Here is a 54867-nt window from a genome sequence, read left to right on the forward strand (position 1 = left end):
CGTCAGCATCACCGTGAAGCTGATCAACCCGATCGCCATGGAAGAAGGTCTGCGTTTCGCCATCCGCGAAGGCGGCCGCACCGTGGGCTCGGGCGTCGTGGCCAAGGTCATCGCTTAATCCGCAAGGCACAAGGACACACACCATGGCAACGAAGCAAAAGATCCGCATCCGCCTGAAGGCGTTCGACTACAAGCTCATCGACCAGTCGGCCGCTGAAATCGTGGACACCGCCAAGCGCACCGGCGCCATCGTCAAGGGCCCCGTGCCCCTGCCGACGCGCATGAAGCGTTTCGACATCCTGCGTTCGCCGCACGTCAACAAGACGTCGCGCGACCAGTTCGAAATCCGTACGCACCAGCGTCTGATGGACATCGTCGATCCGACCGACAAGACCGTGGACGCGCTGATGAAGCTCGACCTGCCGGCTGGCGTCGACGTCGAGATCAAGCTGCAGTAACTCCGGTTCTGCGCCTCTTCAGGGTCCGTGGGCAGCAATGCCGACGGACCTTGTCCGTTGAATCGGTCGGTCGCATGCCCCTCCCGGGGTGTCGCCTTGCGTGAAAAGGGCAGTGCGGGCTATAATCGCCGGCTCTGCTCGTTTTGCGCCTTCGCGGGTGCGTACAAGCCGAGATTTATCAACCTTTCTTCGAGGGCCTTCAACGGGGCCAAACGCTGTCGCCAATTGAAGTGGCAGCGGCGAAGGAAGACTTCCATTTTTTGGAGAAAACAAATGAGTCTGAGCAACTCCCTCGGGTTGCTGGGCCGCAAGGTGGGGATGATGCGTCTCTTCACCGATGACGGGGACGCAGTTCCTGTCACGGTGGTGGATGTGTCCAACAACCGTGTGACCCAGATCAAGTCCCAAGAGACCGACGGCTACGTCGCGCTTCAAGTGACTTTCGGTTCGCGCAAAGCATCGCGCGTGACCAAGCCGCAAGCCGGACATCTCGCCAAGGCGGGTGTCGAAGCTGGCGAGATCATCCAGGAATTCCGCGTGACCGCCGATACGGCCGGTCAGCACAAGACCGGTGGCGTGATTGCCGCAGGTAGCGTGTTCGCGGTCGGCCAGAAGGTGGACGTGCAAGGCACTTCCATCGGCAAGGGCTTCGCTGGCACCATCAAGCGTCACAACATGCGTTCGCAGCGCGCGTCGCACGGTAACAGCCGTTCGCACAACGTGCCGGGTTCCATCGGTATGGCGCAGGATCCGGGCCGCGTGTTTCCGGGCAAGCGCATGACGGGTCACCTCGGTGACGTCACCGTCACCACGCAGAACCTCGACGTGTTTCGCATCGACGAAGCGCGTCAGCTGCTGCTGATCAAGGGTGCGATCCCCGGTTCGAAGGGTGGCTTTGTCACCGTGCGTCCGGCCATCAAGGCCAAGCCCCAAGCGGCTGAAGGAGCGAAGTAAATGCAACTCGAACTCCTGAACGAACAAGGCCAGGCCGCGTCGAAGTACGACGCCCCCGAGACCGTGTTCGGCCGTGATTACAACGAAGACCTGGTTCACCAGATCGTCGTTGCATTCCAGGCCAACGCCCGCCAAGGCACGCGCGCCCAGAAGGACCGCGAACAGGTCCATCACTCGACCAAGAAGCCTTTCAAGCAAAAGGGAACGGGCCGCGCCCGCGCCGGTATGACGTCTTCGCCCCTGTGGCGTGGCGGCGGCCGCATCTTCCCGAACATGCCTGACGAAAACTTCACGCAGAAGATCAACAAGAAGATGTACCGCGCCGGCATGGCGTCGATCTTCTCGCAGCTCGCTCGTGAAGGCCGTCTGGCCGTGGTCGATTCGCTCACCGTGGATTCGCCCAAGACCAAGCCGCTCGCCGCCAAGTTCAAGGCCATGAATCTCGAGTCCGTGCTCGTGATCGCCGAAGAAGTCGACGAGAACCTGTACCTCGCCTCGCGCAACCTGGTGAACGTGCTCGTCGTCGAGCCGCGTTACGCCGATCCGGTGTCGCTGGTGCACTACAAGAAGGTGCTCGTCACCAAGGGTGCCGTCGACAAGCTCAAGGAGATGTTCGCATGAGCCGCATGAATCCTACGCCCGCTTTCCGGAACTCGTTCCAGGAAGGCCGTCTGATGGCCGTGCTGGTCGCCCCGATCGTGTCCGAAAAGGCAACGATGGTCGGCGAGAAGTCGAATGCCGTCACTTTCAAGGTGCTGCAAGACGCCACCAAGCCCGAGATCAAGGCCGCTGTTGAACTGATGTTCAAGGTCGAAGTCCAGGGCGTGTCGGTGCTCAACACCAAGGGCAAGACCAAGCGCTTTGGCAAGTCCATCGGCCGCCGCGACAACGTTCGCAAGGCCTATGTGACCCTGAAGCCAGGTCAAGAGCTCAACCTCGTCGGGGAAGGCGCTTAATCATGGCCGTCATCAAGATGAAACCCACTTCGCCGGGCCAACGCGGCGCGGTGAAGATCTCCCGGGATCACCTGTACAAGGGTGCCCCTCACGCTCCGTTGCTCGAGCCGCAGTTCCAGGCTGCCGGTCGCAACAACAACGGTCACATCACGATTCGCCATCGCGGCGGTGGTCACAAGCATCACTATCGCGTCGTCGACTTCGTGCGCAACAAGGACGGCATCCCGGCCAAGGTCGAACGCATCGAGTACGACCCGAACCGCACCGCCCACATCGCTCTGGTGTGCTACGCCGACGGCGAGCGCCGCTACATCATCGCCCCGCGCGGTCTGGAAGCCGGTGCAACGCTGCTGAGCGGTTCGGAAGCCCCGATCCGCGCCGGCAACACGCTGCCGATCCGCAACATCCCGGTGGGTTCGACCATCCATTGCATCGAGCTGCAACCCGGCAAGGGCGCGCAGATCGCGCGTTCGGCTGGTACGTCGGCCACGCTGCTGGCACGCGAAGGTGTCTACGCTCAAGTGCGCATGCGCTCGGGTGAAGTCCGCCGCGTGCACGTGGAATGCCGCGCCACCATCGGTGAAGTCGCCAACGAAGAGCACAGCCTGCGCCGTCTGGGCAAGGCCGGTGCGAAGCGTCACATGGGTATCCGTCCGACCGTTCGCGGTGTGGTGATGAACCCGGTTGACCACCCGCACGGTGGTGGTGAAGGCAAGACCGGTGAAGGTCGCCATCCAGTCGATCCATGGGGCAACCTCACCAAGGGCTATCGCACCCGTAACAACAAGCGCACGCAGGTCTTCATCGTGTCGCGTCGCAAGAAATAAGGGGATAGCAAATGACACGCTCTCTCAAGAAGGGTCCTTTCGTCGACCACCATCTGGTGGCCAAGGCCGACAAGGCTGTGACGACCAAGGACAAGAAGCCGATCAAGACCTGGTCGCGTCGCTCGATGGTTCTGCCCGAGTTCATCGGTCTGACCATTGCCGTGCACAACGGCAAGCAGCACGTGCCTGTGTACATCACCGACCAGATGGTCGGCCACAAGCTCGGCGAATTTGCGCTCACCCGCACGTTCAAGGGGCACCCCGCGGACAAAAAAGTCCAGAAGAAGTAAGGAACGACCATGTCTGAAACACGTGCAGTCCTCCGCGGTGTCCGCCTGTCGGTCGACAAGGGCCGTCTGGTCGCGGACCTCATCCGCGGCAAGAAGGTCGATCAAGCGCTCAACGTTCTGCAGTTCACGCAGAAAAAAGCCGCTGTGATCATCAAGAAGGTGCTCGAGTCGGCAATCGCCAACGCCGAGCACAACGACGGTGCCGACATCGACGAGCTGAAGATCAAGACCATCTACGTCGAACAAGGTGCCACGCTCAAGCGCTTCACCGCGCGCGCCAAGGGTCGCGGCAACCGCATCAGCAAGCCCACGTGCCATGTGTACGTGACGGTTGGCAACTAAAAGGCCGGAAGACTATGGGACAAAAAATCCACCCTACCGGCTTCCGCCTTGCGGTCAGCCGCAACTGGTCGAGCCGCTGGTACGCCAGCAACAAAGACTTCGCCGGCATGCTGGCCGAAGACATCAAGGTGCGCGAGTACCTGAAGAAGAAGCTCAAGAACGCGTCGGTTTCGCGCGTGCTGATCGAGCGTCCCGCCAAGAACGCCCGCATCACGATCTACTCGGCACGTCCGGGCGTCGTGATCGGCAAGAAGGGCGAAGACATCGAGAACCTCAAGCGCGAACTCGGCAAGCAGCTGGGTGTGCCGGTCGCAGTGAACATCGAAGAAGTGCGCAAGCCTGAAATCGATGCCCAACTGATCGCCGACAGCATCACGCAGCAGCTCGAAAAGCGGATCATGTTCCGCCGCGCCATGAAGCGTGCGATGCAGAACGCCATGCGTCTGGGTGCCCTGGGCATCAAGATCATGTCGTCGGGCCGTCTCAACGGTATCGAAATCGCTCGTTGCGAGTGGTACCGCGAAGGCCGCGTGCCGCTTCACACCCTGCGCGCCGACATCGACTACGGCACCTCGGAAGCCAAGACCACCTACGGCGTCATCGGCGTCAAGGTCTGGGTCTACAAGGGCGACACGCTGGGTCGTAACGACCTGCCGGCCGTCGAAACGCCGCGTCCGGACGACGAGCGTCGCCCGCGTGGTCCCCGCCGCGATGGCCGCCCTGGTGGCGACCGTCCGGGTGGCGACCGTCGTGGTCCCGGCCCCCGTGCCGGTGGCCGTGGCCCGATCGGTGGCAACACCGCGCCGGCCGATGGCAGCGACAAGCCCGCAGAAGCGACCGGTGGTGCACCTGCAGCACCGGGTGCAGACCCGAAACCCGCCGTTAAGCGCGTCCGCAAAGCCGCGCCAGCTGCAGCAGCTGACGGTGCCAAGACCGAGTAATCGGTCTTTCCCGAGCGCGAAAGCGCTCGGGTCAGTCTCACGGAGTAATAAAACATGCTGCAACCTGCACGCAGAAAGTTCCGCAAGGAACAAAAGGGCCGCAACACTGGCATCGCTACCCGGGGCAACTCGGTGGCATTCGGTGATTTCGGTCTGAAATGCACCGACCGCGGCCGTCTGACCGCGCGCCAACTCGAAGCTGCACGTCGCGCGATCTCGCGTCACGTGAAGCGCGGTGGCCGCATCTGGATCCGCGTGTTCCCGGACAAGCCAATCTCTACCAAGCCCGCTGAAGTGCGGATGGGTAACGGTAAGGGCAACCCCGAGTACTACGTCGCGGAAATCCAACCCGGCAAGATCGTGTTCGAGATCGTCGGCGTGCCCGAAGAACTCGCCCGCGAAGCGTTCCGCCTGGCTGCTGCCAAGCTGCCGCTGCGTACCACCTTCGTCGCGCGCCAGCTCGGCACCTGATCGAGGAGAGAACACTCATGGCAACACGTAAGAAGAAGGACGCCGCGGCCAAGCCGGTCAAGGTGTCGAAGGCAGCAGCGCTGCGCGACAAGGATGTCGCCGGCCTGCAAACCGAAATCAAGGATCTGCAGAAGGCCCATTTCGGTCTGCGCATGCAGAAGGCCACGCAACAGCTGTCGAACACCTCGACGCTGCGCGTGACACGTCGCGACATCGCTCGCGCCAAGACCATTCTTGCTCAGAAGCAAGAAGCACCCGCCGCCAAGTAAGGAGCAAACATGACGGAAGCTAAAAAATCCCTCAAGCGCACCTTGATCGGCAAGGTCGTGAGCGACAAGCGTGAGAAGACCGTGACCGTGCTGGTCGAGCGTCGTGTGAAACACGAGCTCTACGGCAAGATCGTGGCCAAGACGAGCAAGTACCACGCCCATGACGAAAAGGGCGAGTACCACCTGGGCGACACCATCGAGATCACGGAAAGCCGTCCGATCTCGAAGACCAAGAACTGGGTCGTGACCCGCCTGGTCGAGAAGGCCGTTCTGGTCTGACCCTCGGCGCACAGCCACTCCCGAAACGGCCCACAATGTGGGCCGTTTCTTTTTTGTCCGGAGCATTTCAATCATGATCAAAATCGGCGACACCCTTCCCTCGGTCACCCTGCAGGAATACTCGGAAGTCGAGGGCGAGGGCTGCAGCATCGGCCCGAACGCCGTGGACGTCGCGAAGGCCTCGGCCGGCAAGACGATCGCGGTCTTCGCACTGCCGGGCGCCTTCACGCCCACCTGTTCGGCCAAGCACGTGCCGGGCTATGTACAGCACTTCGACGACTTCAAGGCCGCAGGCGTCGACGAGATCTGGTGCCTGAGCGTCAACGACGCCTTCGTGATGGGCGCCTGGGCACGTGACCAGAAGACCGGCACCAAGGTGCGCATGCTGGCCGACGGCAGTGCCGATTTCGCCAAGGCCACCGGTCTCACACTCGACCTGACTGGCCGCGGCATGGGCCTGCGCAGCAACCGTTACTCGATGCTGGTCAAGGACGGCAAGGTCGCGACCCTCAACGTCGAGGCACCGGGCAAGTTCGAGGTCAGCAACGCCGAGACGCTGCTGGCGCAAGCCAAGGGCTGAGCGCCTCCGCGCACCCCGACAAAGGCGCCGCAAGGCGCCTTTTTCTTTTCAATGCCAGAGACATCGCGGAACCGGCTTTGCCGGGCCGCTGGTGTCGCCCCCTGGAGGGGGAAGGCAAGCGGACACGGAGTGCCGTGCAGCCTTCGGGGGCTAGAGCTCCACCTTGAGGTAGTGCGAGCCCGGGATCGGGTTGTGATAGTAGGGCGGCACCTCGATGAAGCCCAGGTCTTCATAGAGCGTGCGTGCCGATTCCATGTCGTCGAGCGTGTCCAGCAGCACGCAGGCGTAGCCCGCGCCGCGCGCCGCATCGAGGATGGCCTCGGCCAGGCGCCGGCCCAGCCCGAGGCCGCGAAAGGCCGGGCGCACGTAGAGGCGCTTCATCTCGGCCGAGTTCGGATCGTCGGCGCTGTCGAGCGGCCGCAGCGCGCAGCAGCCCGCCACCATGGCCTGGCGGCCATCCGCCATGCGCAGCAGCTGGCCGCTGTTGCCTTCGGCCGCGACGGCCGCGTCGTCGGCTTCGACCAGCGCCAGCAGCAGCACGCCGCGGGGTTCGGCATAGTCGCCGGGCAGCGCCGCCAGTTCCTCGGCGAAATTCTGGAAGCTCAGGTCGATGCCCAGCGCGTTCGCGTACTCGGCGAACACGGCGCGCAGGGCGGCGAGCTCGTCCGGTGCGTGCGGCGTCATCAGGACGATGTCGGGCGTGCCGATCAGCGGCAGCGTGCGCGAGCTGGGGAAGGTGCTCATGAGCGCAGCGATCCGATCCAGAGCGCGAAGGCCAGGCAGGCCGCGAACAGCACCAGGGCGAACAGCCGCGAGGCGGCATCGTCCCGGCTGGGCTTCGCGACCGTGGCGGCAGGCGGCGCCAGCGTCTTGTCACCCGAGATCATCGGACCGACCAGACGGTGCCGACGCACCAGCGCGTAATAGAGCACGGCCAGCAGATGCAGCACCAGCAGCGCGATCACCAGCCACTTGCCGCGTTCCGCGTGCCAGCCGGTCGCCAGGCTGGCGACGGCACCGGACACCAGGTGCGACAGCGGGCCCACGTTGGAGATCTCGTCGTCGGCCAGCAGGCCCGTCCCGACCTGCAGCGCCAGCAGTCCCAGCATCGCGAAGACCGACAGCGCGCCCAGCGGGTTGTGGCCGATCAGATGGTCCGGGTGGGCGTCGCCGCGCAGGTAGGCCAAGATCGAGCGCGGCCGGTAGACGAAGGCCGCGAAGCGCGACCAGCGCCCGCCGACGAAACCCCAGCCGAGGCGAAACAGCAGCAGCGCCAGCACGAGGTAGCCCAGCCGGAAGTGCCATTCCATGGCGCCAAGGAAGCCGGTGGCGAGCAGGCCGCTGACGGCGAGCGCCAGCAGCCAGTGGAAGACCCGCGTCGGGAGGTCCCAGATGCGCGTGCGCACCGGGCGGGCCTCGTCCATGGTCGGGGTCGGGGAAGGAGTCATCGGGCGGGCAAAGAGAGCCGAAAAGGGGCGGAAGGCGCAGATTAGCAAATCTCGAGCGCAACAGCGGCAAGCCCCATGTCGCCCCTGTGCCTTCGCGGCCCTCTAAACTGTTCGCCGATGCCGCAGGCGCGGCATCGATCCCCACGAAATAAGGAAGCCCATGATTCGTCTTGCCAGCCTTGCGCTGGCTGCGGCAGTTGTCGCAGCCGTGCTGCCCGTCCATGCCCAGCCCCAGAAGTTCGACAAGCCCGAGGACGCCATCAAGTTCCGCCAGGCCACGCTCAAGGAAATGCAGCAGAACTTCAAGCGCGTCGCCGACATGGCCTCGGGCCGCGACGATTTCAATTCCAAGGTGGCCGACGAGAGCGCGCAGCGCGTGGCCGAGCTGATCCAGCAGCCCTGGGTGGCGTTCGGTCCCGGGACCGAGGGCGGCAAGGCCAAGCCTGAAGTCTGGACCGAGCAGGCGAAGTTCAAGGACCTGGCCGGCAAGGCCGAGGGCGAGATGGTCAAGCTGGCGGCCGCCGCCAAGACCGGCAACCTCGATGCCATCAAGGCCTCGATCGGTGCGGCGGGCGCGACCTGCAAAGCGTGCCACGACAGCTTCAGAGCACGCTGACCCACCTCGGAAGGCTGCGCGGCACTTCGTGTCCGCTTGCCCTCCCCCTCGAGGGGGCAGTTACTGGCCCACCCCCGAAGGCTTGCGCACTTCGTGTCGCTTCGCCTTCCCCCTCGAGGCGGCGACACCGACGGCCCGGCAAAGCCGGTTCCGTGGTGTCCCTGGAATGAAGAAAGGCACCTTGCGGTGCCTTTTTGTCGTTTGGAGCGAGAGGTTGCTCAGGCTTCGGCCAGCAGCTTCTCGATCAGCTTGTGCAGTTCGGCGAAGTCCGGCTCGCCCACGTAGCGCTTCACGATCTCGCCGCGCTTGTTGACGATGTAGGTGGTGGGCGTGAGGGCCACGTCGCCCCAGGCCTTGGCCACGGCGCCGGTGTTGTCGATCGCGACGTTGAAGGGAAGCTTGCGCGTTTCCGTGAAGTTCACCACGTAGCTGGGCGGGTCGTAGCTCATGGCGACGGCCAAGGTGTCGTAGCCTTGCGCCTTGTACTTGTCGTAGGTGGCGATCACCTTGGGCATCTCGGCCACGCAGGTCACGCAGCTGGTGGCCCAGAAGTTGACCAGCGTCACCTTGCCCTTGAGGTCTTCCGTGGTCTTCTGGCTGCCGTCGAGCAGGACGAAGGTCGATGCCGGGGCTGTCGAGACGCCGGTCTTCAGGTAGACACCGGCGCCGGCAGCCAGGGCGATCACGAGCGCAGCGACAGGGAGGATTTTTTTCATGGAGACCGATGGAATGGACCGCCGCAATTTTAGTTCCGCCTGCCTGGCCTTGCCTGCCTCATTGGCATTGCTGGCCATGCAACAGGCGCATGCACTGTCCTTGAGCGATCTCAGCAGCGCCGACGCCTCCAGCGGCGTCAAGGCTGCGCTCGAGAAGGGCGCCACCGTCGCCGTCGGCCTGCTGGGCCGGCCCGACGGCTTCCTGGGCAACCCCAAGGTGCGCATTCCGCTTCCCGGTTACCTCGAGGAGGGCTCGAAGGTGCTGCGCATGATGGGGCAGGGCGGCCGCATCGACGAACTGGTCACCGCCATGAACCGCGCGGCCGAGCAGGCCGTGCCGGCCGCCAAGGACCTGCTGGTCAACGCGGTGCGCACCATGAGCGTGACCGACGCCAAGGGCATCCTCTCGGGCGGCGACAACTCGGTCACGCAGTTCTTCGCGGGCCGCACGCGCGCGCCGCTGACCGAGCGCTTCCTGCCGATCGTGAGCGCCGCCACCGTCAAGGTCAAGCTGGCCGACAAGTACAACCAGCTCGCGGGCAAGGCCGCCGGCTTCGGGCTGGTGAAGAAGGAGGACGCCAACCTCCAGGGTTACGTCACGGGCAAGTCGCTCGACGGGCTCTACCTGATGATCGGCGAGGAAGAGCGCAAGATCCGCCAGGACCCCGTGGGCAGCGGCAGCGCGATCCTGCAGAAGGTGTTCGGCGCCATCCGCTGAGTCGCGGTCCTGCGGCAGGGCCGCACCGGATCGGGGCGCGCGCCCATAATCGCGACCCGATGCCTTCCTCGTCTCGCGCCGGCCCGGCCGCCTTCCTCCTCCTCCTTGCCGCGGTCGCCCTGGCGGCCTGCAGCCTCACCTTCAACTGGCGCGAGGTGCCGATCGGCGACGGCGGCCTGATCGCGCTGCTGCCCTGCAAGCCCGACCGCGCGAGCCGCGCGCTGCCCCTGGGCACCGAGGCCGTCAACGTCGAGATGGCCGGCTGCGAAGCCGGCGGCGCCACCTTCGCGGTGGCCCATGCGCGCGCCGCCGATGCGGCCCAGGCCGAGGCTTGGCTGGGCGCCTGGCGCGCGGCCACGCGCACCCAGCTGGCGGGCGTGACGGCGCAGGAATCCGTCGGCGTGGTGTCGCGCGCCGCGCTGCAGCCGGCACCGGTCCGGCTCGATGCGGGGGATCGCAACGGACCGGGGCCCGCCGCGCGGGTGCTGTGGTTCGCGCAATGGCGCGCGGGCGGCGTCTCGATCTACCAGGCCACGGTGCTGGGCACGCCGGCCAATGCCGAGGCCGTGACCACTTTCTTCGAAGGCCTGAGGCTGCCATGAGCACGACGCGGTCCGCAGCATGAGCGCCATTTCCCTGGCACCGGCCCGCAGCGACCTGCTGCGCAGTTCGTCCCGCGCGATCGCGGTCTTTCTCGCGTTTGCGTTCGCCTACTTCCTGTCGACGCTGGTGCGGGCCATCACCGCCACGCTGTCGCCGGTGCTGACCGAGGAGTTCGACCTGCAGTCGCGCGACCTCGGCCTGCTGGCCGGCGGCTACTTCTTCGGCTTTGCGCTCACGCAGCTGCCCATGGGTGCCTGGCTCGACCGCCATGGCCCCAAGCGCGTGGTGCTGTGTTTCCTGAGCGCGGCCGTCGCGGGGTGCCTGCTGTTCTCGCAGGTCACCGAATTCCCGATGCTGCTGGCCGCGCGCGTGCTCACCGGCGTGGGCGTGAGCGCCTGCCTGATGGCACCGCTGACCGGCTACCGGCGCTGGTTCGATCCCTCGCTGCAGCTGCGCGGCAATGCCTGGATGCTGATGGTCGGCTCGCTGGGGCTGGTGGCTGCGACCCTGCCGGTGCACTGGCTGGTGCCGATGTTCGGCTGGCGGCCGCTGTTCTGGCTGCTGGCCGCGGGCGTGCTGGTCTCGATGGTGCTGATCGCCTGGGTCGTGCCCGCCTGGCGCCCGCTGGTGCCGGCGCGCGGCGGCAGCGATGCGGCGGTCGCTGCATTGGCGCCCGGCTACGGCGCCGTGTTCCGCGATCCCTTCTTCCGCAAGGTCACGCCGATCGGTTTTTTCAACTACGGCGGCTTCGTCGCGATGCAGACGCTGTGGGTCGTGCCCTGGCTCACGCGCGTGGCCGGCCATTCGCCCTTCGATGCCGCCAGCGCGCTGTTCCGCATCAGCCTCGCGCTGCTGGCCGCCTACTGGCTGTGGGGCGCCATCAATCCCTGGCTGGTGCGGCGCGGCATCGGTGCCGCACGCCTGCTCACCTGGGGCCTGCCGCTCAACATGGGGCTGCTGGCGCTGATGCTGGTGGCCGGGCCGGCGGCCGGCACCGCGGCCTGGATGCTGCTGCTGTGCGTGTCCACCGTCGTCACGCTGGCACAACCGGCCGTGGCGATGGCGCTGCCGGCGGCGCTGGCCGGCCGTGCCCTGTCGGCCTACAACCTGGTGGTGTTCCTCGGCATCTTCACCGTGCAGTGGGGTCTCGGTCTGCTGATCGACCTGTTTCTGGGCCTGGGCTTCGGCACCGTCGACGCCTTCCGCGCCGCCTTCGCCGTGTTTCTGGGCTGCTGCGTGCTGTCGTACCTCTACTTCCTCTGGGCGCCCCCGCATAATCGACATCCGTCCCCTCGCGTCGCATGAACAGCATCCTTCTCATCGCCCACGCTCCGCTCGCACAGGCGTTGCGGCAGTGCGCGCTGCATGTGTTTCCCGACTGCGAGCAGAACATCGCGGCACTCGACGTGCTGCCCAACGTGTCGCCCGAAGAAACGCTGGCCGCCGCGCGCATCACGCTCGAACTGCAACTGCGCGCGCCGCGCTCCCAGGTGCTGGTGCTGGCCGACGTGTTCGGCGCCACGCCCTGCAACGTCGCGCAGAAGCTGGTCGACGGCGCCCGCTCGCGGCTCGTGGCCGGTGTCAACCTGCCGATGCTGCTGCGCGCGGTGAGCTACCGCAACGAACCGCTCGAAGCGCTGGTGCAGCGGGCGATCACCGGCGGTACGGCGGGCGTGATGCAGGTGGCGGTGGCCGCTCCCCAGAACCAGGCGAGAAGAAAACACAGTGATCAAGACATCCGTGACCATCAGCAATAAGCTGGGCCTGCACGCCCGCGCCTCGGCCAAGCTCACCAAGCTGGCCGGCAGCTTTCCGTGCGAAGTCTGGCTCTCGCGCGGCGAGCGCCGCGTCAACGCCAAAAGCATCATGGGCGTGATGATGCTGGCCGCCGGGCTCGGCTCGACGGTGGTGCTGGAAACCATCGGCGAGCAGGAACAGCAGGCCAGCGACGCGCTCATCGCCCTGATGAACGACAAGTTCGGAGAAGGCGAATAAGCGTGATGCGCTCCATGGCTTTCTCGTTGCGTCGGCATTCCACAGCCTGGATCGCGCCATGACTTTCGCGGTCCACGGCCTCCCCGTCGCCCGCGGCATCGCCATCGGGCGCGCGGTGCTGGTGGTCTCGAGCCGCATCGACGTCGCGCACTACTTCATCAAGCCCGAGCAGATCGCCACCGAGATCGACCGCGTGCGCAGCGCGCGCAATGTGGTGGCCGACGAGCTGACCAAGCTGCAGGCCAGCGTCGCGCTCATGGGGCCGAGCGAGGCGCCCCACGAACTGGCGGCGCTGCTCGAAGTGCACCAGATGCTGCTGCAGGACGAGGCGCTGAGCACCGGCGTCAAGCACTGGATCACCGAGCGCCTCTACAACGCCGAGTGGGCGCTGACCACGCAGCTCGAGGTGATCGGGCGCCAGTTCGACGAGATGGAGGACGCCTACCTGCGCGAGCGCAAGGCCGACCTCGAGCAGGTGGTCGAGCGCATGCTGCATCGCATGAAGGGTACGGCCGCGGTGCTCGCACCGACGCCGCCGCGGCGCAAGCGTGCGGCCCACAGCGACGACGACGACGCGCACGACCCGACCTCCGGCGAGGGCGTCGACGCGCCGCTGGTGCTGATCGCGCACGACCTCTCGCCGGCCGACATGCTGCAGTTCAAGAAGAGCGTGTTCGCCGGCTTCGTGACCGACGTGGGCGGCCGCACGTCGCACACCGCCATCGTCGCGCGCAGCATGGACATCCCGGCGGTGGTCGGCGCGCGCACCGCCAGCCAGCTGGTGCGCCAGGACGACTGGGTCATCATCGACGGCGATGCCGGCGTGGTGATCGTCGACCCCTCGCCGATCATCCTGGCCGAGTACGGCTTCAAGCAGCGCCAGGGCGAGCTCGAACGCGGTCGCCTCACGCGGCTGCGCCACAAGCCGGCGGTGACGCTCGATGGCGAGCGCGTCGAACTGCTGGCCAACATCGAGATGCCCGAGGACACGGTGGGCGCGGTCAAGGCCGGCGCCGTCGGCGTGGGCCTGTTCCGCAGCGAGTTCCTGTTCATGGGCCGCGAGGCGCAGCGCCTCACGCGCCTGCCCGACGAAGAAGAGCAGTACCTCGCCTACTGCCGCGCGGTCGAGGGCATGCAGGGCATGCCCGTCACCATCCGCACCATCGACGTGGGCGCCGACAAGCCGCTCGACGGCAAGGCCGTGCGCGACGACTACCTGAACCCGGCGCTGGGCCTGCGCGCGATCCGCTGGAGCCTGGCCGACCCGGCGATGTTCCTCACGCAGCTGCGCGCCATCCTGCGCGCCGCATCGCATGGCGAGATCCATCTGCTGATCCCGATGCTGGCCCACGCCAGCGAGATCCGCCAGACGCTGGCGCTGATCGAGGAGGCGCGCGCGCAGCTCGACCGGCGCGGCGCGGTGCACGGCCGCGTCAAGCTGGGCGCGATGATCGAGATCCCGGCCGCGGCGCTCACGCTCAAGACCTTCCTCAAGCATTTCGATTTCCTGTCGATCGGCACCAACGACCTGATCCAGTACACGCTGGCCATCGACCGTGCCGACGAGGCCGTGGCCCACCTCTACGACCCCGCCCATCCGGCCGTGCTGCGCCTGGTGGCCGAGACCATCGCCGAGTGCCGGCGCCAGGGCAAGGGCGTGAGCGTGTGCGGCGAGATGGCCGGCGACGTGAACTTCACGCGCCTGCTGCTGGGCCTGGGCCTGCGCAGCTTCTCGATGCACCCCTCGCAGATCCTGGCGGTCAAGCAGGAGGTGCTGCGCGCCGACACCAGCAAGCTGGAAGCCTGGGCGCAGGGCGTGCTCGAGGCCGAAGACCCCGCGGCCCTGCTCGCCGCGCGGCGCTGAGGCCGGGCTGGCGCGGCGCTCCTGCGCCCGCGCCGCAATAAAACGAAACACGCCGATACGGCGGTGAGAAGACTTCACCGCGCGCGGATCGCACCATCGAGGCTCCTTCATTCCTTCATCGAAAGGACCTCGACATGAACATCCGCCAGACCTTCCTCGCCGTTTCCGCCATCGCCCTGCTGGGCACTGTCGCCGCGGCCCAGGCCGAGGACTATCTCGGCGTCCAGACCTCGCCCGGCACCGCCGTGAAACGCGCCGACGTGATGGCCGACGCGGTGCGTGCCGCCAACGCACCCGACCAGAACGTGGCGCGCGGTTCGCGCGGCGCCGAACGGGTCGTGGTGTCGCAGGACCGCGCCATTGCGCGCGCCGAGGCCGAGCGCACGGCCGCCGCGCCCGACCAGAACGTGAGCGCGGGCTCGCGCGTCAACAGCCGTCTGGTGTCGACGCAGCCGCATCCTCTCGATGCGGCCCGCGCCAGTGTGCCCAAGCCGGCCACCAGCCGCCTCTGAGCCTTCGCAGCCCCTTCATCCCATCGGAAAGCATCGTCATGAAACCCTGGTTCCAACGCAGTCTGGTCGGCCTCTTCGGCGGCGTGCTCGTGCTCGGCAGCATCGTGGGCTGCGCCGGCCAACGCCACGGCGGCGACAGCGACTCGGTCGAATTCCGCGCCCGCATGGTCGAGCGCGTCGGCAGCAAGCTCGACCTCGATGCCGTGCAGCAGCAGAAGCTGTCCGCGCTGGCCAATGCACTGCAGGCGCAGCGCGAAGCCCTGCGCGGCGGTGGCGATCCGCGCGCCCAGTTCAAGGCCCTGTTCGCCGGCGACAAGCTGGACCAGGCCGCCGCCACCCGCCTGGTCGAGGAAAAGACCACGGCCGTGCGTGCCGGCAGCCCGGAGATCATCGCGGCCGCAGCCGATTTCTTCGACCACCTGCGGCCCGCGCAGCAGCAGAAGGTGCGCGAGTTCATGGACCGCGGCCGCCGCTGGGGCCGGCATGGGTGAGCCGCGCTACCGCCGCGCCACGTTCCTCGCGTCATGGGCACGCGCATCGGTGGCTGCCAAGCGACCGCCACCGGAGTGCCCGCCATGCGCCGCATCTTCCCGATGCCCTCGAGCCTGATCGTGAGTCTTCTGTGGGGCGCCGCCAGTAGGCACAATCCGACCATGTCACGCATCCTGCTGATCGATGACGACGAGCACCTCGCGGCGCCGCTGGCCACCTACTTCGCGCGCTTCGACTGCGTGCTCGACAGTGCCACGCGCCCCAGCGAGGGCCTGGCCAAGCTGCGCGCCGAACACTACGACGCGGCCATCCTCGATGTCATGCTGCCCGAGATGGACGGCTTCGCGCTGTGCCGCGCGATCCGCACCGAAAGCGACATCCCGATCGTGATGCTCACCGCGCGTGGCGAGGTGATGGACCGCGTGGTCGGGCTCGAACTGGGCGCCGACGACTACGTGCCCAAGCCCTTCGAGCCGCGCGAACTGGTGGCGCGCGTGCAGACCATCCTTCGGCGCCAGCGCCAAGCGACGCCGCCGGCCACCACCGCGCAACGCCAGGAGTTCGACGGCCTGTCCATCGACCTCGACCGTCGCGAGGTGCTGCGCCATGGCGAGCGCGTCGAGCTCACGGGCACCGAGTTCGAGCTGCTGGCGCTGCTGGCGCGTCAGCCGGGCAAGGTCTGGAGCCGCGACGACATCCTCAACCAGCTGCGCGGCCAGGAGGCCGACTTCTACACGCGCGCGGTCGACATCGTGGTCAGCCGGCTGCGCAAGAAACTCGAGCCGCTCGACTGCATCAAGACGCTGCGCAACGCAGGCTACGCGCTGGCCGTGGGCAAATGAAAGGCCGGTGCACCCCCGAGGAGCGGCGCTGGCGGTACCGCTGGAAGCATTCGCTTCGCTTGCGCCTCATCACGGTCTTCGTGCTGCTCGCACTGGCCATGACCACGGTGTTCCTGGGCGGCATGCAGCACGCCTTCAAGACCGGCTGGCGCGAGGCGGCCCAGCCGCTGCTGATCGACTACATCGACCGGCTGGTGCTGGAGATCGGCAGCCCGCCGGACGTGGAGCGCGCCCGGGCGCTGGTCGCGCGCCTGCCGATCTCGATCCGCATCGAGGGGCCGCAGGTGCAGTGGGACTCGCATCCCGCCAAGGACCGGCGCGGCTGGTGGGACGAGCGCCGCGAGGGCGCCGACGCGCGCGACGAGTGGTTCCGGCGCAGCACCGCCGATGGCCATGTGCTGACCTTCGGCCTGGGCGATTCGCCGGTGCGCGACCGGCCGCACGGCATCGGCTGGGTGATCCTCGCGCTGCTGCTGGGCCTGATCATGGCCGCCTATGCCTATGTGCGGAAGCTGCTGCGCCCGCTCGACGACATTCGCGTGGGGGCCGAGCGCTTCGGCCGCGGGGCCTTCGACCAGCCCATCCCGCTGCGGCGCCACGACGAACTGGGCGACCTGGCGCAGCGCATCAACACCATGGCGCAGGACATCCGCGGCATGCTCGATGCCAAGCGGGCCTTGCTGCTGGCGCTGAGCCACGAACTGCGTTCGCCGCTCACGCGCGCCCGGCTCAACGCCGAACTGCTGCCCGCCACGCCCGAGGGCGAGGTCGAGCGCGAGGCGCTGCTGCGTGACCTCAACGAGATGCGCGACCTGATCAGCGACTTGCTCGAGAGCGAGCGCCTGGCCAGTCCGCATGCGGGCCTGCAGCGCGAACCGGTCGACCTGGCGGCGCTGATCCGCGAGACCGTGGCCGAGATGCCGGGCGCGCAGAACGTGCACCTGGACCTGGTGCAAGGCCTGCCGCCGCATGCCGTCGACCGCATGCGCATCCGGCTGCTGGTGCGCAACCTGCTGGACAACGCCTTGCGCTACAGCACCGGCGCGCCCCGGCCGCCGTGCGTGTCCTTGCGCGCGGTGCTGGACGGCCCGAAGCAGGGCGTGGAGATCGAGGTGCGCGACCACGGGCCCGGTGTCGACGAGGCGCAGCTCGACCGGCTCACCGAGCCCTTCTACCGCACCGACGGCGCGCGTGCGCGGTCCACCGGCGGCGTCGGGCTGGGCATGCACCTGTGCCGGCTGATCGCCGAGGCGCATGGCGGCGAGGTGGTGGTGCGCAATGCGCATCCGGGGCTGCAGATCACGATCCGTCTGCCTTAGCCCCAGGTCGCGCAGGCCGCCCGCGGCCTGTCGCCTGCGCTACCAGCGCGGCCGAAACGCAGGGCTACGATGCGCCTCCTCAACCACACCAGACAGGGAGACCGCACCATGACCAGCCCCCGCATCAACCACCAGGTCCGCCTCGCCAAGCGCCCCGAGGGCAAGGCCACGCGAGAGCATTGGCACTTCACGACCGAGCCCGTCGCCGAGCCCGAGGAGGGCGGGGTGCTGGTCCAGGTGCTGTCGCTGTCGCTCGACCCGGCCATGCGCGGCTGGCTCAACGATGCCAGGAGCTACATCCCGCCCGTGGCCATCGACGAGGTGATGCGCGCCGGCGGCGTCGGCCGCGTGATCGCGTCGAAGAACCCGGCCTTCACGGTCGGCGACACGGTCTACGGCACGCTGGGCGTGCAGGAGTACATCCTCATCGCGCAGGACCAGGTCAAGCGCAACGGGCTGGTGAAGATCGACCTCGGCGTCGGCACCATCGGCCAGTGGCTCAACGTGCTCGGCATGCCGGGCATGACCGGATACTTCGGCCTGATGGACGTGGGCCAGCCCCAGCCCGGTGAAACGGTGGTGGTGTCGGGCGCGGCCGGCGCGGTCGGCCAGACCGTGGGGCAGCTCGCCAAGCTCAAGGGCTGCCGGGTGGTCGGCATCGCGGGCGGCGCGGCCAAGTGCGAATGGGTGGTGAAGGAACTGGGCTTCGACGCCTGCATCGACTACAAGGCCGGCGAAGGCGCGGTGCGCGCGGGCCTGAAGGAACACTGCCCCAAGGGCGTCGACATCTACTTCGACAACGTCGGCGGTGAGATCCTCGACCATGTGCTCGCCAAGCTGGCCCGCAAGGCACGGATCATCATCTGCGGCGCGATCAGCCAGTACAACAACGCCAACAGCGTGCCGGCCGCCGGTCCGCGCAACTACCTGAGCCTGCTGGTCAACCGGGCCCGCATGGAAGGCATCGTGGTCTTCGACTACGCCGACCGCTACCCCGTGGCCATCGCCGAACTGGCGGGATACCTGAAGGACGGGCGCATGAAGAGCAAGGAAGACACGGTGGTGGGGCTCGATACCTTCCCTGAGGCACTCAACCGGCTTTTCAGTGGCGAGAATTTCGGGAAGCTGGTTCTTCAAATTGAAAACCAAAGTGCCCATTTTTGAGGCGCCGAGCTCAAAGTCACACTATCCCCGATGGGAATGTTAACTACTGTTAACTTGCGCCAGATGCGCCTATTCCCTGTCGATTTGAGTCATTAAACTCCGCCGGCCTTTTGGGCAACAGTGGTTTTTAATTATCAAATTCAGGGAGTAGGAATGCATAAAAAAATCATCACTCACCTTGCCGTGCTCGCCGTTTCAGGCGTCTTCGCGCAGGGCGCTTTTGCCGCGGATGGCACCATCAACTTCACGGGCGATATCGTCGACGCGCCGTGCTCGATCTCACCCAACAGCCAGAACCTGACCGTGCCGCTGGGCAAGGTTTCGCGCACGGCCTTCGATGGCGCGACCGCCGGCACCGCGACAGTGGGGAAGAAGGCGCCGGCGCCTGCGAAGTTCAGCATCGACCTGCTGGGCTGCGGCGCCACCGCCAAGGGTGCCACCGTGACCTTCTCGGGCACGGCTGATGCCGACGACGCCACCAACCTGCGCCTGACGAATGCCGGCCAGGTCGGCGTAGGCGCGGCTTCGGGCGTGGCGATCGAACTGGACGATTCCGCCGGCACCAAGATCCCGCTGGGCTCGGCCTCGGCCCAGTACACGCTGGGCACGGGCGACAACTCGCTCAAGTTCCAGGCGGTCTATGTCGCGACCAAGGCGGCCGTGACCACCGGCCCGGCCAACGCGACGGCGCAGTTCACGGTCGCCTACAAGTAACCGCATCCAGGGTGGCCGTCCTGGCCTGCGGCTGAAGCGCTTGCCGCTTCGGCGCCGGCCGGGCGCGCCATCCGTCCGTGGTCGGCCGGTGCCGGCCATCTCTTGCCTTTTCCCTCTGTTTGTCCGGCCGTGCCTGTGTGTGCGGCCGAGCGGGCCGGCGCGTCGTTTGCGCGTTGCTCCGATTCAGGATTCTTCTCATGTGCAGCAACCATCGCCTTCGCTGGGCCCTGGCCCTCCTGTTGACGCTCGGCCTCCCATGGCCCGCCGCCGCGGGCGTGATGCTCGGCGGCACGCGTGTGATCCTCGGCGAGAAGGACCGCGAGGCCTCCATCCCGGTCAAGAACACCGGCACCTCGTTCTATGTGGTCCAGGCCTGGATCGACGCGGGAGAGGGCCACAACAAGACCCCGCTGCTGGTCACGCCGCCGTTGTCCCGGCTGGATCCGGGCGCGGAGAACATCCTGCGCATCCTGCGTGTGCCCGGCGACCTGCCGGCCGACCGCGAGTCGGTGTTCTGGCTCAACGTCAAGGAGATCCCTGAGAAGTCGAAGGAAGAGAACGTGCTGCAGATCGCGGTGCGCAGCCGCATCAAGCTGTTCTACCGGCCGGCGAAGCTCGTGGGCAAGCCCGAAGCCTCGCGCGCGCAGCTCACCTGGGCCGTGAGTCCCAGCCCGCAGGGCCAGGGCGCCGTGCTCAAGGTGGGCAACCCCACGGCCTACCACCTGACCTTCACCGCGCTGAACATCGATGGCGGCCGCCAGCAGATCAATGCCGACATGGTGCCGCCCTTCGGCGAGATGTCGTATCCGCTCACCGTCATCGCGTCGCCGCAGGCGGTCCAGGTGAACTTCACCACGCTCAACGACTACGGCGCCGAGACGCCCGAGGAACGGGTCCAGGTACCGGAGGGCGACCGGCCTGTGGCCGTGAAGGCCGAGTTGGTGCCTGTGGCCGCCGACGCGGCCAAGCGCTGAGAGACGCCGGGACCGCTGGCCATGCGTGTGTTCCATCCCCCCTTTCGGCGCGCGCTGTGCGCAGCCCTGCTCGGCGCGCTGGGCGCGTCCGGCCATGCCCAGCCGCAAGCGAGCGCCTTGCGCTTCAACGAGGACTTCCTGAACCTCGGTGGCGACCAACCGCTTGCGGACCTGTCGCTTTTTTCTTTCGGCAACCGCGTGCTCGCCGGCCGCTACACGGTCGACGTTTCGCTCAACGAGCGCGGCGCAGGCCAGGCCGACATCCGCTTCATCGAGAAGGACGGCAAGGACGATGCCGTGCCCTGCCTCTCGCGGCGCATGCTCGACGACTGGGGCGTCAAGGTGGCGGTGTTCCCCACGCTGGCGAGCGCGGCGGACGAGGCCTGCGTGGACCTGGGCGCGGCCATTCCCGACGCCAGCTTCAGCTACGACGGGGGCAAGCAGCGGCTGTTCGTGAGCATCCCGCAGGCCGCGCTCAAGCGCTCGGCACGCGGGGCCGTCGGCCCGGAGAAATGGGACAAGGGCATCACCGCGGGCATGCTCGACTACCAGTTCAACTTCGCACGCTTCAGCGGCGACAACTTTCGCAACGACGCCAAGCCCCTGAGCACGCCGCAGAACGTGTTCGAGGGCAATCCTTTCACCGACCGCCCCAGCACGCTGCAACGCAACACGCTGTTCGCCGGCCTGCGCGCGGGCTTCAACCACGGCGACTGGCGCTTCCGGCACTTCTCGACCTACAACCGTGGCATCGACGGCCAGGGCCGTTGGCAGGCCGTCAACAGCTATGCCCAGCGCGACCTGGCTTCGATCAAAGGCCAACTGCTGATCGGCGACGGCAGCACGCCGGGCAACTTCTTCGACAGCGTGCCTTTCCGCGGCGCGCAGCTCGCCTCCGACGACGCGATGCTGCCCGACAGCCAGCAGGGCTACGCACCCACCGTCCGCGGCGTGGCGCAGACCAACGCGCGCGTCACGGTGCGCCAGAACGGCTACGTGGTCTACAGCACCTTCGTGGCACCGGGCGCCTTCGTCATCGACGACCTCTACCCCACCGCCTCGAGCGGCGACCTCGAAGTGACCATCACCGAGGCCGATGGCCGCCAGACCAAGTACATCCAGGCCTTCTCGGCCGTGCCCACGCTGCTGCGTGAAGGCACCTGGCGCTACTCGGCCACGGTCGGCAAGTACCGCAACAGCTACAACGGCAGCGTGATCGGTGCCCGCCCCTCGCTGTCGCAGCCCACTTTCATGCAGGCCACGCTGGCGCGCGGCCTGGGCCGGGAGTTCACGCTCTACGGCGGCCTGACGGGCGCGAACATGTACCAGTCGGTGCTCGTGGGCATGGGCAAGAACCTGCGCGACTTCGGCGCCGTGTCGGTCGACCTCTCGAGCGCGCACACCACCGACCGCACACCCCTCAGCGGCGAGCGAAGCTTCAACGGCCAGTCGCTGCGCTTCCTCTACTCGAAGTCCTTCCTCGATTCGGGCACCAACTTCCGCGTGGCCGGCTACCGCTATTCGACCAGCGGCTACCGCACCTTCCAGGAAGCGGTGCAGATGCAGGACCTGCAGCCCTTCGAAGCCTTCCACAGCCGGCGCAACGAACTGCGCTTCGAGCTCTCGCAGCAGATCGGCGATCTGGGATCGGTGTTCGCATCGGCGCGCCAGCAAAGCTACTGGGGCACCGATGCGAAGGACCGGCTGGTGCAGGTGGGCTACTCGGGCAGCTACAAGCAGTTCGGCTACAGCGTCTTCTACAACCAGACCCGCAGCCTGAACCGCCCGCCCTTGCGCCAGCTGATGTTCACGTTGAGCATCCCGCTGGGCGACACGCGGGCCAACGCGCAGTACATGGCCGCGCGCGACAACACCGGCCGCGTGAGCCAGCAGGCCAGCCTCTATGGCTCGGCCTTCGACGACAGCCACCTGACGTACAACGTGACCGCCGGCACGGCCAACCAGGGTGGCGGTGGCACCGGCAGCGGCAGCGCAAGCTACCTGTCGCCGGTCGGGCGCTTCGACCTCGGCCATTCGCAGGGCCGGGGCTATGGCCAGAGCACCTTCGGCATGGCCGGCGGCATGCTGTTCCATGGCGGCGGCCTCACGCTGTCGCAGCCGCTGGGCGAAACCATCGGCCTGGTGCAGGCGCCCAAGGCGCAGGGCGTGGGCGTCGAATCCCAGTCCGGCGTGGCGACCGACAGCGCCGGCCGGGCGGTGATCCCCAATCTCACGCCCTACCGGCTGAACCGCCTGGCGCTGCGCACCGCCGACCTCGGCGACACGGTGGAGGTGAAGAACGCGGTGACCGAAGTCGTGCCCACGCGCGGTGCGGTGGTGCTAGCGAAGTTCGAGACCTCGGTGGGCTACCGCCTGCTGATGACGCTCAGCGATCAGGAGGGCCGTGCGTTGCCGCTGGGCTCGAAGATCGAGAGCGAGGCGGACCAGGAAGTCGGCATCGTCGGCCCGGACGGGCAGGCCTTCGTCACGGGCGCGGGCCAGAGCGGGCGCCTGACGGTGCGCTGGGGGCAGGACCCGGCCGACCAGTGCGTGGTGCCTTACAGCCTGCCCGAAGAGAAGAACCCGCCGCCGATCCGGGAGTTGACGGGGCAGTGCGCTGCCAACGTGCCGGATCCCACGCCTTCGAAAGGAATCGAATGAAGCCCCACCACCTGTTGGCCCTTGTCATGAGGGCGAAGCGCTGCCGCCGCATGGGCCTGGCCGTGGCGGCATTGGCGATGCTGTGCGGCGCGCAAGGCGCCTGGGCCGGCTGCGAGCGCTATCCAGGTGCGCAGACGAAGTTCATCACGCTGGACATGGGCAGGATCGTTGTCCCTGCTGACCTGGCCGTCAACGCGCCCATTGCGACCAGAAGCTTTGCTATTCCGGTCAACGGTGTTTTGGAAACCCAAGTCGTTTGTCCCAGCGCGGGCTCGCTCAATTACGTGGTCCCGAAGGGCTCCGCTATCGCGGGCGGTTCGAAGATCTACTCGACGGACGTCGTCGGCGTGGGCATTCGACTATCGGTCAGTGTTCCGGGGTTTTCATCTACGGTCTTCCCATGGGTGAGGCCGCTAGAGAGCGGCGCAAAGATGGGCGTTTACTATCAAGAGGCTATCGTGGCGGAGTTGATCAAGACAGCGGCCGTCACTGGCAGCGGCCCCCTGGCGGCTGGAACGTACCTCCAAGTGCTCACTGACGAGGACAATTTTTCGGTGTTGATCGCCTCGATGTCCGCCAACGGCACCACCCTCGTCACGCCCTCGTGCGTGGTGGACCTGGGTTCGCGCAACATCCCGGTGGCCTTCGACAAAGTGCCGTTGAGCAGCTTCAAGGGCCAGGGCAGCACGGCGGTCGATCGCAGCTTCAACATCCGGCTCAATTGCAATGCCGCGCAGAACCCACAGTACACGGTGCGGATGCGCATGGACGCGCAGGCCGACCCGTCGAACGCGCCCGGCGTGCTGCGCCTGACCCAGGGCGGCACGGCCACCGCCGGCGGCGTGGGCATCCAGGTCGTCGACGGCACCGCCAGGGCGCCCGTCAAGTTCGGTGACGACGTGGTGATCGGCCCGTTGAAGGATGGCAGCTATGTGCTGCCCTACACCGCGCACTACTACCAGACCGGCAGCAAGGTGACGCCCGGACAGGCCAACGGCATGGCTACGTTCACGCTCAGCTACAAGTAACTGGCCGCCGACCACCGCGCCGGCCGCCTCGCCTGGGCATGGGTGCGCGAAGCTGGCGCGCAAGGCCCCGGATCGCCATGCCGGTGTTGCCTCAGCCCTGCGACAACGCCGACCGCCTGCCGGCCGCCGCCCCGCGCAATGACCTGAGCCTGCGGGATTACCGCCCCGCATCGAGGGATCGTGTCTTCGGCAATGCCGATCGCGACCCGTCGCCATGGCGGAGTTGCGGCGAACTGAAAACGGGCGCATGAAGCAAAGGAGAGCAGGTGCTCAGGGCTCGCCACCTTTGCGGAGGCGCTCAACCGACTGCGGTGGCGAAAACTGCGCAAACTGGCCGTTCAAATTGATAACTAAAGTTTCTTGTAGTTAATTTATGACGCTAAATCACATGTGTGAGGCGAAAAATTGATAACTACTGTTAAATATCGATAAAAGTACTTCTTCCCTCGTAATCGGATCGCTAAACTCCGCCTGCCTCGCATTCAGCGGGCAGTCAGCTTATCGCTCAAATTCAGGGAATGAAAATGCAAAAGAAACTCGCTATCCAACTCGCGGCCGTGGCCGTGGCCGGTGTCCTCTCGCAAGGCGCCTTCGCCGCCGACGGCACCATCAACTTCACGGGCGAAATCACCTCTTCGCCGTGTTCGATCACGGCCGGCAACCAGAATGTGGCGGTGCCGCTGGGCAAGGTCTCGGCCACGACCTTCGACGGAGCGACCGCCGGAACCGCGACGGTCGGCAAGGCGGCGCCGCTGAACGCCTTCAACATCAACCTCACGGGGTGCAGCGCGGCCGCCACGGGCGGCACCGTGACCTTCAACGGCACGGCCGACACCGACGACACGACCCTGGTGCGCGTCACCGGTGGCGCCGCCGGCGTGGCACTGCAGATCACCGATGACGGCGGCACCAAGATCTCGAATGGCACGGCATCGAAGTCGTACACCCTCAAACAGGGCGACAACACGTTCAAGTTCCAGGCTGGCTACGTCGCGACCAAGACGACCGTGACCGCCGGCGTGGCCAACGCTGTCGCCCAGTTCACGCTCGCATTGAAGTAAGCCGCTGCGCGGCTGCGGCTGCGTCCTGCCGGAGCGATCGCCGCTTCGCGTTCGCAGGCCCGCCACCACCGTCCGGTCCGTGCCGGAGCCCCTGGGGGTTTCCGATACGGCGCCGGCATCTTTCGCTCTTCTCTCATTGCTTTCGGTGTCGCCTCGATGCACCGGAAGCGGCCGTGCATGTGCCGCATGCGCTGGGCCCGCACCCAAGGATTCTTTCTATGCGCAGCACCCATCGCCTTCGCTGGGCTTTCGTTTTCCTGCTGATGTTGGGGCTCCAGTGGTCCGCGACCGCCGGCGTGGTCCTCGGTGGCACGCGCGTGGTCTTCGCCGAGAAGGACCGCGAGGCCTCCATCCCGATGAGAAACACCGGCACGTCGCCCTACGTGGTCCAGGCCTGGATCGACGCGGGCGAGGGCCACACCAAGACGCCACTGCTGGTCACGCCGCCGCTGTCGCGGCTGGACCCGGGCGCGGAGAACATCCTGCGCATCCTGCGCGTGCCCGGCGACCTGCCGGCCGATCGCGAGTCGGTGTTCTGGCTCAACGTCAAGGAGATTCCTGAAAAGTCGAGGGAAGAGAACGTGTTGCAGATCGCGGTGCGCACCCGCATCAAGCTCTTCTACCGGCCCGCGAAGCTCGTCGGCAAGGCCGAGGACGCGCGCAGCCAGCTCACCTGGGCCGTGGGCCCCGACGCACAGGGCCAGGGGGCCGTGCTCAAGATCGGCAACCCCACGGGCTACCACGTGACCTTCATCGCCATGAATGTCGACACCAACGGCGACCGGCAGCGGGTCGCTGCCGACATGGTGCCGCCCATGGGCCAGGTGTCGTACCCGCTCCCCGCCCTCAAGACGCCGCAGGCGGTCCGGGTGGACTTCACCACCATCAACGACTACGGCGCCGAGACGCCCGAGGATCGGGTCGAGGTGCCCGTGGGCGCCGAGCCCGTCGCGGTGAAGGTCGAGCGCGTTCCGGTCGCGGCTGACGCGGCAAAGCGCTGAGACGCGGAGAGTCGTCGTGCATCATTTCTCCGCGTTCCATGCGCCCTTCCGGTGGACGGTTTGCGTGGTCCTGCTGGGCGTGCTGGGCGCCCGTGTCCAAGCCCAGCCGCAGGCGCCGCAGCAGCAGATGGTCGCCTCGAACTTCAACGAGGAGTTCCTGGGCATCGGTGGCGACCAGCCGCGTGCGGACCTGTCGCTGTTCTCCTTCGGCAACCGCGTGCTGGCCGGCAACTACATGGTCGACGTGTCGCTCAACGAGCGCGGCGTCGGGCAAGCCGCCATCCGCTTTGTCGACCAGGGCGACCGGAGCGACGCCACGCCCTGCCTCGCACGCCGCATGCTCGACGATTGGGGCGTCAACGTGGCGGTGTTTCCCGCGCTGGCCAACAGCGCGGACGACGCCTGTGTCGACCTCACGAAAGCCATTCCCGATGCGAGCTTCAACTATGACGGTGGCAAGCAGCGCCTGTCCGTGAGCATTCCGCAGGCGGCGCTCAAGCGCTCGGCGCGCGGCGCGGTCGGCCCGGAGAAATGGGACAAGGGCATCACCGCGGGCATGCTCGACTACCAGCTGAGCTTCGGGCGCAGCAGCGGCGGCGATACCCGGGCCTTCAGTGCGCCGCAGAGCGCCTTCGACGGCCATCCCTTTGCCGACCCCGAGCAGGCCACGCGCCGCAGCACCATGTTCGCCGGCGTGCGCGCCGGCTTCAACTACGGCGACTGGCGCTTCAGGCATTTCTCGACCTACAACCGCGGCACCGAAGGCCGGGGCCGTTGGGAGGCGATCAACACCTATGCGCAGCGCGATATCGCCTCGATCCACGGCCAACTGCTGATCGGCGACGGCAGCACGCCGGGCAACTTCTTCGACAGCGTGCCCTTCCGCGGCGTGCAACTGGCGTCCGACGACACGATGCTGCCCGACAGCCAGCAGGGCTATGCGCCCACCATCCGCGGCGTGGCACAGACCAACGCGCGCGTCACGGTGCGCCAGAACGGCTACGTGGTCTACAGCACCTTCGTGGCGCCGGGCGCCTTCGTCATCGACGACCTCTACCCCACCGCCTCCAACGGGGACCTCGAGGTGTCCATCACCGAGGCCGACGGCCGCCAGACAAAGTACATCCAGGCCTTCTCGGCCGTGCCCACGCTGCTGCGTGAAGGCACCTGGCGCTACTCGGCCACGGTCGGCAAGTACCGCAGGGGCTACGGTGTCTTCACCAACGGCACACGGCTCCTGATGTCGGAGCCGACCTTCATTCAGGCGACGTTGGCACGCGGCCTGGGCCGGGAGTTCACACTCTACGGTGGCCTGACGGCGGCCAACATGTACCAGTCGCTGCTGGCCGGCGTGGGCAAGAACCTGCGTGACTTCGGTGCGGTATCGGCCGACCTGTCGACCGCCTACACCACCGCCCCCAGCGGCCTCGATGGCGGCAAGCGCTACAGCGGGCAGTCGGTGCGCTTCCTGTACGCGAAATCCTTTCTCGATTCGGGCACCGACTTCCGCGTGGCCGGCTACCGCTATTCGACCAGCGGCTACCGCACCTTCCAGGAAGCGGTGCAGATGCAGGACCTGCAGCCCTTCGACACCTTCAACAGCCGGCGCAACGAGCTGCGCTTCGAGCTCTCGCAGCGGCTCGGCGACAAGGGGGCCGTGTTCGCCTCGGCCCGCCAGCAGACCTACTGGGGCACCGACGCCAAAGATCGGGTGGTGCAGATGGGCTACTCGGGCAGCTACAAGCAATTCGGCTACAGCGTCTTCTACAACCAGACCCGCGCGCTCAACCGGCCCCCGGTGCGCCAGCTGATGGTCATGCTGAGCATTCCGCTCGGCAGCACCGGCGCGAATGCGCAGTACACCGCGACGCGCGACAACAACGGCAGCCTGAGCCAGCAGGTCGGCGTCTACGGCTCGGCCTTCGACGACAACCGCCTCAGCTACAGCGTGACGGCCACCGACACCAACCAGGGCGGCGGTGGCAGCGGCAGCGGCAGCGCGAGCTACCTGTCGCAGATCGGTCGCTTCGACATCGGCCATTCGCAAAGCCGCGGCATCGGCCAGAGCAACTTCGGCGTGGCCGGCGGTGCGCTGTTCCATGCGGGGGGGATCACGCTGTCGCAGCCACTGGGCGAAACCATCGGCTTGGTGCAGGCGCCCAAGGCGCAGGGTGTGGGCCTTGAGGCCCAGCCCGGCGTCGCGACCGACGGCGCCGGCCAGGCGGTGATCCCCAATCTCACGCCCTACCGGCGCAACCGTCTCGCTTTGCGCACCGCCGACCTGGGTGACACGATGGAGGTGAAGAACGCGGTGACGGAAGTCGTGCCCACGCGCGGCGCGGTGGTGATCGCGAAGTTCGAGACCTCGGTGGGCTACCGCCTGTTGATGACGCTCACCGATCGCAGGGGCGGCATGTTGCCGCTGGGTTCGAAGATCGAGAACGAGACCGGCCAGGAGGTCGGTGTGGTCGGACCCGAGAGCCAGGCCTTCGTCACGGGCGCGGGCGCGAGCGGCAACCTGACCGTGCGCTGGGGCCAGGGCCCGGCCGACCAATGCGTCGTGCCCTACAGCCTGGCCGACGAAAAGAACCCGCCGCCGATCCGCGAGCTGAAGGGGCAATGCGCCGCCGCGGCGCCCCATCCCATACCAACCAAGGAGGCGCAATGAAGCGCAGTCGTTTTTTTTTGTGGACCTGGGCGGGCGACCTTCTGTGCGGCGCGCGTTCCATCGGGATGGGTGTTCTGCTGCTGGGTGCGCTCGGTTCTCCGGGTGCTTGGGCCGCATGCGTCAAAGACATCTCAGCCATCCCGCAAACCATCGACATCGGCATGGGCAACGTGATCATTCGCGACGATGTGCCCCTCAACGGGGTCATTGCGACCAGGCGTTTCACCGTGCAACCCATTTTGGGTTGGTTTTGCAGGACCGCAGGCACCCTCAACGCTGTCGTACTGCAGGGCACGCCGCTGCCGAGCGATTCAACGATCTACGCGACGGCTGTGCCAGGCGTGGGCATCCGCGTGTCTGAAGTTCAGGGGAGTTACCCGTTTCAAGTGGCGACAACAGGTCCGAGGTTCTATGTGGTTTCTGACCGAATCACGGTGGCGTTGATCAAGACCGCGGCCGTGACTGGCACGGGGTCGCTGACTGCAGGTATCTATACCCAGATGTCCGGCGATGGTGACAATGTGTCGCTGTTGACCACCACGCTCTCCGCCAAAGGCACCACGCTGGTCGCGGAATCGTGCGCGGTGGACCTGGGTTCACGCAACATCCCGGTGCAATTCGGCAAGGTGTCGCAAACCGAGTTCAGAGGCCTGGGCACGTCCGCAGCCGAGCGCAGCTTCAATATCCAGCTCAATTGCCGGATCAGGCCGGGCGGCCTCAACACGGTGATGCTGCGCATGGACGCGCAGACCGACACGCCGGCGACGCCGGGCGTGCTGAGCCTCACGGCCGGCACGGGCACGGCGCGTGGCGTGGGCATCCAGATTCTCGACGGCAGCAAGGTGCCTGTGAAGTTCGGAGAGACCGCGGATGTCGGCCCCGCGAAGAACGGCAGCTATGTGCTGCCCTACACCGCGCGCTACTACCAGACCGCCACCACGGTGACGGCCGGCCAGGCCAACGGCACCGCCACCTTCACGCTCGACTACAGGTAGGCCGCCTTCAGCGCCCCACGCGCTCACGCAGTTCGCGCTTGAGCACCTTGCCGATCGCGCTGCGCGGCAGCTCGTCGATGAAGTGCAGCTGCGCCAGGCGCTGGGTCTTGCCGAGCTGGGCGTTGGCCCATGACAGCAGCGCGTCCTCCGGTGTGGTGTCGCCGTCGCGGCGCACCACGAAGGCCACCGGCGTCTCTCCCCACTGTTCAGAGGGCACGCCGATCACCGCCACGTCGGCCACGGCCGCATGGCCGCGCAGCACGGCCTCGAGGTCGCTCGGGTAGATGTTGAAGCCGCCGCTGATGATCATGTCCTTCCTGCGATCGAACAGCGTGAGGAAGCCGTCGGCATCGAAGCGGCCCACGTCGCCGGTGCGGATGAAGCGCTTGCCGGTGGCGTCGAACCACTCGGCCTCGCGCGTCTTTTCGGGCTGGCGGTGGTAGCCGGTCATCATGCCGCCCGAATGGCCCACCACCTCGCCGGCGGCTTCGATGTCGTCGCGCGAAAGTTCGCGGCCTTCCTCGTCGATCAGCCGGATGTCGCTGCCCTCGGCGGGCTGGCCCACGGTGTGCAGCTTGGTCGGATGCAGGTGGGCTTCGAGCACGCAGGTGCCGCCGCCTTCGGTCATGCCGTAGAACTCGATCAGCCCACCGGGCCAGCGTTTCAGCACATCGGCCTTGAGCGCCGCATGGAAGGGCGCGCTGGTGCTGAACTTGAAGCGGTACGACGAGAGATCGTGCGCGTCGAAGGCCGGATGCGCCATCAGGCGCTGGTACTGCACCGGCACGAGCATGGTGTGGGTCACACGCTGCCGCTCGGCCAGCTGCAGGTAGCCCAGTGCATCGAACTTGGGCATCAGCAGCACGCAGCCGCCCAGGGCCAGCGTGGGGAAGAACACCACCAGCGTGGTGTTGGAGTACAGCGGCGTCGACAGCAGCGTGACGGTGTCGGGGCTGTACTCGTACTTCGCGCCGCGCTGCACATGGGCCCAGCGCATGCCGTGGCCCTGCACGATGCCCTTGGGCTCGCCGGTGGTGCCCGAGGAATAGATGATGTTGAAGGGCCACGCGGGCTGCACGTCGACGGGCGCGGGCTGCGCGCCGGCCGGTGCCAGCCAGGCGTCCAGGCCGAGGCCCACGGCAGAGCCGTCGAGTGCCACACGCACGATGCCGCCGGCCTGCGCAGGACCGATCACTTCGGCCGCCGAAGCGTCGCTGAACAGGATGCGTGCATCGGCGTCCGAGATCATGCGGGCCAGGCTGGCCGGCGTGGAGCCGGGAGCCAGCGGCGCCACCGCGACGCCGGCCCGCAAGGCGCCCAGGAACACCGCGGCGTAGTGCACCGACGAGGCCGCGCAGATCGCGATCGCGTCGCCGGCCTGGAGGCCGTCGCGCTGCAGGCTGGCCGCGACGCGGTCCATGAGTGCATCGAGCGCGCGGTAGTCCAGGGCGTGTGTCGCGTCCGCCAGCGCTGGGCGTTCGGGCGTGTGCTGCGCGTGGAGGCGAACCAGATCGGCGATGGCGACGAAGGGGGGCGCCATGGCCGCGTGGAGGGTGGGGTGCAGTTGCAAAATCAATCCTTGCTCGAGGGCGATGCCGCAGGATAGCGAAGCGCCCGCCGGACGCCATCACGTTGGCGACCCTGGGCATGCAGGCGCGCCGTCAGCTGGCGCTCAGGATGTGCGGCACACGATCCCCCTGCGCCCGGACAGGGCGCGGCGCCGGAGAACCCTTCGGCGCGCATCCTTGACCCAGGGGGTTTTCGTGCACATCATCTGGACGATCCTGATCGGCTTCATCGCGGGGCTGCTGGCCCGGGCCATCCTGCCGGGCAACAACGCGATGGGCTTCATCCTGACCGTGGTGCTCGGCATCGCCGGCTCGCTGGCAGCGACCTATGCGGGGCAGGCCCTGGGGCTCTATGCGGTGGGCAGCGGTGCGGGCTTCATCGCCTCCGTGCTGGGCGCGGTCGTGCTGCTCGGGGTCTGGCACCTTCTTTCGAAATAACCCGGGCCTGGCCATTTCGTCCCTCACGCAAGGAGCTTCTCATGGGTCTACTCGACATCCTCCAGCAGGCCATCGGCGGCAACAACGCCGATGCCCACATCGACCAGGTCACGCAGCACGCCTCGACCGACGAGATCGGCGCCGGGCTGGCCGCGGCCATGCGTTCCGAGCAGACGCCGCCCTTCGGCGACATGGTGGGCCAGCTGTTCGGCAACTCGTCACCACAGCAGCAGGCCGGCCTGCTCAACCAGATCCTGGCCACGCTCGGCCCGGCGGCCGCCTCGGCGCTGGCGGGCGGTGCGCTGGGGCGCGTGCTGCAGCCGGGCCAGACGCAGCTCACGCCCGACCAGGCCTCGCAGCTGTCGCCCGACCAGGTGACGCAGATCGCCGAGCATGCGCAGCAGCAGCATGCGGGCGTGATCGACGAGGTGAGCCAGTTCTACGCGCAGCACGCGGGGCTGATCAAGACGCTGGGCGGCGCGGCGCTGGCCATCGCGCTGGCCAAGATGAAGCAGAACGCCACCCGCGGGTAGCGTTCGTGGGGCGGGGCGTGCCCCGCCCGGCTCACACGCCAGCTGCGTGCGCCTGCTCGTCGGCGTGGTAGCTCGAGCGCACCATCGCGCCCACGGCAGCGTGGCTGAAGCCCATCTTGTAGGCCTCTTCCTCGAACATCTTGAAAGTGTCGGGGTGCACGTAGCGGCGCACCGGCAGGTGCGAGTTCGAGGGCGACAGGTACTGGCCGATGGTCAGCATGTCGATGTCGTGCGCGCGCATGTCGCGCATGACCTGCAGGATCTCTTCGTCGGTCTCGCCCAGGCCGACCATGATGCCGCTCTTGGTCGGTACGTCGGGGTGCAGCGCCTTGAACTTCTTGAGCAGGTTCAGGCTGAACTGGTAGTCGCTGCCGGGGCGCGCTTCCTTGTAGAGGCGCGGCGCGGTCTCGAGGTTGTGGTTCATCACGTCCGGTGGCGCGGCCTTGAGGATCTCGAGTGCGCGGTCGTCGCGGCCGCGGAAGTCGGGCACCAGGATCTCGATCTGCGTCATCGGCGAGAGCTCGCGGATGTTCTGGATGCATTCGACGAAGTGGCCGCTGCCGCCGTCGCGCAGGTCGTCGCGGTCCACGCTGGTGATCACCACGTACTTGAGGCGCAGCTTGGCGATGGTGCGCGCCAGGTTCAGCGGTTCGTCCTTGTCGAGCGGGTCGGGGCGGCCGTGGCCCACATCGCAGAACGGGCAGCGACGGGTGCACTTGTCGCCCATGATCATGAAGGTGGCCGTGCCCTTGCCGAAGCATTCGCCGATGTTCGGGCAGGAGGCTTCCTCGCACACCGTGTGCAGGTTGTTCTCGCGCAGGATCTGCTTGATCTCGTAGAAGCGCGTGGTCGGCGAGCCGGCCTTGACGCGGATCCACTCGGGTTTCTTGAGCACCTCGCCCTGGATCACCTTGACCGGGATGCGCGACAGCTTGGCCGCGGCCTTCTGCTTGGCCAGGGGGTTGTAGGTTTCGGCGCTCTGGGCGTCGCGAACGACTTCGGTGGTGCTCATGGCGAGATCAGGGGGCCAGGCCGGCGATGAGCTTCTGGCTCAGCACGTGCGCGGCTTCTTCCCAGGTGGTGTGGACACCGATTGTAGAAAGATCGACGGTGCGCAGCCCGGCATAGCCGCAAGGGTTGATGCGCGAGAAGGGTTCCAGGTCCATCGCCACATTGAAGGACACGCCGTGGTAGGTGCCGTGGCGCGCGACCTTGATGCCCAGCGCGGCGATCTTGCCGAGGCCGCGGAACAGGTCGCTGGCGGGGAAGGGGCCGGTCAGCGCGGAGCCGGGGGGCGATGCCTTCAGCACCGCGTGCGAGAACGGATCGTCGAGCCGCACGTAGATGCCCGGCGAGCCGGCCACGCGGTGGCCGGTCACGCCGAAGTGGGCCAGCGTGCGCAGCACCGATTCCTCGATGCGGTAGACGTACTCCTTGACGAAGTAGCCGGTGCGCCGCAGGTCGATCAGCGGGTAGGCGACCACCTGCCCGGGGCCGTGGTAGGTGACCTGGCCGCCGCGGTCGGTCTGCACCACCGGGATGTCGCCCGGATTCAGCAGGTGGTCGGCCTTGCCGGCCAGGCCCTGGGTGTAGACGCCCGGGTGCTCGCAGACCCACAGCGCATCGGGCGTGTCGGCGTCGCGCTGGGCCGCGAATGCGCGCATCGCGTCGTAGCTTTCGCGGTAGTCGATGTGGCCCAGCAGCGTCGCTGCCAGGGCCGGGCGCGCGAGCACCGCGTCGGTCAAAGCACCACCTTGACCATCGGATGCGAAGACAGCGTGCGGTAGATTTCGTCGAGCTGCTCGCGGCTGGTGGCCGTCACGTTGAGCGTCACGCCCAGGTAGTTGCCGGCCTTGCTGGTGCGCAGCTCGATGGTGCTCGCATCGAAGCTGGGATCGAAGCGTTCGGCCACCTGCGTGATCGCGTGCACGAAGCCGTCCACCTTGGGGCCCATCACCTTGATGGGGAAGATCGAGGGGTACGCGATCAGCGACTCCGTCGGGGGCGCGGAGGGGGCGGTGGCGGGGGGCGGTGAGGTCGTCATGGAAGGAAGGCGAGTGTGTCAAGCACGTGAAGTTCCCTGCTGACCTGCTTGGTCATGGCGGAACGGGAGGGGTTTTTACTTATAATCAATGGCTTTGTAAAATTCAGCAGCCTTCGGTGACTGGCGGTGCACATTCCAATGACGACAAGCACTCCTGAATCCGAGATGGATGTCGAAGACTCCGATTTCAAGCCGCTCACCGCCGAACAGGCGCAGCAGCTGCGTGAAGCCAATCCCGAACCTTCGCCCTGGTGGGTGATCGTGGCCCAGGTGGTCGCAGGATTGGTCGTGGCGGGCATCGGCTGGGGTTGGACGGGTCGGCCGGTGGTCGGCATGTCCGCACTTTACGGGGCATTGGCGGTGGCCATCCCGGCGGCGTTGTTTGTCCGGGGTGTCTTCGCGGGTACGAGGAGGGGTGCATCACAGGATGCGCCGGCATCGGCCGCGATGCTGAGATTTTTTGTCTGGGAGCTGATCAAGCTGGCGCTGACCATTGCCTTTTTGGCGGCGGCGCCCTGGGTGATCGGCAACCTGAGCTGGCTGGCGATGCTGTTGGGCGTCGTGGCGGCGCTGAAAATGTACTGGGTGGCCCTTGTGGTGCGGCCCAGATTGTTGAACCGGATTGATTCTTTAAAGAGACGCTGAAAGATGGCCGCAGAAGGACACGCACCGACCGCGAGTGAATACATCGTTCACCATTTGCAGCACTGGCAGGTGAACTGGAATCTCGAGCCGGTCACGCAAAAGGCGATCGTTGATTTCAACGTCATCAACCTCGACTCGGTGCTCTACGCACTGGCGATCGGCATGATCGGCTGCTTCGTGCTGTGGCTCGCCGCGCGCAAGGCGACCGCCGGCGTGCCCGGCCGCTTCCAGGCCGCCGTGGAGATCCTGGTCGAGATGGTCGACAGCCAGGCCAAGGCCAACGTGCGCAACGCGGAGAGCCGCAAGTTCATCGCACCGCTCGCGCTGACCGTGTTCGTCTGGATCTTCCTGCTGAACGCCATGGACATGCTGCCGGTCGACCTGCTGCCGGCGCTGTGGGCCAAGTTCCACGAAGCCTCGGGCGGCGACCCGCACCACGCCTTCATGCGTGTCGTGCCGACCGCCGACCTCTCGACCACGCTGGGTCTGTCGACCTCCGTGCTGCTGCTGTGCCTGTTCTACAGCATCAAGGTCAAGGGCCTGGGCGGCTGGGGCCACGAGCTGATCACGGCACCCTTCGGCGCGCACCCCGTGCTGTGGCCCATCAACCTGCTGATGCAGGTCATCGAATACCTTGCCAAGACCGTCTCGCACGGCATGCGGCTGTTCGGCAACATGTATGCCGGCGAACTCGTCTTCATGCTGATCGCGCTCATGGGTGGTGCGATGGCAGCTTCGTTCTCGGGAGTGCTGCTGCCTATCGGGCACATCATTGCCGGAACCGTCTGGGCGATCTTCCACATCCTGGTGATCACGCTGCAGGCATTCATTTTCATGATGCTGACACTCATCTATTTGGGTCAGGCGCATGAGGGCCACTAGGCCTGGTTACCGCTTCGCTTTCCGTTTTTCTTTTCGCTTTCAATCTGTAATCTAAGGAGTCATCATGGCAAACATTCTCGGTCTCGTCGCTCTGGCATGTGGTTTGATCGTCGGTCTCGGCGCGATCGGTGCTTCCATCGGTATCGCACTGATGGGCGGCAAGTTCCTCGAATCGTCGGCACGTCAGCCCGAACTGATGAATGACCTGCAAACCAAGATGTTCATCTTGGCCGGTCTGATCGACGCTGCTTTCCTGATCGGTGTGGCCATCGCCCTGCTGTTCGCCTTCGCCAATCCGTTTGCCGCGACCTTCCTGGCCAACCTGCCCAAGTAAGTCCCGTTCAACGCCACTCTAGAAAGGTGTTGCCGTGAGTATCAACGCGACCCTGTTCGTTCAGGCCATCGTCTTCCTGCTGCTGGTGCTGTTCACGATGAAATTCGTGTGGCCGCCCATCGCGAAGGCGCTGGATGACCGTGCACAAAAGATCGCCGCGGGCCTGGCGGCCGCCGAGAAGGCCAAGGCGGAACTCGCTTCGGCCAACCAGCGCGTCGAGCAGGAACTGGTGAAGTCTCGTCATGAGACGACCAACCTGTTGGCCGACGCTGAGCGCCGCGCCCAGCAAATCGTCGAAGAGGCCAAGGGCCGTGCCACCGTGGAGGCCAACAAGATCGTGGCCGCCGCACAGGCCGAAGCCGAACAGCAATCGGTGCGTGCCCGTGAGGTCTTGCGCGAGCAAGTCGCCGCGCTGGCCGTCAAGGGTGCCGAGCAGATTCTCCGCAAGGAAGTCAATGCCGGCGTCCACGCCGACCTGCTCGACCGCCTGAAGACCGAGCTCTGAGGACGACATGGCCGAACTCGCCACCATCGCCCGTCCGTACGCCGAAGCGCTGTTCAAGGCTTCGGCGGGTGACCTCGAAGGCACGGCCGGCTGGATCGACCAGCTCGCCGCCGTCGCCGGGAATCCGCAACTGCTGCAGTTCGCCGCCGACCCGAAGGTCGTGCCCGAACAGGTGTTCGACCTGGTGTCCGGTTTCGTGTCGAAGGGCTTGCCGGAGAACGGCAAGAACTTCCTGCGTACCGTGATCGACAACGGTCGACTCGCCGCATTGCCCGAAGTCGCTGTGCAGTTCCGTCTTCTGAAGAACGCCCAGAGCGGCGCTTCGGATGCCGTGGTCTACAGCGCCTTTCCCATCGACGAAGCCGGTCTGCGGACCGTCGCCGAGTCGCTGGAGCGCCGTTTCGGCCGCAAGCTGAACACGCGGGTCGAACTGGATCCGTCGCTGATCGGCGGCATCCGCGCCGTGGTGGGTGATGAAGTCCTCGACACGTCCGTCAAGGCGCGTCTCGAGCAAATGAAAGCAGCGCTCACCGCTTGATGCGGCGAGGCGGTTGGCCCCATTTATTGAAAGAAGGAAAGAGTCATGCAACTCAATCCCGCAGAAATTTCCGAACTGATCAAGAGCCGTATCGAGGGTCTTGGTGTCAGCGCTGACATTCGCAACCAGGGCACCGTGGTGTCGGTGACCGACGGCATCGTGCGCGTGCACGGCCTGTCGGACGCGATGCAGGGCGAAATGCTGGAGTTCACCCCCACCGCCGACGGCACGCCGTCGTACGGCCTGGCGCTGAACCTCGAGCGCGACTCGGTCGGCGCCGTGATTCTGGGCGAGTACGAGCACATCTCCGAAGGCGACACCGTGAAGTGCACGGGCCGCATCCTGGAAGTGCCGGTCGGCCCCGAGCTCATCGGCCGCGTGGTGAACGCACTGGGCCAGCCGATCGACGGCAAGGGTCCCATCAACGCCAAGATGACCGACGTGATCGAAAAGGTCGCACCGGGCGTGATCGCACGGAAGTCCGTCGACCAGCCCCTGCAGACCGGCCTGAAGTCGATCGACTCCATGGTGCCGATCGGCCGCGGTCAACGCGAACTGATCATCGGCGACCGCCAGACCGGCAAGACCGCCGTGGCGATCGACGCGATCATCAACCAGAAGGGCCAGGGCGTGACCTGCGTCTACGTCGCGATCGGCCAGAAGGCTTCGTCGATCAAGAACGTGGTGCGCGCACTGGAACAAGCCGGCGCGATGGACTACACCATCGTCGTGGCGGCTTCGGCTTCCGAATCGGCGGCCATGCAGTACGTGTCGGCCTACTCGGGCTGCACGATGGGCGAGTACTTCCGCGATCGCGGTGAAGACGCCCTGATCGTGTACGACGATCTGTCCAAGCAGGCCGTGGCCTACCGCCAGGTCTCGCTGCTGCTGCGCCGCCCGCCAGGCCGCGAAGCCTACCCCGGCGACGTGTTCTATCTCCACTCGCGTCTGCTCGAGCGCGCCGCTCGCGTGAACGCCGACTACGTCGAAGCCTTCACCAAGGGTGAAGTCAAGGGCAAGACCGGTTCGCTGACGGCACTGCCGATCATCGAAACGCAAGCCGGCGACGTGTCCGCTTTCGTGCCGACCAACGTGATCTCGATCACCGACGGCCAGATCTTCCTGGAAACCTCGCTGTTCAACGCCGGTATCCGCCCCGCCATCAACGCCGGTATCTCGGTGTCGCGCGTGGGTTCGTCGGCCCAGACGAAGATCATCAAGAGCCTGTCCGGCGGTATCCGTACCGACCTGGCCCAGTACCGTGAACTGGCTGCGTTCGCGCAGTTCGCTTCCGACCTGGACGAAGCCACCCGCAAGCAGCTCGACCGCGGTGCCCGCGTGACCGAACTGCTCAAGCAGGCCCAGTACAGCCCGCTGCCCATCTCGCTGATGGGTGCCACGCTGTTCGCGGTGAACAAGGGCTTCATGGACGATCTGGACATCAAGAAGGTTCTGCCCTTCGAACACGGTCTGCATCAGTTCCTGAAGACCAGCCACGCTGCGCTGCTCGACAAGGTCGAGAAGGCCAAGGCGCTCGACAAGGACGCCGAGGCTGAACTGACCGCTGCCATCACGACGTTCAAGAAGTCGTTCGCCTGATGGCGCTCGACACCAAGGCTTAAGGAGCATCTATGGCAGCCGGTAAGGAAATCCGCGGCAAGATCAAATCGGTGGAGAACACCAAGAAGATCACCAAGGCCATGGAAATGGTCTCGGTGTCCAAGATGCGCAAGGCGCAGGAGCGCATGCGCGCCGCGCGCCCGTACAGCGAGAAGATCCGCACCATTGCGGCGAACCTGGGTCAGGCGAACCCCGAGTACGTGCACCCGTTCATGAAGACGAACGACGCGAAGGCGATCGGCTTCATCGTGGTGACCAGCGACAAGGGCCTGTGCGGCGGGTTGAACACCAACCTGCTGCGCGCGGTCACGGCGCGCCTGCGCGAAGCGCAGGCCGCCGGCCAGGCCGTCGAGACGGTGGCGATCGGCGGACGCGGTCTGGGTTTTCTCAACCGCATCGGCGCCCGCGTGGTCGCGCATGTCACCCAGCTGGGCGACACGCCGCATCTCGACAAGCTGATCGGTCCGGTCAAGACCCTGCTCGACGCTTACGCGGAAGGCAAGCTCTCGGCGGTGTATCTCTGCTACACGAAGTTCATCAACACGATCAAGCAGGAGCCGACGGTGGAGCAACTGCTGCCGCTGGCCGCTGAATCGCTGAAGGTCGAGCCGGGTCAGCATTCGTGGGACTACATCTACGAGCCGAACGCGGAAAGCGTGATCGACGAACTTCTGGTGCGCTATGTGGAGTCGCTGGCCTACCAGGCCGTGGCCGAGAACATGGCGTCCGAGCACTCGGCGCGCATGGTGGCCATGAAGGCCGCGACCGACAACGCAGGCAACGTGATCGCCGAACTCAAGCTGGTCTACAACAAGACCCGCCAGGCCGGCATCACCAAAGAGCTGTCGGAAATCGTGTCGGGCGCTGCGGCGGCCGCCGGCGTCTGAGGCTTCCTCGACGTCACCCAGATTCAAAAATTAATTGGAGCAGATGATGGCTCAAGCCAATGCAGTGCAAGGCAAGATCGTTCAATGTATCGGTGCCGTGGTCGACGTGGAATTCCCGCGCAACCAGATGCCGAAGATCTATGACGCCCTGAAGATGGAAGGTTCGGCGCTGACGCTGGAAGTCCAGCAGCAGCTCGGCGACGGCGTGGTGCGTACCATTGCCCTCGGTTCGTCGGACGGCCTGCGTCGCGGCCTGATGGTCACGAACACGCAAGCCCCGATCACCGTGCCCGTGGGCAAGGCCACGCTCGGCCGGATCATGGACGTGCTGGGCGCGCCCATCGACGAACGCGGCCCGGTCGGCCAGGAAGTCACGGCTTCGATCCACCGCAAGGCACCTGCGTACGACGAACTGTCGCCCTCGCAAGACCTGCTGGAAACCGGCATCAAGGTGATCGACCTGGTGTGCCCGTTCGCCAAGGGCGGCAAGGTGGGCCTGTTCGGTGGCGCCGGCGTGGGCAAGACCGTGAACATGATGGAACTCATCAACAACATCGCCAAGGCTCACTCGGGTCTGTCGGTGTTCGCCGGTGTGGGCGAACGGACCCGCGAAGGCAACGACTTCTATCACGAGATGGCCGACTCCGGCGTCGTGAACCTCGAGAAGCTCGAGGAGTCGAAGGTGGCCATGGTCTACGGCCAGATGAACGAGCCCCCGGGCAACCGTCTGCGCGTCGCGCTGACCGGCCTGACCATCGCCGAGTCGTTCCGCGACGAAGGCCGTGACGTGCTGTTCTTCGTGGACAACATCTACCGCTACACGCTGGCCGGTACCGAAGTGTCGGCACTGCTGGGCCGCATGCCTTCCGCCGTGGGCTACCAGCCCACGCTGGCCGAGGAAATGGGCCGTCTGCAAGAGCGGATCACGTCGACCAAGGTCGGCTCGATCACCTCGATCCAGGCCGTGTACGTCCCTGCGGATGACTTGACCGACCCGTCGCCTGCCACCACCTTCGCCCACCTGGACTCGACCGTGGTGCTGTCGCGTGACATCGCTTCGCTGGGCATCTACCCGGCCGTGGACCCGCTGGACTCGACCTCGCGCCAGCTCGACCCGAACGTGGTCGGCGAAGAGCACTACAACGTGGCCCGCGCCGTGCAAGGCACGCTGCAGCGCTACAAGGAACTGCGCGACATCATCGCGATCCTGGGCATGGACGAACTGGCTCCCGACGACAAGCTGGCCGTGGCCCGCGCCCGGAAGATCCAGCGTTTCCTGTCGCAGCCCTTCCACGTGGCTGAAGTGTTCACCGGCGCGCCGGGCAAGTACGTTCCGTTGTCGGAAACCATCCGTGGTTTCAAGATGATCGTGAACGGCGAAGCCGATCACCTGCCGGAACAGGCTTTCTACATGGTCGGCACGATCGACGAAGCCTTCGAAAAGGCGAAGAAGATGGCCTAAGGCTTCGCAGCCGACCGCCAGGCTTCGTGGCCGTGCTCACCGTGCTCCGGTACGGTTTCGCGCGGCGCCACTCCCGACGACCGGCTGCCTGCTTTGCTCCACTTCTTCAACCTAAGGAAATCAGATGGCCAACACCATTCACGTCGACGTGGTCAGCGCGGAAGAGTCGATCTTCTCGGGCGAAGCACGCTTCGTCGCGCTGCCCGGTGAAGCCGGCGAGCTCGGCATCTACCCGCGCCACACGCCCCTGATCACACGCATCCGCCCGGGGGCCGTGCGCATCGAGACGGCCGACGGCAACGAGGAATTCGTCTTCGTGGCCGGCGGCATCCTGGAAGTGCAACCGAACAGCGTCACCGTGCTGTCCGACACCGCGATCCGCGGCAAGGACCTCGACGACGAGAAGGCCAACGCCGCCAAGGCCGCCGCCGAAGAAGCGCTGAAGAACGCCAAGAGCGACATCGACATCGCGATGGCGCAGTCGGAACTGGCCGTGATGGCCGCGCAGATCGCTGCGCTGCGCAAGTACCGCCAGAAGAGGTAACGCGCCTTTCGCAGGTCGCGTGAGACAGCCGCCTTCGGGCGGCTTTTTTCTCGTCTGGTCGACTTCGGTCTGAATATGTTCTAAGTTGGACCTTGTCCGGCTGAAGCCGCCCCACTAGTATTCGCCATCTTCCAGCCACCGATGCCGGAAGCAAGACGGAGACAAGACTTGGAACGCTGGAGCGGGCTCACTGCCGATGAGATGCAGGTGCTGGAAACGACCTTCTGGTCGTCCGGCGGCTCGCGCCATGGCGTGGCCGAACGGCTGGGCTTTTCCAAGAGCAAGGCCAACGGCCTGATCGCCGGCCTGGTCGAGCAGGGGCTCCTGGCCGAAGCCGGCCTGCAGCGCTCCTCGGGCGGCCGCCGCGCCGAGAACCTCCAGCTCAACGATGCGCTCGGCGTGCTGATCGGCATCGACATCGGCGCGACCAGCCTCGACATCGCGGTGCTCGGCCCCGACCTGCGTCCGCTGGCGCAGCACACCGAAGCGACCGACGTGCGCCAGGGCCCGGGCGTGGTGCTGGCCCGTGTGCGCGTGCTGATGCGCGAGCTGCTGGCCCGCTGCGGCCATGGCGCGAAGCAGGTGATGGGCATCGGCATCGGCGTCCCGGGGCCGGTCAACTTCCAGATCGGCCAGCTGGTCAATCCGCCGCTGATGCCGGCCTGGGACGGCTTCTCGATCCGCGACGCGCTGCGCGAGGACTACACGGCGCCGGTCTTCGTCGACAACGACGTCAACCTGATGGCGCTGGGCGAACTCTGGCGCCTGAAGCGCTCGCTGCAAAACTTCCTCGTGATCAAGGTCGGCACCGGCATCGGCTGCGGCATCGTGGTGCACGGCGAGGTCTACCGCGGCGCGGCCGGTTCGGCCGGCGACGTGGGCCACATCTGCGTCGACCAGGAAGGCCCGCGCTGCCACTGCGGCAACGTCGGCTGCGTCGAGGTGATGGCCGCGGGCCCGGCGATCACGCGCATGGCGGTGCAGGCCGCCGAGGCCGGCGAGAGCGAGATGCTGGCCGAGCGCCTGCGCACCCAGGGCCGGCTCGACGCCGTCGATGTGGGCCACGCGGGCCGGGCCGGCGACGCCGCGGCCAACGGCATCATCCAGCGCGCGGGCAACCTGCTGGGCCAGATGCTGGCGTCGGTGGTCAACTTTTTCAATCCGTCGCACGTGTTCATCGGCGGCGGCATCACGCACATCGGCCCGCTGTTCCTCGCGGCCGTGCGGCAGAGCGTCTACCAGCGTTCGCTGGCGCTGTCGACGCGGCACCTGGAGATCCAGTACACGCCGCTGGGCCCGCAGGCCGGGCTCATCGGGGCGGGCGCGCTCGCCATGCAGGAAACACTGAAGGTCAGGGGGATCGCACCATGAGCGTTGAGAGCACGGGCAAGGCCGGCGTGGCCGTCGCCTTCGACCAGATCGTCAAGGCCTTCGGCCCGGTGCAGGTGCTGCACGGCGTGAGCTTCGCGCTCGAGCCCGGCCGCGTCTACGGCCTGCTGGGCGAGAACGGCGCGGGCAAGTCGACGCTGATGAAGATCCTCGCGGGCTACGAGCAGCCCACGGGCGGCGTGCTGCACATCAACGGCCAGCCGCAGCAGTTCGCGAGCTCGCGCGATGCCGAGGCGCTGGGCATCGTGCTGATCCACCAGGAGTTCAATCTCGCGGAAGACCTCAGCGTCGCGCAGAACATCTTCCTGGGCCATGAAAAGAAAATGTCGCCCCTTGGCCGCCTTTTCAAGGCGGCCGTCCCCCGAGGGGAGCAAGGAAGCTTGGGGCGGCCCGGCGATTCCTTGAAAGGCTGGCTGCTCGACGACGCGGCGATGGAGCGCGACGCCGCCGCCGCGCTCGCGGCCGTCGGCCTGCAGGTCGATCCGCGCACCAAGGTGCGCCGCCTGATCGTGGCCGAGAAGCAGCTGGTCGAGATCGCCAAGGCCATCGCGCGCCGCGCGCGGCTGCTGATCATGGACGAGCCCACCGCCACGCTCACGCCCGGCGAGACCGAGCGGCTCTTCAAGCTGATCGCGCAGCTGCGTGCCGACGGCGTGACCATCGTCTACATCTCGCACAAGCTCGACGAGGTCGAGCAGGTGACCGACGACGTGATCGTGATGCGCGACGGCCGCTTCGTCACGCGCTCGCTCACGGCCGAGGTCACGCGCCACCAGATGGCCAACCTGATGGTGGGCCGCGAGCTGGCCGACCTCTACCCGCCGCGCGACGCCGTGGTGCGCGACGTCGCGCCCGCGATGCAGGTGCGCCACTTCAGCGTGCCCGGCTGGGCCCAGGACGCGAGCTTCGAGGTGCGCCCCGGCGAGATCCTGGGCTTCGCCGGCCTGGTCGGCGCGGGCCGCACCGAACTGTTCGAGGGCCTGATGGGCCTGCGTCCGGGCAGCGGCACGGTCGAGATGCTGGGCCGGCCGGTGGCGCTGCGCAACCCGCGCGACGCGGCACGGCACGGCTTCACCTACCTGAGCGAAGACCGCAAGGGCAAGGGCCTGCACGTGCACTTCGGCCTGCGCCAGAACCTCACGCTGATGGCGCTGGAGCGCTATGCACAGCCCTGGCTCAAGCCCGATGCCGAGCGCGCTGCGCTGGCCGAGGCGGTGAAGGACTATGGCATCCGCACCGGCGACCTCGATGCGCGTGCCTCCTCGCTGTCGGGCGGCAACCAGCAGAAGCTCGCGCTGGCCAAGGTGCTGCAGCCGCGGCCCAAGGTGGTGGTGCTCGACGAGCCCACGCGCGGTGTCGACGTGGGCGCCAAGCGCGACATCTATTTCCTGATCCAGCGACTGGCCCGCGAGGGGCTGGCCGTGATCGTCGTCTCGTCCGAGCTCATGGAGCTGATCGGCCTGTGCCACCGCGTCGCGGTGATGCGTGCGGGCAGGCTCGTCACGACCCTGGACGCGGACCATCTCACCGAAGAAGAGCTCATCGCCCATGCCACCGGAACAGCCGCCAATGAACAACACGCCCACGCCTGAGGCCGCCGCCCACCGCGCCGAATCCAAACCCGGCTGGGCCGCGCGCCTGCACGGGCTGGGGCCGATCATCGGCCTGGTGCTGCTGTGCATCGCGGGCACCTTGCTCAACGGCGACTTCGCCACCGTCGACAACGCGATGAACGTGCTCACGCGCACCGCCTTCATCGGCATCATCGCGGTCGGCATGTGCTTCGTGATCATCTCGGGCGGCATCGACCTGTCGGTGGGCTCGATGGCCGCGCTGATCGCAGGCAGCGTGATCATGTTCATCAACTGGGCCGGCCCGGCCACGGGCTCGCCGCTGATGGCCGTGATGCTGGGCGCCGCGCTGGCGGTGGTGCTGGGCGCGATGTTCGGGCTCGCGCACGGCCTGCTGATCACCAAGGGCCGCATCGAGCCCTTCATCGTCACGCTGGGCACGCTGGGCATCTTCCGCGCCTACCTGACCTACTTCGCCGACGGCGGCGCGCTCACGCTCGACAACGAGCTGTCGGACCTCTACGCGCCGGTCTACTACGCGAGCCTCGCGGGCATCCCGGTGCCGGTCTGGGTCTTCTTCATCGTGGCGGTGATCGGTGGCGTGATCCTCAACCGCACCGCCTACGGCCGCTACGTGCAGGCCATCGGCTCGAACGAACAGGTGGCCCGTTACGCGGCCGTCGACGTCGACCGCGTGAAGATCCTGACCTACGTGCTGCTGGGCGTGTGCGTGGGCATCGCGACGCTGCTCTACGTGCCGCGCCTGGGCTCGGCCTCGCCGACCACCGGCCTGCTGTGGGAGCTCGAAGCCATCGCCGCGGTGATCGTCGGCGGCACCGCGCTGAAGGGCGGCGCGGGCAGCATCACCGGCACCGTGATCGGCGCGATCCTGCTCTCGGTCATCAGCAACATCCTGAACCTCACCAGCATCATCAGCGTGTACCTCAACGCGGCGGTGCAGGGCTTCGTGATCATCATCGTCGCGTTCCTGCAGCGCGGCCGGCGTTGATCGATTCCATTTCCCGTCCGTTCCATCCGTTTTCATCACAGGAGACAAAAGCATGAGCTTCCAACACACGAAACGCATCGCACTCGGCGCCATCGCGGCCGCCGCCGCACTGGCCTTGATGCCCGCCATGGCCGCGGAGAAGGTCAACCTCGGCGTGTCGATCCCGGCCGCCACGCACAGCTTCATGGGCGGCATCAACTACTGGGCCAACCAGGCGAAGAAGGACCTGGAGAAGGAACACAAGGACCTGAAGATCACGATCAAGACCGCCAGCGGCGCGCCCGAACAGGCCAACCAGCTGCAGGACTTCACGACCGTGACCAAGATCAACGCGCTGGTGATCTTCCCCTTCGAGTCGGCCGCGCTGACCAAGCCGGTGGCCCAGGTCAAGGCCAAGGGCGCCTACGTGACCGTGGTCGACCGCGGCCTGACCGACACCAGCGCGCAGGACGCCTACGTGGCCGGCGACAACACCGCCTTCGGCCGCATCCCGGCCGAGTACATCGTGAAGACGCTGGGCGGCAAGGGCAATGTGGTGGCACTGCGCGGCATCGCGACCACGCTCGACAACGAACGCATGGACGCCTTCAACGCGGTGCTCAAGGCCAACCCCGACGTCAAGCTGCTCGACGCCAAGTACGCCAACTGGAACCGCGACGATGCCTTCAAGGTCACGCAGGACTACCTGACGCGCTTCAAGCAGATCGACGCCATCTGGGCCGCCGACGACGACATGGCCGTGGGCGTGTTGAAGGCCATCGAGCAGGCCAAGCGCGAAGACATCAAGATCGTGTTCGGCGGCGCGGGCGCCAAGGCCATGGTCAAGACCATCCTGGACGGCAAGGACAAGCGCATCGGCGCCGACGTGAGCTACTCGCCCAAGTTCATCTACGACGCGATCAAGCTCACGGCCGAAGCGCGCCTCAAGGGCGAGAAGCTGCCGGCCACGACGATCATTCCTTCGGTGCTGATCACCAAGGACAACGCCAAGGACTTCTACCACCCCGACTCGCCGTTCTGACGGCGGCTTTCTCCCTCTCCCCTTGGGGAGAGGGAGCCAGATACCAGAACCTCCAGGATTGATGACCGATATGCCTCTTCGCAAGCTGCGCTACGCCATGGTCGGCGGCGGCCGCGATGCCTTCATCGGCGCGGTGCACCGCCACGCCATCGCGCTGGACGGCCAGTGCGAGCTGGTGGCCGGCGCGCTGTCGTCCAACGCCGAGAAGGCGCGTGCCTCGGGCCGCGACCTGTTCCTGGCCGAGGCGCGCAACCATGGCGACTGGCAGGCGCTGCTGGCCGACGAGCTGCAGCGGCCCGCGCACGAGCGCATCGATTTCGTCGTCATCGTGACGCCCAACCATGTGCACTTCCCGGTGGCACAGGCCTTCGTGGAAGCCGGCTTCCATGTCGTGTGCGACAAGCCCCTGGTGCACACCCAGGCCGAGGCCGATGCATTGGTGCGCGCGGTCGCGCGCCAGGGCACGGTGTTCGGCGTGACCTACAACTACAGCGGCTATCCGATGGTGCGCCAGGCGCGCGCCATGGTGCGCGCCGGCGAGATCGGCGAGATCCGCAAGGTGATCGTCGAGTACAGCCAGGGCTGGCTCGCGACGGCGCTCGAGGCCGGCGGCAACAAGCAGGCCGGCTGGCGGACCGACCCCGCGAAGAGCGGGGCGGCGGGCGCCATCGGCGACATCGGCTCGCATGCCGAGAACCTGATCGCCACCGTCACCGGCCTGGAGATCGCGCAGCTGTGCGCCGACCTCGGCGCGCTGGTGCCGGGCCGTGCGCTCGACGACGACGCCAACCTGCTGCTGCGCTTCTCGAACGGCGCGCGTGGCGTGCTGGTGGCCTCGCAGATCAACACCGGCCTGGAGAACGACCTGCGTCTGCGCGTGTCGGGCACGCTGGGCACGCTCGACTGGCGGCAGGAGCAGCCCAGCGAGCTGGTGCACCACCCGGTCGACGGCCCCAAGCGCATCCTCACGCGCGGCTCGCCCTGGCTGCACGCGGCGGCGCAGCGCGCGAGCCGGCTGCCCAGCGGCCATCCCGAGGGTTTCATCGAGGCCTTCGCCAACGTCTATGCGGGCGTGGTCGCGGACCTGCGTGCGCGCCTGGAAGGCGTGGCGGCCGATCCGCTGGCGGCCGACTATCCGCGCGTGGAAGACGGCGCGCGCGGCGTGCGTTTCATCGAACGCACGGTGGCCTCGGCGGCCAGCGAGGCCAAGTGGACGGCGTGGTGAACGCCGTCGCGACGCGCTGAATCAGGCGATCTCGCCGGGCGCGGAGCGCACCGTGTCGCGCCCCGCGGCCTTGGCCGCATAGCAGGCTGCATCGGCCGCCTCGATCCAGGCATCGACCGAGGCCGTGTCCGCGTGCAGGCTGGCCACGCCCGCACTCGCACCGACGCGGAGCATGCCCTGCTCCCAGGGCAGCGCCACGGCATTGATGGCACGCCGCACATCGTCGGCAATGCGCATGGCCGTTGCATGCGGGCAGCGCTCGAGCAGCAGCGCGAACTCGTCGCCGCCCATGCGCACCGCGAGGTCGCCCGCGCGCACGCAGGAGGCAATGGCGGTCGCCACGGTCAGCAGCATCAGGTCGCCGGCCAGGTGGCCCGCGGTGTCGTTGACCGGCTTGAAGCGGTCGAGGTCGATGAACACCAGCGCAGCCGGCAGCGAGCGCGGCAGCGCGCCGACCAGGCGCTGCGCCTGCAGCGCAAAGGCCTTGCGGTTGGCCAGGCCGGTGAGCGGGTCGTGCGTGGCCGACCATTCGAGCTGCTCGCGCGCGGCCTTCTGGGCCTCGATGTCGTTGAGCGTCCAGATGGTGCCCTGCGCGCGGTCCACGTCGTCGACCGGCTTGCTGCGCAGGGCGGCCCAGAAGCGCGTGCCGTCGCAACGCAGCAACTGCCATTCGCCGGCATACGAGAGTCCGGCCCGGAAGGCGGCCTGCTCGTGCGCGGCAAAGGCCGCAAAGTCTTCGTCGGAGCCGAACAGCGCACGCACCGTGCGGGCCAGATGGTCCTCCTGGGTGCCTGCCATCAGCCGGCAGAACTCCGCGTTGACGAGTTCGAATTTCGAGCCCTGCACGAAGGCGATGCCCATCGGTGCCGCGCCCATCACCGAGCCCAGCCGGCCCAGCACCTCGGCGTTCTGTTCTTCCAGCGTGGCGCGCTCGATGCCCACGCGCCGCAGCACCCGGCTCAGGCTGCCGATCTCGCCCGAGGCCACGGGCCAGCCGGCCTGCGGCTGCAGCAGGCCGTCGAACAGATGCTGGGCGCGATGTTCGAGCAAGGTCAGCGGCCGCAGCAGCCGCCAGAGAAACAGCAGCATGGCAGCCGACAGCAAGGCGATCAGCGCGATCGCGCCGATCAGCGCATCCTTGCGCGCATCGCGCAAGGGCGCCAGCAGCTCCGCTTCTGCGCGTGTGCGCCAGACCATCCAGTCGGGCCCGGGCACGCCCGCGGCACTCACCACTTCGCCAGTTTGCGGCAACACCAGCCCCTGGGGTTCGACCGGCGAACCGTGGGCCACCCAGGCGGCAAAGGCCTGGCTCAGCCGCGCATCGTCCGACAGCAGCGTCATGATCCGGCGGCGGTCGGGATGCGCCAGCACGCGGCCGTGCTCGTCGGTCACCACCACGATCGCCGAGGCCTCGTTGCCTTGTGCATCGACCAGGCCGTCGAGCAGGTCGCGGCCGCTCAGGCGCAAGGAGCCGCCAAGCACCGCGTAGACGCCCTCGGCACTGCGTGCCGGCTGCGTCAGCACGATCACAGGCTCGCCGCTGACCTTGCTGGGCAGCGGCTCCGACACCATGGACCGGCCCTCTTGCAAGGTGCGACGGAAGTAGTCGCGGTCGGCCAGGTCGATGCGCGGGCGGCTGATGCCGGTCTCGTCCGCGTAGATTCGCATCTCGCCTGCTGCCGTGGCCACGAAGAGGTTGCTGTACATGTTGCGCAGCACCGGCTGGCCCTCGAAGAAGCGCGCGATGGCCGTGTCGTCGGCCAGCGTCGCGGGATCCAGCCGGAAGGCCACCGCCTGCAGCGCGCGCTGCAGCCCGACCACGCGGCGCGACAGCAGGGCCGCGGTGCGCGCGGCCTCGCTGATCTCGCGCTGGCGCTCCGCCCGCAGCGTGTCCTGCTCGGCGCGGGTGATCAGCAGCACCGCGATCAGCCCGATGCCCAGCACCAGCGCCGCGATGCCGCCGATGGTGATGCGCAGCTTGAGCGACCCCAGCGCCCAACGCAGGCGCTTCAGTCGAGGGCTCACGATGATTTCAGGCATGGCGGGTGAACATCACGGCAGGGCAAGGACAAGCGCTTTCGGAGGGGGGCGAGCGTCTTCGTTGCGGACGCAATCCCGCCCATTGTGGGGGCTGGGTGGACGCACGGGCGAACCGGAGTGTGGCAGGCGTCGCGCGATCCGTGCGTAGGTTCCTGCCCACAGCGTTTCGCGGTGCCGCGTCGGCGGCGTCCGTCGACGGGCGGCCTACGATTGCAGCCCATGGATTCGCCGTCTTCCGCCTCCTCCGCCCCGCGCGCCGACGACCTGGTGATCGCGCGGCCCGAGGGCCTCTATTGCCCGCCCGGCGACTTCTACATCGACCCCTGGCGGCCCGTGGACCGGGCCGTCATCACGCATGCGCATTCGGACCATGCGCGCGTCGGCCATGGCCATTACCTTGCACACACCGACAGTGAGGGCACGCTGCGCACGCGGCTCGGCGCCGACATCCCGCTGCAGACGCTGCCCTACGGCCAGGCGATCGAACACCTTGGCGTGCGCATCTCGCTGCACCCGGCCGGCCATGTGCTGGGCTCGGCGCAGGTGCGGCTCGAACACGGCGGCCGCGTGTGGGTGGCCTCGGGCGACTACAAGACCGAGCCCGACGGCACCTGCACGCCCTTCGAGCCCGTGCCCTGCGACACCTTCATCACCGAGTCGACCTTCGGCCTGCCGATCTACCGCTGGCCCACGCAGGCGGTGCTGTTCGCGGAAATCAACGACTGGTGGCGCCGCAATGCCGACGAGGGGCGCGCCTCGGTGCTCTTCTGCTATGCCTTCGGCAAGGCGCAGCGCATCCTGCACGGCGTCGATGCGGGCATCGGGCCGATCGTGGTGCACGGCGCCGTCGAGCCGCTGAATGCGGTGTACCGCGCGGCCGGCGTGGCGCTGCCGCCCACGCTGCGCGTGAGCGACCCCGGCGTCGATGCGCAGCTGCTCAAGCGTGCGCTGGTGCTGGCGCCACCTTCGGCCCAGGGCACGCCCTGGATGCGGCGCTTCGGCAGCTATGTCGATGCCTTCGCCAGCGGCTGGATGCAGCTGCGCGGCACGCGCCGGCGCCGTGGTGTGGACCGCGGCTTCGTGATGAGCGACCACGCCGACTGGCCCGGGCTGCAGCGCGCGATCGCGGGCACCGGCGCCGAGCGCGTGTTCGTCACCCATGGCAGCGTGGCGGTGCTGGTGCGCTGGCTCACGGAGAACGGGCTGGAGGCGCAGGGCTTCCAGACGGCGTATGGGGAGGAGGATGGCGAGGAGGCGCCGGCTGCTTCGACGGTGGTGCGCGATGGGGAGGCCGCGAGCCCCCATCCCGGCCTTCCCCCACAGGGGGAAGGAGCAACGGCATGAAGGCCTTCGCCGCGCTGTACCGCGAGCTTGACGCCACCACCTCGAGCCTGGCCAAGCAGGCCGCGTTGCAGCGCTACCTGCGCACGGCCGCGGCCGAGGACAGCGCCTGGGCCGTCTATTTCCTGGCCGGCGGCAAGCCGCGCCAGCTGGTGCCGACCAAGCTGCTGCGCCTGCTCGCGCAGGAGGCCGCGGGCCTGCCCGAGTGGCTGTTCGACGAAAGCTATGAAGCGGTGGGCGACCTGGCCGAGACCATTGCGCTGTTGCTGCCGCCGCCCACCGAGACGCACGAACTCGGCCTCGCAGCCTGGATCACGCAGCGCCTGCTGCCGCTGCGCAAGCTGCCGCCCGAGGCGCTCACGGCCGCGCTGCGCGCGCAGTGGCCGCAGCTCGCGCTCGAGGAGCGGCTGGTGTACTTCAAGCTCATCACGGGCAGCTTCCGCGTGGGCGTGTCGCGGCTGCAGGTCACGCAGGCGCTGGCGGCGGTGGGCGCGCTCGACCCCAAGCGCGTCGCGCAGCGGCTCATGGGCTACACCCACATCGGCGGCCTGCCGAGCGCGGCCGACTATGCGGGGTTGATCGCCCCGGAGAACGACAGCGAACTCAACCAGAAGACCAGCGGCCAGCCCTATCCCTTCTTTCTCGCGCACCCCTTCAACCTGCCGCTGGAACAGTTCGATGCGGTCCTCGGCCCGCCCTCGGACTGGATCGTCGAATGGAAGTGGGACGGCATCCGCGCGCAGCTGGTCAAGCGCGCGGGCGTGGTGTCGCTGTGGTCGCGCGGCGAGGAACTGGTGACCGACCGCTTTCCCGAGCTGGCGCTGATGGGCGAGGCGCTGCCCGACGGCACGGTGCTCGACGGCGAGATCGTGGTGTGGCGCGAAGACCAGGTACAGCCCTTCGCCGAGCTGCAGCGCCGCATCGGCCGCAAGACGCTGGGGCCCAAGCTGCTGCGCGAGATCCCGGTGGTTCTGCTGGGCTACGACCTGCTCGAATGGGAAGGCCGTGACCTGCGCATGCAGCCGCAGCAGGAACGCCGCCAGCGGCTCGATGCGCTGATCGCGCAAGTGCGGCACCCGCAACTCATCGCGAGCCCGATGCTCGAAGGCGCCGATTGGGCCGACCTGGCGCGCCAGCGCGAGGCCGCGCGCGCGATGGGCGTCGAGGGGATGATGCTCAAGCAGCGCCACGCGCACTACGGCGTGGGCCGCACCAAGGACGTGGGCACCTGGTGGAAGTGGAAGATCGACCCGTTGAGCATCGACGCGGTGCTGATCTACGCGCAGCGCGGCCATGGCCGCCGCGCCAGCCTCTACAGCGACTACACCTTCGCGGTCTGGGACGGCTCCCCCGAACATGCCGAGCGCAAGCTGGTGCCCTTCGCCAAGGCCTATTCGGGCCTCACCGATGCCGAGATGGGCCGCGTCGACGCGGTGATCCGCAAGACCACCATCGAGAGCTTCGGCCCGGTGCGCAGCGTCAAGCCGACGCTGGTGTTCGAGCTGGGCTTCGAGGGCATCGCCCGCAGCCCGCGCCACAAGAGCGGCATCGCGGTGCGCTTTCCGCGCATGCTGCGCTGGCGCGAGGACAAGCCGGTGGACGAGGCCGATACGCTGGAAACACTCGAGGCGCTGCTGCCCGCGCAGCGCTGAAGCCGTCTAACCACCCCCGAACAGCTGCGCCACCGTGCGCCGCAGCCAGGCATTGCCTGCCTCCGCATGGAAGCGCTCGTGCCAGTGCTGCTTGACGGCATAGGAGGGCAGGGCGAAGGGCAGCTCCATCAATCGCACCGGCTCCTGCGTGGCCAGCACCTCGCCCAGCACGCGCGGCACGATCACCACCAGCTCGGTGTGGGCCACGATGCGCGCCACGCTCAGGAAGCTCGACAGCCGCGCCACCACGTTGCGTTGCACGCCGAGGCGCGCCAGCGTGGTGTCGACGATCGCATGGCCGGTGCCGGACGACGAGATCACCGCATGGGCCTCGGCCTCGAAGCGCTTCTTCGTGAGCCGCGCGCCGACGCGCGGATGGTTCCGCGCCACCAGCGCCACGAAGTTCTGCATGAACAGCGTCTGCTGGTAGAAGCCCGCATCGAGCTGCGGCATGAAGCCGACCGCCAGGTCGACCTCGCCGTCCTCGAGCCGGCGGCCGCTGGCGGTGGAGATGATCTCGGTCTCCAGGTGCACGCCCGGTGCCACGCGCCGCAGGTGGTCGAGCAGGCCGGGCAGCAGCACCACCTCGCTGATGTCGGTCATGCAGATGCGGAAGTTGCGCCGGGCCTGCGCCGGGTCGAAGGCGCTGCGGCTGCCGCGCGCGGCTTCCAGCTGGGCCAGCGCCTCGCGCAGGTGCGGATGGATGCGTTCGGCATGCGGGGTCGGCTGCATGCCGCGCGCCGTGCGGGTGAACAGCCGATCGTCGAAGTGCTCGCGCAGCTTGTTGAGCATGGTGCTGGCGGCCGCCTGCGCCAGCCCCAGGTGCTCGGCGGCCTTCGACACGCTGCCGGTCTTGTAGACCGCGTCGAACACGGCGAGCCAGTCGAGATCGAGTTTGGACATGCGGGCAGCTCCTGAAGGCGAAGACTGCATTATCGAAAAACGAAATACCAGGTATCTGCTGGCGGGCTTGAAGCCATAGTGGGGGAGGCGAACAATGGCGGACCCGGCATCGCAGCCGGACCGACCCAAGAGACAAGCCCATGAACGACGCCTCGACTGCCGACGAACGCCGCGCCTACTACGAGCGCATCCAGCCCCTGCACCTCACGCCGCTGTGGGAGTCGCTGCATGCGCTGGTGCCGCGCGAGCCGCAGACGCCCTGCGTGCCGGCGCTCTGGCGCTACGACGCGATCCGGCCGCTGCTGATGGCATCGGCCGATCTCATCACCGCCGACGAAGCCGTGCGCCGCGTGCTGGTGCTGGAGAACCCGGCCATTCCGGGGCGCTCGTCGATCACGCAGTCGCTCTACGCGGGCCTGCAGCTGATCATGCCCGGCGAGGTCGCGCCCTCGCACCGCCATGTGCAGTCGGCGCTGCGCTTCATCGTCGACGGCAGGGGGGCCTACACCACGGTGGGTGGCGAACGCACCACCATGCACCCGGGCGACTTCATCATCACGCCTTCGTGGGCCTGGCACGACCACGGCAACGAGGGCATCGAGGGCGTGAGCGAACCGGTGGTGTGGCTCGACGGCCTCGACATCCCGATGGTGCGTTTCTTCGATGCCGGCTTCGCCGAGAACGACGACGCCAAGGTGCAGCACGTGGCGCGGCCCGAGGGCCACAGCCTGGCGCGCTTCGGCCACAACATGGTGCCGGTGCGGCACGACCACAGCTCGGCCACCTCGCCGATCTTCAACTATCCCTACGCCCGCAGCCGCGAGGCCCTGGCGCAGCTGCAGAAGCAGGAGGCGCCCGACGCCTGGCTGGGCCACAAGCTGCGCTACATCAACCCGCTGACCGGCGGCGCGCCGATGCCGACCATCGCGACGAACCTGCAACTGCTGCCGCGCGGCTT

60 protein-coding genes and 1 pseudogene (1 of these 61 only partly in view) are annotated in these 54867 nt (G+C 67.2%); 52 read left to right on the forward strand and 9 right to left on the reverse strand.

All coding sequences use genetic code 11. The features are described from left to right. The 13 genes and pseudogenes from K0H49_RS01005 to K0H49_RS01065 form a co-directional block, all read left to right on the forward strand. Positions 1 to 118, forward strand: a pseudogene (locus K0H49_RS01005) (EF-Tu/IF-2/RF-3 family GTPase); the annotation flags it as partial. 25 nt (positions 119 to 143) lie between these two features. Next, complete coding sequence (rpsJ, locus tag K0H49_RS01010; RefSeq protein WP_028250951.1) at positions 144 to 458, forward strand: 30S ribosomal protein S10; 315 nt, start codon at positions 144 to 146, stop codon at positions 456 to 458. 273 nt (positions 459 to 731) lie between these two features. After that, the gene (gene rplC / locus K0H49_RS01015; protein ID WP_219209297.1) at positions 732 to 1412 is read left to right on the forward strand and encodes a 50S ribosomal protein L3; all 681 of its coding nucleotides are present in this window, start codon (positions 732 to 734) and stop codon (positions 1410 to 1412) included. Further along, complete coding sequence (rplD, locus tag K0H49_RS01020; protein ID WP_183024151.1) at positions 1413 to 2033, forward strand: 50S ribosomal protein L4; 621 nt, start codon at positions 1413 to 1415, stop codon at positions 2031 to 2033. It begins immediately after the preceding gene. Then, positions 2030 to 2368 carry a 50S ribosomal protein L23 gene (rplW, locus tag K0H49_RS01025; protein WP_219209298.1) on the forward strand — a complete coding sequence of 113 codons (339 nt, stop codon included), beginning with the start codon at positions 2030 to 2032 and terminating at the stop codon, positions 2366 to 2368. Before rplD ends, rplW begins: the two co-directional genes overlap by 4 nt. A gap of 2 nt (positions 2369 to 2370) precedes the next feature. Continuing rightward, the gene (rplB, locus tag K0H49_RS01030; protein ID WP_140844738.1) at positions 2371 to 3195 is read left to right on the forward strand and encodes a 50S ribosomal protein L2; all 825 of its coding nucleotides are present in this window, start codon (positions 2371 to 2373) and stop codon (positions 3193 to 3195) included. 11 nt (positions 3196 to 3206) lie between these two features. Beyond that, positions 3207 to 3485, forward strand: coding sequence for a 30S ribosomal protein S19 (gene rpsS, locus K0H49_RS01035; RefSeq protein WP_007838132.1), 279 nt, complete (start codon positions 3207 to 3209; stop codon positions 3483 to 3485). Positions 3486 to 3494: 9 nt separating this feature from the next. Further along, on the forward strand, positions 3495 to 3827 hold the full coding sequence (gene rplV, locus K0H49_RS01040) for a 50S ribosomal protein L22 (protein ID WP_219209299.1): 333 nt from the start codon (positions 3495 to 3497) through the stop codon (positions 3825 to 3827). 14 nt (positions 3828 to 3841) lie between these two features. Then, a complete protein-coding gene (rpsC, locus tag K0H49_RS01045) occupies positions 3842 to 4768 on the forward strand; it encodes a 30S ribosomal protein S3 (protein WP_183024154.1) in 927 nt (308 codons plus the stop codon). A 54-nt stretch (positions 4769 to 4822) separates the two neighbouring features. Further along, a complete protein-coding gene (rplP, locus tag K0H49_RS01050) occupies positions 4823 to 5239 on the forward strand; it encodes a 50S ribosomal protein L16 (protein WP_183024155.1) in 417 nt (138 codons plus the stop codon). A gap of 62 nt (positions 5240 to 5301) precedes the next feature. Further along, complete coding sequence (gene rpmC, locus K0H49_RS01055; protein WP_183024449.1) at positions 5302 to 5508, forward strand: 50S ribosomal protein L29; 207 nt, start codon at positions 5302 to 5304, stop codon at positions 5506 to 5508. 9 nt (positions 5509 to 5517) lie between these two features. Next, on the forward strand, positions 5518 to 5787 hold the full coding sequence (gene rpsQ / locus K0H49_RS01060; RefSeq protein WP_140844734.1) for a 30S ribosomal protein S17: 270 nt from the start codon (positions 5518 to 5520) through the stop codon (positions 5785 to 5787). 73 nt (positions 5788 to 5860) lie between these two features. Then, a complete protein-coding gene (locus K0H49_RS01065; RefSeq protein WP_219209300.1) occupies positions 5861 to 6367 on the forward strand; it encodes a peroxiredoxin in 507 nt (168 codons plus the stop codon). Between the two features lie 150 nt (positions 6368 to 6517). Here the strand turns inward: K0H49_RS01065 and K0H49_RS01070 are convergent, their stop codons facing one another. Both K0H49_RS01070 and K0H49_RS01075 read right to left on the reverse strand, forming a co-directional pair. Beyond that, entirely contained in the window at positions 6518 to 7051 is a 534-nt protein-coding gene (locus tag K0H49_RS01070; RefSeq protein ID WP_374122293.1) for a GNAT family N-acetyltransferase, read from the reverse strand. A gap of 56 nt (positions 7052 to 7107) precedes the next feature. Next, positions 7108 to 7815 (reverse strand): cytochrome b/b6 domain-containing protein, encoded by a 708-nt coding sequence (locus K0H49_RS01075; protein ID WP_257624542.1) that lies wholly within the window; start codon positions 7813 to 7815, stop codon positions 7108 to 7110. A gap of 160 nt (positions 7816 to 7975) precedes the next feature. Here K0H49_RS01075 and K0H49_RS01080 point away from each other — a divergent pair, with 160 nt between their 5' ends. Then, a complete protein-coding gene (locus K0H49_RS01080; RefSeq protein WP_219209302.1) occupies positions 7976 to 8431 on the forward strand; it encodes a c-type cytochrome in 456 nt (151 codons plus the stop codon). 218 nt (positions 8432 to 8649) lie between these two features. Here the strand turns inward: K0H49_RS01080 and K0H49_RS01085 are convergent, their stop codons facing one another. Then, entirely contained in the window at positions 8650 to 9147 is a 498-nt protein-coding gene (locus K0H49_RS01085) for a TlpA disulfide reductase family protein (protein WP_219209303.1), read from the reverse strand. A gap of 13 nt (positions 9148 to 9160) precedes the next feature. On the opposite strand from K0H49_RS01085, the gene K0H49_RS01090 reads away from it, so the two are divergent. The 19 genes from K0H49_RS01090 to K0H49_RS01180 all read left to right on the forward strand — a co-directional run bounded on the left by K0H49_RS01090 (position 9161) and on the right by K0H49_RS01180 (position 29758). Continuing rightward, positions 9161 to 9865 carry a DUF4197 domain-containing protein gene (locus K0H49_RS01090; RefSeq protein WP_219209387.1) on the forward strand — a complete coding sequence of 235 codons (705 nt, stop codon included), beginning with the start codon at positions 9161 to 9163 and terminating at the stop codon, positions 9863 to 9865. Between the two features lie 59 nt (positions 9866 to 9924). After that, positions 9925 to 10467 (forward strand): hypothetical protein, encoded by a 543-nt coding sequence (locus tag K0H49_RS01095; protein WP_219209304.1) that lies wholly within the window; start codon positions 9925 to 9927, stop codon positions 10465 to 10467. A 19-nt stretch (positions 10468 to 10486) separates the two neighbouring features. Beyond that, complete coding sequence (locus K0H49_RS01100) at positions 10487 to 11773, forward strand: MFS transporter (protein ID WP_219209305.1); 1287 nt, start codon at positions 10487 to 10489, stop codon at positions 11771 to 11773. Further along, the gene (locus tag K0H49_RS01105) at positions 11770 to 12225 is read left to right on the forward strand and encodes a PTS sugar transporter subunit IIA (RefSeq protein ID WP_219209306.1); all 456 of its coding nucleotides are present in this window, start codon (positions 11770 to 11772) and stop codon (positions 12223 to 12225) included. Before K0H49_RS01100 ends, K0H49_RS01105 begins: the two co-directional genes overlap by 4 nt. Further along, positions 12194 to 12463, forward strand: coding sequence for an HPr family phosphocarrier protein (locus tag K0H49_RS01110; RefSeq protein ID WP_183024165.1), 270 nt, complete (start codon positions 12194 to 12196; stop codon positions 12461 to 12463). The genes K0H49_RS01105 and K0H49_RS01110 overlap by 32 nt, the downstream gene beginning before the upstream one ends. A gap of 58 nt (positions 12464 to 12521) precedes the next feature. After that, positions 12522 to 14327, forward strand: coding sequence for a phosphoenolpyruvate--protein phosphotransferase (gene ptsP / locus K0H49_RS01115; protein ID WP_219209307.1), 1806 nt, complete (start codon positions 12522 to 12524; stop codon positions 14325 to 14327). Positions 14328 to 14461: 134 nt separating this feature from the next. Then, positions 14462 to 14839, forward strand: coding sequence for a DUF4148 domain-containing protein (locus tag K0H49_RS01120; protein ID WP_219209308.1), 378 nt, complete (start codon positions 14462 to 14464; stop codon positions 14837 to 14839). Positions 14840 to 14877: 38 nt separating this feature from the next. Next, on the forward strand, positions 14878 to 15330 hold the full coding sequence (locus K0H49_RS01125) for a Spy/CpxP family protein refolding chaperone (RefSeq protein ID WP_219209309.1): 453 nt from the start codon (positions 14878 to 14880) through the stop codon (positions 15328 to 15330). Between the two features lie 162 nt (positions 15331 to 15492). After that, positions 15493 to 16173, forward strand: a complete 681-nt coding sequence (locus K0H49_RS01130) for a response regulator transcription factor (RefSeq protein WP_219209310.1) — start codon at positions 15493 to 15495, stop codon at positions 16171 to 16173. Then, positions 16170 to 17492, forward strand: coding sequence for an ATP-binding protein (locus K0H49_RS01135; protein WP_219209311.1), 1323 nt, complete (start codon positions 16170 to 16172; stop codon positions 17490 to 17492). The genes K0H49_RS01130 and K0H49_RS01135 overlap by 4 nt, the downstream gene beginning before the upstream one ends. A 108-nt stretch (positions 17493 to 17600) precedes the next feature. Then, positions 17601 to 18656: an NADP-dependent oxidoreductase gene (locus tag K0H49_RS01140; RefSeq protein WP_219209312.1), complete on the forward strand. Its 1056-nt coding sequence runs from the start codon at positions 17601 to 17603 to the stop codon at positions 18654 to 18656. A gap of 153 nt (positions 18657 to 18809) precedes the next feature. Next, positions 18810 to 19370, forward strand: a complete 561-nt coding sequence (locus K0H49_RS01145) for a fimbrial protein (protein WP_219209313.1) — start codon at positions 18810 to 18812, stop codon at positions 19368 to 19370. Between the two features lie 197 nt (positions 19371 to 19567). Beyond that, positions 19568 to 20344: a fimbrial biogenesis chaperone gene (locus tag K0H49_RS01150; RefSeq protein ID WP_219209314.1), complete on the forward strand. Its 777-nt coding sequence runs from the start codon at positions 19568 to 19570 to the stop codon at positions 20342 to 20344. A gap of 21 nt (positions 20345 to 20365) precedes the next feature. After that, positions 20366 to 23005, forward strand: coding sequence for a fimbria/pilus outer membrane usher protein (locus K0H49_RS01155; protein WP_219209315.1), 2640 nt, complete (start codon positions 20366 to 20368; stop codon positions 23003 to 23005). Beyond that, on the forward strand, positions 23002 to 24033 hold the full coding sequence (locus tag K0H49_RS01160; protein WP_257624543.1) for a fimbrial protein: 1032 nt from the start codon (positions 23002 to 23004) through the stop codon (positions 24031 to 24033). The genes K0H49_RS01155 and K0H49_RS01160 overlap by 4 nt, the downstream gene beginning before the upstream one ends. Positions 24034 to 24557: 524 nt before the next feature. Continuing rightward, on the forward strand, positions 24558 to 25094 hold the full coding sequence (locus K0H49_RS01165; RefSeq protein WP_219209316.1) for a fimbrial protein: 537 nt from the start codon (positions 24558 to 24560) through the stop codon (positions 25092 to 25094). Positions 25095 to 25312: 218 nt separating this feature from the next. Beyond that, entirely contained in the window at positions 25313 to 26095 is a 783-nt protein-coding gene (locus K0H49_RS01170) for a fimbrial biogenesis chaperone (RefSeq protein ID WP_219209317.1), read from the forward strand. Positions 26096 to 26111: 16 nt separating this feature from the next. Then, the gene (locus K0H49_RS01175; protein WP_374122290.1) at positions 26112 to 28763 is read left to right on the forward strand and encodes a fimbria/pilus outer membrane usher protein; all 2652 of its coding nucleotides are present in this window, start codon (positions 26112 to 26114) and stop codon (positions 28761 to 28763) included. Beyond that, positions 28760 to 29758, forward strand: a complete 999-nt coding sequence (locus tag K0H49_RS01180) for a fimbrial protein (RefSeq protein WP_257624544.1) — start codon at positions 28760 to 28762, stop codon at positions 29756 to 29758. The genes K0H49_RS01175 and K0H49_RS01180 overlap by 4 nt, the downstream gene beginning before the upstream one ends. Positions 29759 to 29765: 7 nt before the next feature. On the opposite strand, the gene K0H49_RS01185 is transcribed toward K0H49_RS01180, so the two are convergent. Continuing rightward, positions 29766 to 31298, reverse strand: a complete 1533-nt coding sequence (locus tag K0H49_RS01185) for a class I adenylate-forming enzyme family protein (RefSeq protein ID WP_219209391.1) — start codon at positions 31296 to 31298, stop codon at positions 29766 to 29768. Positions 31299 to 31521: 223 nt separating this feature from the next. On the opposite strand from K0H49_RS01185, the gene K0H49_RS01190 reads away from it, so the two are divergent. Together K0H49_RS01190 and K0H49_RS01195 are read left to right on the forward strand one after the other, a co-directional pair. Further along, a complete protein-coding gene (locus K0H49_RS01190; RefSeq protein WP_219209318.1) occupies positions 31522 to 31764 on the forward strand; it encodes a GlsB/YeaQ/YmgE family stress response membrane protein in 243 nt (80 codons plus the stop codon). Between the two features lie 41 nt (positions 31765 to 31805). Continuing rightward, on the forward strand, positions 31806 to 32297 hold the full coding sequence (locus K0H49_RS01195) for a hypothetical protein (protein ID WP_219209319.1): 492 nt from the start codon (positions 31806 to 31808) through the stop codon (positions 32295 to 32297). 31 nt (positions 32298 to 32328) lie between these two features. Here the strand turns inward: K0H49_RS01195 and lipA are convergent, their stop codons facing one another. The 3 genes from lipA to K0H49_RS01210 are packed head-to-tail and all read right to left on the reverse strand — an operon-like array spanning position 32329 to position 34341. After that, positions 32329 to 33309, reverse strand: a complete 981-nt coding sequence (gene lipA, locus K0H49_RS01200) for a lipoyl synthase (RefSeq protein WP_219209320.1) — start codon at positions 33307 to 33309, stop codon at positions 32329 to 32331. Positions 33310 to 33316: 7 nt separating this feature from the next. After that, positions 33317 to 34042 carry a lipoyl(octanoyl) transferase LipB gene (lipB, locus tag K0H49_RS01205; protein ID WP_374122291.1) on the reverse strand — a complete coding sequence of 242 codons (726 nt, stop codon included), beginning with the start codon at positions 34040 to 34042 and terminating at the stop codon, positions 33317 to 33319. Continuing rightward, a complete protein-coding gene (locus K0H49_RS01210; RefSeq protein WP_219209321.1) occupies positions 34039 to 34341 on the reverse strand; it encodes a YbeD family protein in 303 nt (100 codons plus the stop codon). Before K0H49_RS01210 ends, lipB begins: the two co-directional genes overlap by 4 nt. A 165-nt stretch (positions 34342 to 34506) precedes the next feature. Between K0H49_RS01210 and K0H49_RS01215 the strand changes: the two genes are divergently transcribed. The 14 genes from K0H49_RS01215 (at position 34507) to K0H49_RS01280 (ending at position 47973) form a co-directional block, all read left to right on the forward strand. Beyond that, positions 34507 to 34986: an ATP synthase subunit I gene (locus K0H49_RS01215; RefSeq protein WP_374122292.1), complete on the forward strand. Its 480-nt coding sequence runs from the start codon at positions 34507 to 34509 to the stop codon at positions 34984 to 34986. A gap of 3 nt (positions 34987 to 34989) precedes the next feature. Then, positions 34990 to 35868, forward strand: coding sequence for a F0F1 ATP synthase subunit A (gene atpB, locus K0H49_RS01220; protein ID WP_219209323.1), 879 nt, complete (start codon positions 34990 to 34992; stop codon positions 35866 to 35868). A 64-nt stretch (positions 35869 to 35932) separates the two neighbouring features. Continuing rightward, positions 35933 to 36202, forward strand: coding sequence for a F0F1 ATP synthase subunit C (gene atpE, locus K0H49_RS01225; RefSeq protein WP_140844704.1), 270 nt, complete (start codon positions 35933 to 35935; stop codon positions 36200 to 36202). Between the two features lie 34 nt (positions 36203 to 36236). After that, on the forward strand, positions 36237 to 36707 hold the full coding sequence (locus tag K0H49_RS01230; RefSeq protein WP_219209324.1) for a F0F1 ATP synthase subunit B: 471 nt from the start codon (positions 36237 to 36239) through the stop codon (positions 36705 to 36707). Positions 36708 to 36714: 7 nt separating this feature from the next. Then, positions 36715 to 37245 (forward strand): F0F1 ATP synthase subunit delta, encoded by a 531-nt coding sequence (locus K0H49_RS01235; protein WP_219209325.1) that lies wholly within the window; start codon positions 36715 to 36717, stop codon positions 37243 to 37245. Positions 37246 to 37290: 45 nt separating this feature from the next. After that, the gene (gene atpA, locus K0H49_RS01240) at positions 37291 to 38844 is read left to right on the forward strand and encodes a F0F1 ATP synthase subunit alpha (protein ID WP_219209326.1); all 1554 of its coding nucleotides are present in this window, start codon (positions 37291 to 37293) and stop codon (positions 38842 to 38844) included. A 32-nt stretch (positions 38845 to 38876) separates the two neighbouring features. Then, positions 38877 to 39752: a F0F1 ATP synthase subunit gamma gene (gene atpG, locus K0H49_RS01245; protein WP_219209327.1), complete on the forward strand. Its 876-nt coding sequence runs from the start codon at positions 38877 to 38879 to the stop codon at positions 39750 to 39752. Positions 39753 to 39798: 46 nt separating this feature from the next. After that, on the forward strand, positions 39799 to 41214 hold the full coding sequence (gene atpD / locus K0H49_RS01250; protein ID WP_219209328.1) for a F0F1 ATP synthase subunit beta: 1416 nt from the start codon (positions 39799 to 39801) through the stop codon (positions 41212 to 41214). Between the two features lie 124 nt (positions 41215 to 41338). Continuing rightward, the gene (locus tag K0H49_RS01255; RefSeq protein WP_219209329.1) at positions 41339 to 41758 is read left to right on the forward strand and encodes a F0F1 ATP synthase subunit epsilon; all 420 of its coding nucleotides are present in this window, start codon (positions 41339 to 41341) and stop codon (positions 41756 to 41758) included. Positions 41759 to 41959: 201 nt separating this feature from the next. Beyond that, a complete protein-coding gene (locus K0H49_RS01260; RefSeq protein ID WP_219209393.1) occupies positions 41960 to 43129 on the forward strand; it encodes an ROK family protein in 1170 nt (389 codons plus the stop codon). Beyond that, positions 43126 to 44739, forward strand: coding sequence for a sugar ABC transporter ATP-binding protein (locus tag K0H49_RS01265; RefSeq protein ID WP_219209330.1), 1614 nt, complete (start codon positions 43126 to 43128; stop codon positions 44737 to 44739). The genes K0H49_RS01260 and K0H49_RS01265 overlap by 4 nt, the downstream gene beginning before the upstream one ends. Continuing rightward, the gene (locus K0H49_RS01270; protein ID WP_219209331.1) at positions 44696 to 45727 is read left to right on the forward strand and encodes an ABC transporter permease; all 1032 of its coding nucleotides are present in this window, start codon (positions 44696 to 44698) and stop codon (positions 45725 to 45727) included. Before K0H49_RS01265 ends, K0H49_RS01270 begins: the two co-directional genes overlap by 44 nt. Positions 45728 to 45845: 118 nt before the next feature. After that, on the forward strand, positions 45846 to 46748 hold the full coding sequence (locus K0H49_RS01275) for a substrate-binding domain-containing protein (RefSeq protein ID WP_257624551.1): 903 nt from the start codon (positions 45846 to 45848) through the stop codon (positions 46746 to 46748). A gap of 61 nt (positions 46749 to 46809) precedes the next feature. Beyond that, positions 46810 to 47973, forward strand: coding sequence for a Gfo/Idh/MocA family protein (locus K0H49_RS01280; protein ID WP_219209333.1), 1164 nt, complete (start codon positions 46810 to 46812; stop codon positions 47971 to 47973). Positions 47974 to 47994: 21 nt separating this feature from the next. On the opposite strand, the gene K0H49_RS01285 is transcribed toward K0H49_RS01280, so the two are convergent. Beyond that, entirely contained in the window at positions 47995 to 49998 is a 2004-nt protein-coding gene (locus K0H49_RS01285; protein WP_219209334.1) for a sensor domain-containing diguanylate cyclase, read from the reverse strand. A 234-nt stretch (positions 49999 to 50232) separates the two neighbouring features. Between K0H49_RS01285 and K0H49_RS01290 the strand changes: the two genes are divergently transcribed. Both K0H49_RS01290 and K0H49_RS01295 read left to right on the forward strand, forming a co-directional pair. Next, positions 50233 to 51357, forward strand: a complete 1125-nt coding sequence (locus tag K0H49_RS01290; protein ID WP_219209335.1) for a ligase-associated DNA damage response exonuclease — start codon at positions 50233 to 50235, stop codon at positions 51355 to 51357. Beyond that, positions 51354 to 53006, forward strand: a complete 1653-nt coding sequence (locus tag K0H49_RS01295) for an ATP-dependent DNA ligase (RefSeq protein ID WP_219209336.1) — start codon at positions 51354 to 51356, stop codon at positions 53004 to 53006. Before K0H49_RS01290 ends, K0H49_RS01295 begins: the two co-directional genes overlap by 4 nt. A 6-nt stretch (positions 53007 to 53012) precedes the next feature. Here K0H49_RS01295 and K0H49_RS01300 read toward each other — a convergent pair whose 3' ends face one another. Continuing rightward, positions 53013 to 53909: a LysR family transcriptional regulator gene (locus tag K0H49_RS01300; RefSeq protein ID WP_219209337.1), complete on the reverse strand. Its 897-nt coding sequence runs from the start codon at positions 53907 to 53909 to the stop codon at positions 53013 to 53015. Positions 53910 to 54049: 140 nt separating this feature from the next. On the opposite strand from K0H49_RS01300, the gene gtdA reads away from it, so the two are divergent. Then, a protein-coding gene (gene gtdA, locus K0H49_RS01305) for a gentisate 1,2-dioxygenase (RefSeq protein ID WP_219209338.1) crosses the window boundary here: on the forward strand, positions 54050 to 54867 show its 5' portion. 235 nt of this gene lie beyond the right edge of the window; the window shows 818 of its 1053 coding nt (coding positions 1–818); the start codon lies at positions 54050 to 54052; the stop codon falls past the right edge of the window.

The sequence above is a fragment of the Variovorax boronicumulans genome, assembly GCF_019352895.1.
In the GTDB taxonomy this organism is placed as follows: domain Bacteria; phylum Pseudomonadota; class Gammaproteobacteria; order Burkholderiales; family Burkholderiaceae_C; genus Variovorax; species Variovorax boronicumulans_A.

Coding starts and splice junctions, on each gene's coding strand:
- K0H49_RS01155 (WP_219209315.1), top strand. CDS start 20,366: ATGCGTGTGTTCCATCCCCCCTTTCGGCGCGCGCTGTGCGCAGCCCTG.
- K0H49_RS01075 (WP_257624542.1), bottom strand. CDS start 7,815: ATGACTCCTTCCCCGACCCCGACCATGGACGAGGCCCGCCCGGTGCGC.
- K0H49_RS01260 (WP_219209393.1), top strand. CDS start 41,960: ATGCAGGTGCTGGAAACGACCTTCTGGTCGTCCGGCGGCTCGCGCCAT.
- K0H49_RS01270 (WP_219209331.1), top strand. CDS start 44,696: ATGCCACCGGAACAGCCGCCAATGAACAACACGCCCACGCCTGAGGCC.
- rpsC (WP_183024154.1), top strand. CDS start 3,842: ATGGGACAAAAAATCCACCCTACCGGCTTCCGCCTTGCGGTCAGCCGC.
- K0H49_RS01290 (WP_219209335.1), top strand. CDS start 50,233: ATGGATTCGCCGTCTTCCGCCTCCTCCGCCCCGCGCGCCGACGACCTG.
- rpsJ (WP_028250951.1), top strand. CDS start 144: ATGGCAACGAAGCAAAAGATCCGCATCCGCCTGAAGGCGTTCGACTAC.
- atpA (WP_219209326.1), top strand. CDS start 37,291: ATGCAACTCAATCCCGCAGAAATTTCCGAACTGATCAAGAGCCGTATC.
- K0H49_RS01090 (WP_219209387.1), top strand. CDS start 9,161: ATGGACCGCCGCAATTTTAGTTCCGCCTGCCTGGCCTTGCCTGCCTCA.
- K0H49_RS01180 (WP_257624544.1), top strand. CDS start 28,760: ATGAAGCGCAGTCGTTTTTTTTTGTGGACCTGGGCGGGCGACCTTCTG.
- K0H49_RS01165 (WP_219209316.1), top strand. CDS start 24,558: ATGCAAAAGAAACTCGCTATCCAACTCGCGGCCGTGGCCGTGGCCGGT.
- ptsP (WP_219209307.1), top strand. CDS start 12,522: ATGACTTTCGCGGTCCACGGCCTCCCCGTCGCCCGCGGCATCGCCATC.
- K0H49_RS01170 (WP_219209317.1), top strand. CDS start 25,313: ATGCGCAGCACCCATCGCCTTCGCTGGGCTTTCGTTTTCCTGCTGATG.
- K0H49_RS01255 (WP_219209329.1), top strand. CDS start 41,339: ATGGCCAACACCATTCACGTCGACGTGGTCAGCGCGGAAGAGTCGATC.
- K0H49_RS01295 (WP_219209336.1), top strand. CDS start 51,354: ATGAAGGCCTTCGCCGCGCTGTACCGCGAGCTTGACGCCACCACCTCG.
- rplB (WP_140844738.1), top strand. CDS start 2,371: ATGGCCGTCATCAAGATGAAACCCACTTCGCCGGGCCAACGCGGCGCG.
- K0H49_RS01145 (WP_219209313.1), top strand. CDS start 18,810: ATGCATAAAAAAATCATCACTCACCTTGCCGTGCTCGCCGTTTCAGGC.
- atpE (WP_140844704.1), top strand. CDS start 35,933: ATGGCAAACATTCTCGGTCTCGTCGCTCTGGCATGTGGTTTGATCGTC.
- K0H49_RS01070 (WP_374122293.1), bottom strand. CDS start 7,051: ATGACGCCGCACGCACCGGACGAGCTCGCCGCCCTGCGCGCCGTGTTC.
- K0H49_RS01150 (WP_219209314.1), top strand. CDS start 19,568: ATGTGCAGCAACCATCGCCTTCGCTGGGCCCTGGCCCTCCTGTTGACG.
- rpsS (WP_007838132.1), top strand. CDS start 3,207: ATGACACGCTCTCTCAAGAAGGGTCCTTTCGTCGACCACCATCTGGTG.
- lipA (WP_219209320.1), bottom strand. CDS start 33,309: ATGAGCACCACCGAAGTCGTTCGCGACGCCCAGAGCGCCGAAACCTAC.
- K0H49_RS01140 (WP_219209312.1), top strand. CDS start 17,601: ATGACCAGCCCCCGCATCAACCACCAGGTCCGCCTCGCCAAGCGCCCC.
- K0H49_RS01215 (WP_374122292.1), top strand. CDS start 34,507: ATGGATGTCGAAGACTCCGATTTCAAGCCGCTCACCGCCGAACAGGCG.
- rplV (WP_219209299.1), top strand. CDS start 3,495: ATGTCTGAAACACGTGCAGTCCTCCGCGGTGTCCGCCTGTCGGTCGAC.
- K0H49_RS01085 (WP_219209303.1), bottom strand. CDS start 9,147: ATGAAAAAAATCCTCCCTGTCGCTGCGCTCGTGATCGCCCTGGCTGCC.
- K0H49_RS01160 (WP_257624543.1), top strand. CDS start 23,002: ATGAAGCCCCACCACCTGTTGGCCCTTGTCATGAGGGCGAAGCGCTGC.
- K0H49_RS01210 (WP_219209321.1), bottom strand. CDS start 34,341: ATGACGACCTCACCGCCCCCCGCCACCGCCCCCTCCGCGCCCCCGACG.
- K0H49_RS01185 (WP_219209391.1), bottom strand. CDS start 31,298: ATGGCGCCCCCCTTCGTCGCCATCGCCGATCTGGTTCGCCTCCACGCG.
- K0H49_RS01265 (WP_219209330.1), top strand. CDS start 43,126: ATGAGCGTTGAGAGCACGGGCAAGGCCGGCGTGGCCGTCGCCTTCGAC.
- rplW (WP_219209298.1), top strand. CDS start 2,030: ATGAGCCGCATGAATCCTACGCCCGCTTTCCGGAACTCGTTCCAGGAA.
- atpB (WP_219209323.1), top strand. CDS start 34,990: ATGGCCGCAGAAGGACACGCACCGACCGCGAGTGAATACATCGTTCAC.
- rplD (WP_183024151.1), top strand. CDS start 1,413: ATGCAACTCGAACTCCTGAACGAACAAGGCCAGGCCGCGTCGAAGTAC.
- K0H49_RS01300 (WP_219209337.1), bottom strand. CDS start 53,909: ATGTCCAAACTCGATCTCGACTGGCTCGCCGTGTTCGACGCGGTCTAC.
- K0H49_RS01095 (WP_219209304.1), top strand. CDS start 9,925: ATGCCTTCCTCGTCTCGCGCCGGCCCGGCCGCCTTCCTCCTCCTCCTT.
- K0H49_RS01195 (WP_219209319.1), top strand. CDS start 31,806: ATGGGTCTACTCGACATCCTCCAGCAGGCCATCGGCGGCAACAACGCC.
- K0H49_RS01280 (WP_219209333.1), top strand. CDS start 46,810: ATGACCGATATGCCTCTTCGCAAGCTGCGCTACGCCATGGTCGGCGGC.
- K0H49_RS01125 (WP_219209309.1), top strand. CDS start 14,878: ATGAAACCCTGGTTCCAACGCAGTCTGGTCGGCCTCTTCGGCGGCGTG.
- atpG (WP_219209327.1), top strand. CDS start 38,877: ATGGCAGCCGGTAAGGAAATCCGCGGCAAGATCAAATCGGTGGAGAAC.
- rplP (WP_183024155.1), top strand. CDS start 4,823: ATGCTGCAACCTGCACGCAGAAAGTTCCGCAAGGAACAAAAGGGCCGC.
- atpD (WP_219209328.1), top strand. CDS start 39,799: ATGGCTCAAGCCAATGCAGTGCAAGGCAAGATCGTTCAATGTATCGGT.
- K0H49_RS01135 (WP_219209311.1), top strand. CDS start 16,170: ATGAAAGGCCGGTGCACCCCCGAGGAGCGGCGCTGGCGGTACCGCTGG.
- K0H49_RS01120 (WP_219209308.1), top strand. CDS start 14,462: ATGAACATCCGCCAGACCTTCCTCGCCGTTTCCGCCATCGCCCTGCTG.
- K0H49_RS01130 (WP_219209310.1), top strand. CDS start 15,493: ATGTCACGCATCCTGCTGATCGATGACGACGAGCACCTCGCGGCGCCG.
- K0H49_RS01080 (WP_219209302.1), top strand. CDS start 7,976: ATGATTCGTCTTGCCAGCCTTGCGCTGGCTGCGGCAGTTGTCGCAGCC.
- K0H49_RS01275 (WP_257624551.1), top strand. CDS start 45,846: ATGCCCGCCATGGCCGCGGAGAAGGTCAACCTCGGCGTGTCGATCCCG.
- rpsQ (WP_140844734.1), top strand. CDS start 5,518: ATGACGGAAGCTAAAAAATCCCTCAAGCGCACCTTGATCGGCAAGGTC.
- K0H49_RS01105 (WP_219209306.1), top strand. CDS start 11,770: ATGAACAGCATCCTTCTCATCGCCCACGCTCCGCTCGCACAGGCGTTG.
- K0H49_RS01065 (WP_219209300.1), top strand. CDS start 5,861: ATGATCAAAATCGGCGACACCCTTCCCTCGGTCACCCTGCAGGAATAC.
- K0H49_RS01235 (WP_219209325.1), top strand. CDS start 36,715: ATGGCCGAACTCGCCACCATCGCCCGTCCGTACGCCGAAGCGCTGTTC.
- K0H49_RS01100 (WP_219209305.1), top strand. CDS start 10,487: ATGAGCGCCATTTCCCTGGCACCGGCCCGCAGCGACCTGCTGCGCAGT.
- rplC (WP_219209297.1), top strand. CDS start 732: ATGAGTCTGAGCAACTCCCTCGGGTTGCTGGGCCGCAAGGTGGGGATG.